The sequence below is a fragment of the Vescimonas fastidiosa genome, assembly GCF_018326305.1.
Lineage (GTDB): Bacteria > Bacillota > Clostridia > Oscillospirales > Oscillospiraceae > Vescimonas > Vescimonas fastidiosa.
On record NZ_AP023415.1, the window covers coordinates 1,205,600 to 1,263,270 of the forward strand.

The window sequence follows — 57,671 nt, forward strand, 5'->3', positions numbered from 1 at the left end:
CGCACCTTTGCCATCGGCATGGACTTAGACCCCATTGACCTGAAATACGCCCGGGAGGTGGCCGACTTCATCGGCGCGGAGCACACGGAGGTCATTATGTCCCGGCAGCTGGTGCTGGACACCCTGGAGGAGGTCATTTCCCTGCTGGGCACCTACGACATCACCACCATCCGGGCCAGCATGGGTATGTATCTGTGCTGCCGGGCCATCCACAGGCATACGAACCTGCGGGTGCTGATGACCGGGGAAATTTCCGACGAGCTGTTCGGATACAAGTACACCGACTTTGCCCCCTCCCCGGAGGCCTTCCAGCAGGAGGCCAAGAAGCGGGTGGATGAGCTGTATATGTACGATGTGCTCCGGGCGGACCGGTGCATCTCCTCCAACTCTCTGGAGGCCCGGGTACCCTTCGGCGACCTGGACTTTGTGAAATATGTGATGTCCATTGACCCGAAGCTGAAGATGAACTCCTACAACATGGGCAAATTCCTGCTGCGGCGGGCCTTTGAAAAGGATCACATCCTGCCCGACGACATCCTCTGGCGGCAGAAGGCGGCCTTCTCCGATGCGGTGGGGCACTCCATGGTGGACGACCTGAAGGCCTTCGCCGAGGACATGTACACGGATCGGGAGTTTGAGCGCAAGCGCAAAACCTATGACTTTGCCACTCCCTTTACCAAGGAATCCCTGCTGTATCGGGAGATATTTGAGAAGTACTACCCCGGTCAGGCCCGGATGGTCAAGGACTTTTGGATGCCCAACCGGGAATGGAAGGGCTGCGATGTGTCCGATCCGTCGGCTCGGGTGCTGTCCAACTACGGGGAGAGCGGAAAATAAAGCATAAGGCGTTTGGGGAGGTATAGTGGAATGAAGTACATTTTTGTCACCGGAGGCGTGGTTTCGGGCCTGGGCAAGGGCATATGCGCGGCGTCCCTGGGACGGCTGCTGAAGCAGTGCGGGCTGCGGGTGAAGAACCAGAAATTTGACCCGTATCTCAATGTGGATCCGGGGACCATGAGCCCCTATCAGCACGGGGAGGTCTTTGTCACCGACGACGGTGCGGAGACAGACCTGGATCTGGGGCACTACGAGCGGTTCGTGGACGAGGCCCTGGACGCCAACGCCTCCATTTCCTCGGGAAAAATCTACTGGAGCGTGCTGAACCGGGAGCGCCAGGGTGGCTACCTGGGCGGCACGGTGCAGATCATTCCCCATGTGACCGACGAGATCAAAAATCGGGTGTACGCCATGGATGACGGGAACACGGATGTGGTCATCACGGAGATCGGCGGCACCGTGGGCGACATTGAGAGCCAGCCGTTTCTGGAGGCCATTCGCCAGGTGGCCAAGGAAAAGGGCAAGGAAAATGTGCTGTATATCCATGTGCCGCTGGTGGTGTCCATCCCCGGCAGCGGAGAGCTGAAGAGCAAGCCCACCCAGCACTCGGTGAAGGAGCTGCTGAGTCTGGGCATTCAGCCGGACATTCTGGTGTGCCGCACAGACAGCCCCCTGACAGAGGACATTCGGCGAAAAATCGCCCTGTTTTGCAATGTGGAGGAGGACTGCGTCATCGCCAACACCACCGCCTCCACCCTATACCAAGTGCCGCTGCTGCTGGAAAAGGAGGGGCTGTGCGCGGTGGTATGCCGCAAGCTGGGACTGGGCAGCGGCGTGCCGGACATGACAGACTGGCAGGCTATGGTGGAAAAAATCTTAGGGGCACACCGAAGAGTGGAGATCGCTCTGGTGGGCAAATACACCGGGCTGCACGACGCCTACCTCAGTGTGGCGGAATCGCTGTTTCACGCAGGGACGGCCTGCGACGCCAAGGTGGACATCCGCTGGGTGGACTCGGAGACGCTGACGGAGGAGAATGCGGCCCAGATGCTGGCCGGCTGCGGGGGCGTGCTGGTGCCCGGGGGCTTTGGCGACCGGGGCATTGAGGGAATGATCGCCGCTGCCCGGTATGCCCGGGAGAATCGGGTGCCGTATTTGGGTATTTGCCTGGGGATGCAAATTGCCGTCATTGAATTTGCCCGGCATGTGGCCGGATGGGACGACGCGGACAGCACGGAATTCACCACCCGGACGGCCCACCCGGTCATTGACCTGATGCCCGAGCAGGTGGGCGTGACCGCCAAGGGCGGCACCATGCGCTTGGGACGCTATCCCTGTGTACTGGCAGAGGGGAGCCGGGCCCGGGCAGCCTACGGCACGGCGGAGGTCTTTGAGCGGCACCGCCATCGCTACGAGTTCAACAACCAGTTCCGCACGGAGCTGGAGGAGGCGGGGCTCAGGCTCTCGGGTCTGTCCCCGGACCGGCAGCTGGTGGAGATCGTGGAGGAGCCGGGACACCCGTGGTTTGTGGGGTGTCAATTCCACCCGGAGTTTCTCAGCAGGCCGGACAGGCCGCACCCGCTGTTTTGGGGGTTTGTGGCGGCGGCGCTGGAGAAGTAACGGCGTATTAGAATTATGGTACGGCGGGGTGAGGGCCCCGCCGCTTTGTGCGGAAAGAGGTGCGGTACAAAACCGGCGGGCGGGGTAGAACCCCGCCCCTACGGAGGGTTACAAGTAGTGCGGAAGAGGAATCCCCCAGGCACGGCTTCGCCGTGTCTGCCCCCTTTAGGCAAGGGGGCCTGGGGACGGGGGATGCGGATTGCCACAACCAGTGACATCGGTCACTGGTTTCGCAATGACACATTATTGGAAATACGGTACAAAACCGGCGGGCGGACAGAGTCGTCCGCCCCTACATTTTTGTTATAAATTGCAAAAAGCAAGGCTCTCCGGAGGTGGAGGGCCTTGCCTTTCTTTTTTATTCCGTTTATTCCGCCTCGTAGATGGCCTTGCATGCTTTATAGGTCATATAGCAGTCCAGCTTGGCCACGGTCTCGAAGGGAGCGTGCATGCTCAGCACCGGCACGCCTGCGTCCAGGGTGGCAATGTTGCGGTTGGCCATATACATGGCCACGGTGCCGCCGCCGCCGGCATCCACCTTGCCCAGCTCCGAAATGTGCCAGAGGACATCCGCCTCGTCCAGCACCCGGCGGACATAGGCCACCGTCTCCGCCGAAGCATCGGAGGCGCCGGACTTGCCCCGGGCGCCGGTATACTTGCACAAGCCCACGCCGTGGTTGACGAAGGCTGCATTGCGCTTTTCAAAGACCTCGGGGAAGTTGGGGTCGTAAGCCGCCGTCACATCGCAGGAGAGACAGAAGGAGTTTTCAAAGCAGGCCCGCAGGGGGACACCCTGCCCGTCGCACAGGTCGTGAAGGAAGGTGTCAAAGGCGGCGGACTGCATACCCGTGACGCCCATGGAGCCGATCTCCTCCTTGTCGGCCAGCATACACACGGCGGTCTTTTCCGGCTCTGCCAGCTCCAAAATCCCTTGCAGGGCCGCAAAGCCGCAGACACGGTCATCGTGGCCGTAGGCTCCGATGAGGCTGGCGTCCAGGCCGATGTCCGTGGGGGCGGCGGCAGGGACGGCCTCCAGCTCGGCGGAGGTGAAATCGTCCTCGGTGATGCCGTACTTCTCATAGAGCTTTTCCAAAATCTGCATCTTCACCCGGTCCTTCTCGTCCTCCTCGCCGGAGGGGCAGGAGCCCAGAAGAATATTCAGGCTCTCGCCGGGGACGGCCTCGTTGAGAGGCTTTTTCCCCTGCTCACCGCCCAGATGGGGCAGCAGGTCCGTGATGACAAACTTAGGCTCCTTGTCCTCGCCCAGCTTCACCTCCACCACGGTGCCGTCCTTCTTGGCCACCACGCCGTGAAGCTCCAGGGGGATGGTGACCCACTGGTACTTGCGGATGCCGCCGTAGTAATGGGTCTTGAAAAAGGCCAGCTCACTGTCCTCATACAGGGGGTTGGGCTTCAGGTCCAGGCGGGGGGAGTCGATATGGGCGGCCACGATCTGGGCGCCCTTTTCCAGGCTCTGCTTGCCTATGACAGCCAGCATGACGCTCTTGCCCCGGTTTACGCGATAGATACGGTCGCCAGGCTTTAGCTCCATGCCCCGCTCATAGGGCTTGAAGCCCGCCTTTTCCGCCAGCTCCACGGCCACCCGGGCGCACTCGCGCTCGGTTTTGCCCTGGTGCAAAAAGGTTTTATAGAGGCTGCAATAGCGCTCCATGGCCGGAATCTCCTGGGCGGGCACGCGGTCGTAGCCGTTCTTCCTCTGGCTCAGCAGCTTTTCCCGCTGGGTCTTTCTCTCGTCATTCATAGGTAAATACCTCCCGGATCAGATTTTTGAAAAATTTCTCGGCCACCGCCTCAAATTCTGCCGGGGATTCCTGGCAGTTTTCCAAAATATGGCTGCAGTGGGCGGTGTAATATTCGTCTGCGGGCTGGGCGGCCATGCGCAGGCGGGCATAGTCCTCGGTGATGCCGTCCCGGGCCATGATGCGAAGGACCCGGTCCTCCCGGGGGGCGGTGATGCCTACGGTAGCCCGGCACAGGGCGGCCAGGCCGCTTTCAAAGAGGTTAATGGCGTCCAGGCCCACAATGAGACTGCCCTGCATCTCCCGGCGGATCACCGGGAGGAGGTGGAAATAGACGATCTCATTGAGCCTGTCCAAGGCGGCAGAGTCGGAAAAGACCTGGCTGCCCAGCTTTTGCCGGTCCAGCTCGTCTCCGGCGAACACATCCCCGAAGGCGCCGGTGATAGCCCTGCGGAGGGCGGGGTTCTGGCGCAGCTCCCGGTGATAGACCGCGTCACAGTCAATGACCTTGCCCCCCAGGCGCTCTAAGGCGCGAAGGGCGCTGGTCTTGCCGCTGCCGGTGCCGCCGGTGATGCCGATGACGGCCTGGGGCAAACGGTCGGCATCCACGATGTGAAAGCCCGCCGCCTTTTTCAGCCGATTGCCCACAGCCAGGCCCAGGCCTGCATCCCCGGGGCACTGGGTATAGATGGCGGTGACCGGCGTGCTGTCAAACCGCCGGAGAGCGTCAAAGACCCGGTGGGCCTGCTGGGCGGAGTCTCCGGATGCACCCAAGGACTGCACCTGAAAGCCGGAAAACAGGTCCCGATACTCCTCGAAACAGATGACCCCCTCCCCTGCCTGCAGGACGGAGCGGATATAGGCGGCACTGCGGCCAGCCTCGCCGGTAACGGCGGTCACCGGGGCGTGGGGGGCATAGTGGCGATACTTCATGCCCGGAGCCCGGGGCGGCTCGCTGCCCGTGACCTTCTGCGTAACGGCCTTATCCACGGCCACCTCGCCCAGAATACGGCGCAGCTCCTCCAAGGGCAGACCGCCAGGACGCAGGAGCCGGGGCGGGGTAACGGTGAGGTCGATAATGGTGGACTCCACCCCCACCCGGCAGGGCCCGCCGTCCACGATGCCGTCAATTTTCCCGTCCATATCCTCCAGCATATCGGCGGCGCTGGTGGGGCTGGGGCGGCCTGAGGTGTTGCCGCTGGGGGCGGCCACAGGAACCCCCGCTTCCTGGATGATGGCCCGGGTGACGGGGTGATCGGGGCAGCGAACGCCCACGGTGTCCAGGCCCCCGGTGGTGCGCAGGGGGACGATGGGCTTTCTGGGCAGGATCATGGTCAGGGGGCCGGGCCAAAAGGCCTCCGCCAGGCGGTAAGCCGTGTCCGGCACCTGGGCGCAGTAGCGCTCCAGCCAGGTGACATCCGGCACATGGATAATAAGGGGATTATCCTGGGGGCGGCCCTTGGCCTGGAAAATATGCAGCACCGCGTCCTCGTTCAAAGCACTGGCGCCCAGGCCGTAGACCGTTTCCGTGGGGATGCCCAAAAGGCCTCCGGAGCGCAGGATCTGTGCCGCTTCCCTTATTTCATTTTCCCCGTTTTCGGGGTGAAATACCCTTGTTTTCAAATTGAATTCCTCTTTTTAGAAAAAGGTTTTTCCCGTTTTTTAGAAACCGAGGTCTTCGCCCACCAGGACGACTTTGATGCGACCTGCGGGCTTGCACATACGGGTGATGACGATCTGAGCGCAGATGCTGTCGGGTCCCTTGCAGTCGGCGCAGAGGCCGTTTGCAACGCAGGGCGTCTTCAGCGGGAAGCGCTGGGCGTTCATAGGCGCGGCCACCTGCCGGGCCCGGCGCATGGCACCGTCCAGGTCTCCGGCCACCTTATTCATGCCGGCCACCACTATCACCTGGTCCGGGCCGAAGCACAGGGCGGCCACCCGGTTGCCGGTACCGTCGATGTTCACCAGCTGGCCGTCGGCGGAGATGGCGTTGCTGCCCATGAGGAAGGTGTCGCAGGTGAGGGCCTGCTTCAGCATCTGCTGGCGCTCCTGGGCGTCCTTGGCGGTGTCGCGGTCGATGACGGCCTGGCCCCGCTGACGCAGAGCCTCCTTGACGCCCAACTCGTCCACGGTGGCAGTGCCGCCCCAGGAGGCCACATGGTCCTGGGGGATCAGCTCCAGGATCTTCTCCAGTGCCGCGGCCCGGTCCGAGCAATAATACGCCTCAAAATAGCGCTTGTTCAGGGCCTCGGCCACCTTGGCTCCCGCCTTATCATACTGCATCTTTCTCTGTGTCAACATGGTTGTTTCCTCCTTGCTTAGTCATTTGCTTGCTGTAATAATTTCTCGGTCTGCTGTTGGGCGGTAAGGGCGTCTAAAATGCCGTCCAGGTCCCCGTCCAGCACCGGGCCAAGGGGATAACTCTTATGCTCCCCGGTGAGGCGATGGTCTACCACGATCTTTTCCTGGAAGCGGTAGGTGCGGATGCGCTCGGAGCGCTCGGCCCCGCCCACCTGACTCTTGCGCCGGGCGGCCCGGGCGGCTTCGCTCTCCGCCTGCTGCCGGGCATAGAGCCGGGAGCGGAGGATTTTCAGGGCGCGATCCTTATTTTTATACTGGCTGCGCTCATCCTGGCACTCCACCACCAGACCCGTGGGCAGGTGGGTGACGCGGATGGCGGACTCGGTCTTATTCACATGCTGGCCTCCGGCGCCGCCGGAGCGGTAGGTGTCGATGCGCAGGTCCTCCGGGGCGATGTAAAGCTCCGTCTCCTCCGCCTCGGGCAGCACGGCCACGGTAGCGGTGGAGGTATGGATGCGTCCGCCGCTCTCCGTCTCCGGCACGCGCTTGACGCAGTGGGTGCCGCCCTCAAACTTGAGCCGGGCATAGACCCCGGGGCCCTCTACGGTGAGGGTGGCCTCCTTCACGCCGCCCAGCTCCGTGTCGCTGCGGTGGACCACATCCGTCTGCCAGCCGCAGCTATCGGCATAGAGCAGGTACATACGAAGAAGGTCGGCGGCAAACAGAGCCCCCTCTTCCCCGCCCACACCGGCCCGAATCTCCAGGACCGCGCTGCGGTCATCGTCCGGGTCCCGGGGCAGGAGCAGAAGGTGAAGCTCCTCTGTCAGAGCCTCCTGCCGCTCCTTGGCCCGGTGCAGCTCCTCCCGGGCCAGGTCGTGCATCTCCGGGTCGGAGAGCATGGCCTCCGCCTCCTGCCGGGCGCTGCGGGCCCTGAGAAGTGCCTCATACGCCCGAACCACAGGGGTCAGCTCCTTTTGCTCCCGGGTCAGATCCCGCAGGCGAGCGGGGTCTGCGTACACCTCCGGCTGGGACAGGAGCAGCTCCACCTCCTGCAGACGCAGGGCGGCGCGGCTGAGCTTATCTTCCATCATACTCTGTCACAGGCCCAGGGCATTTTTGGTGTCCTGAATGAATTTATCCCGCCAGAATTCATATCCCGCGTCGTCCGGCCGCAGGGAAACATCCGTCAGGCGCATACGCTTTAAGAATGTCGCCATGTGGGCCAGCACATCGTCGCAGCGGTCTGCGCCGCTGCGGGTGACCACGCAGGAAACCAGGGGCAGGGACTCGGCGTTCTGAGCCAAAAAGCTCTTGACGGGACTGGCGCACCGGCCCGCCCAGGCGGGAGTGCCGATGATGACCAGGCGGTAGTCCTGGAGAGGGCGCTCCGTCTGCAGGGGGGCAATGGGGCAGAGCTTCTTGCTCATGGCCTCCATCCCCGAGCGCAGATAGCCCCGGAGCTTGCTGCGGTCCTGGCCGTCCTCGATTTTCACCAGCTCCGCGTCCAAAGCCCGGGCGATCTCGCCCATGGCCTTCTCCGTTCTCCCGGTGCGGGAATAATATACACACAAAATGTCGCTCACTGCTGTGCGCTCCTTTCTGTCATCCTTCGATCTCTTATTTACTCCTCCAGCTGCAGGCTCAGCTCCTCCCAGCGGGCCATCTGCTCCTGCAGGGTGTTCTCCGTTTCCAGTTTTTTGGCATAGACCTCCGCCAGCTTATCCGGATCCCGGCCCACCTGCTGCATTTGCCCGTCCAGGTCGGCAATCTCCGACTCCAGCTTAGCTATGGTATTCTCGCAGATGGTCAGCTGCCGACGGGCGGCCTGCTGGGAGCGGTTTCCCTTGGCAGGGCGGGTATCGGCCTTTTTCTCCCGGGGGGCCGGGGGCTCCTGCTTTTCCTGGGCTTTTACAGATTGGTATTGGGTGAAGCCCATGGGATAGTCGGTGACGGTGCCCCCGGAGAGCTCCCAGATGCGGGTGGCGAAGCGATTTATAAAGTAGCGGTCGTGGCTGACAAAGAGCAAGGTGCCGTCAAAGGCCTCCACCGCCTCCTCCACCCACTCCCGGGCGGCAATGTCCAGGTGGTTGGTGGGCTCGTCCAAAATCAGGAAGCTGGTCTGCTCGTCCATGAGCATACACAGGCGCAGGCGGGAAAGCTCGCCGCCGGAGAGGGACGACACGCTCTTAAACACATCCTCCCCCTGAAACTGGTACTGGGCCAGGCGATTGCGGGCGCTCTGGGCGGTCATGCCCTTTTTCTCGTAGAGCATGGTGTCAAGGAGGCTCCGCTCCGGGTGGGCAAAGCGGATGATCTGAGGCAGATACGCCGTGACCACCGAAGGGCCCAGGCGGATGGAGCCGCTGTCCGGCCGCTCAGAGCCTACGATCATATTCAGCAGCGTGGTTTTCCCGGTGCCGTTTTCCCCCAGGAGGGCAATGCGCTCCCCGGGCTCCACCCGAAGATAAATATCCGAGAACAGGGTCCGCTCTCCAAAGGATTTCGTAAGGCCCCGAAGCTGCAGCACCTCGTCGCCCCGAAACTCCCGGCTGGCAAACTGGGCATTCATCTTCCTGGCCTTGGTGGGCTTTTCCGTGGTGCGCATACGCTGGATGCGCTTTTCCATGGAGAATGCCCGCTTATGAAGGGCATCGTTACCCATAAAGGCCCACAGGTGCATCTGATCGGCGGCCTTTTCCAGCTGCCGGATCTTGGCCTGCTCCTTGAGATACTGCTTCATGCGCTCCTGATAGCGCCGCTCCTTTTCCACGGCGTAGAAGCTGTAATTTCCGCTGTAAAACGCCGCCTTGCCGTCGGCAATTTCGATGATACGGGTAACGGTGCGGTCTAAAAAATAGCGGTCGTGGGAGATGGTGAGGACGGTGCCCCGGAACTTGGAAATATACTCCTCCAGCCAGACGGTGGCCTGGAGGTCCAAGTGGTTGGTGGGCTCATCCAGCAGGAGGATGTCCGTGTCCTCCAGTATCAGGCGGCCCAGGTTCACCCGGGTCTTTTCGCCGCCGGAGAGCTCGGAGAAAAGGCGGCCGCGCATGGACTGGTCAATGGTGAGGCCGTTTGCCACCTTGCTCACGGCGGTGTCGGTATCCCAGCCCCCTAAGCCCTCGAACCGGGCGGAGAGGTCGCCGTAGCGCTTTAAGGTGGCGGCGCTACTGTCCCCGGCGGCCATCTTCTCCGCCAGGGCATCCATCTCCTCCTTCAGCCTCTCCATCCGGGAAAAGGCCGTGCGCAGCACATCCTCCACGGTGTACTCCGGCGGGTAGACGGGAATCTGGGAGATGAGGCCCAGACGCTTGCCCGGGGCCACGAAAACCTCGCCGCTGTCGTAGTCCAGCTCGCCGGTGAGAATTTTAAAAAAGGTGGTCTTCCCTGCCCCGTTGCGGCCCAAAATGCCCACCCGCTCGCCGGTGTCGATCTGAAGGGTGAGACCGTCCAGTATTTTCTTTTCCAGGTCGAAGGACTTTACAAGTCCCGTGACGCCAATATCGATCATACTTTTTCCAGTTCCTCAACGATTTTTTCAAAATGCATAGAGTGGGAAGCCTTCACCAGGGCCACAGTGCCGGGGGTAAACTCCCGGCGGAGGGTGTCATAGGACTGCTCCAGGGTGTCGAAATGATAGACATTGCCCTGGGCGGCACGGGCCAAATGGGTCATCCAATGGCCCACGGCCACCACGCAGTCCAGCTTTAATTCATTAAGCAGCAGGCCGATGTCGGTGTGGGCCTTGGGGGAAAGGTCGCCCAAATCGCCCATATCCCCCAGCACGGCCATGCGGCGGGGGCAGTCCGTGGCGGCCAGCAGGCGCAGGGCCGCGGCCATGGCCTGGGGATTGGCGTTATAACAGTCGTCGATGATGAGACGGTCACCGGGCCGGTGGATCAGGCGCATCCGGGAGCCGGTGGGGGTATAGGCCGCCACGCCCCGGATAATTTCGTCCTTGGTAAGGCCCAGATATTCGCCGATGGCCACGCCCATGGAGGCGGAATAAATCATAAACCGGCCCGGAGAGGGGATGGTCAGGGGGTAGGTGTCCTTTTCCGTGGTCACGGTACAGGTGAGGCCCTGAATGCCGCGCTCGCAGATGTCTGTAACATGGACATTGCAGCCCTCACTCTCGCCGCAGCGGAGGGTCTTAAAGGGCAGCTTCAGGGTATTGAGCAGAGGGTCATCGCCGTTGAGAACAGCCAGGCCGCCGGGCTGCAAATTTTCGAAAATTTCGCTCTTGGCCCGGAGGACGCCCCCACGGGTGCCGTCCAGGTTGCCGATGTGGGCGTCGCCGATATTCGTAATGACGGCAACGGTGGGGCGCACCATGGCACCCATGCGGCGAATCTCCCCGAAGTGGTCCATACCCGTCTCGATGACCGCCGCCTGATGCGCCTGCTCCAGGCGCAGGAGGGTCTGAGGCGTGCCCACAAAATTATTGAAATTGGCCAAGGTCTTGAGGGTGCGGAAGTGCTGGGAAAGCACCGCCGCCAGCATCTCCTTGGTGGTGGTTTTGCCCGCGGAGCCGGTGACCTGCACCACGGGGATGTCGAATTTTCCCCGATACCAGCCTGCCAGGCGGCCCAGGGCGGCCTCGGTATCGTCCACGGCAATATAGAACTTGCCGGGCTGCAAATTTTCGGGAATTTTGGCGCACAGGCACCCGGCGGCCCCCTTCTGCAGGGCCATGTCTATATAGGCGTGGCCGTCGAAGCGCTCACCCACCAGGGGCACAAAGAGGTCGCCGGGGAGAATATCCCGGCTGTCGGTGCTGACCCGGGTGACGGCGGCGCCCTCTTGCAGGAGGCGTCCGTCTGTGGCGGCGGCGATCTCCCGGGCCGTGCAGGGAATCATCATAGCCGCTCCGCCTTTCTCACGCGCAGAGACTCCTCTGCGATCTTCTCACACAGGGCATCATAGTCCATGCCCACGGCGGCAGCCTCCTGGGGCACCAGGCTGGTGGGGGTCATGCCCGGGAGGGTATTTACCTCCAGGCACCAGGCCCGGCCCTCCTCATCCAGGATGAAGTCCGTGCGGGAATAGACGGACAGGCCCAGGGCCCGGTGGAGCTTCAGGGCCATCCGGCCCACCTGATGCCACTCCTCCTCGGTGATGGGGGCGGGACAAATCTCCACAGCGCCGCCCTTCTGATACTTGGATTCGTAGTCGAAATAGGCGTTTTTGGGAATAATTTCCACGGCGGGGAGATAGGTGTCGCCCAGGACGGCGATCTGAATTTCCCGGCCCTTGATCTTCTTTTCCACCACCACATGGTCGCCGTAGCGGAGCATATGGTGCAGGGCGGCCTCCAGCTCCTCCTTGGTATCCGGCAGCTCCACGCCGATGGAGCTGCCGCCGTTGACGATCTTCACGGCGCAGGGCACCTCCAGCTTCTCTACCAAAGCGGGAATGTCGGCTTCGGTATAGTGTACATCGTGCCAAGGGGCGGTGCGGATGCCCTCGGCATCCATAAAGCGCTTGGTGATGGCCTTGTCCATGGCCATACCGCTGGAGACATAGTTGCTGCCGGTGTAGGGCACGCCCAAAAGGTCCAGAGTGGCCTGGATGCGGCCATCCTCGCCGCAGGAGCCGTGAAGGGCCAGGAACACCAGGTCCGCCAGGGCGCACACCTGCAAAACGCCCTGACCCAGCATGGAGGGGCTTTGATCCCTCCGGGAGCGGCGCACCGCCTCCAGGTCCGGAGCAGCGGAGGAGACGCTGTGGTCGGCACACAGGCCGTCGGGCGCGTCGAAAATATTCTCTATTTCTCCGGAATAGTTTTCCAGGCCCAGGAACATATCCACCAGCACCGCCCGGTGGCCCCGGCGGCGCAGGGCCCGGCATATACCGGCACCGCTGGTCAGGGCCACATTGCGCTCGGTGCTGAGACCGCCGGACAAAACAACGATTTTCATAAAGCATCCCTCGATTCAGGCAGGATATTATTTTTAGATAGTATAGTATAGCATATCCGGCGGAGGATTACAACGGATATGTAGGAGATTTATGACAGTACGGATTGCCACGACCAGTTTGCGAACTGGTCTCGCAATGACAGGAAGTTTTGCAAGGGGTGCGGTGCAAGTCCGGCAGTCCTTGGTGTGCGTAGGGGCGGGACGATGTAGGCATCGTCCCCTACGGATGGTATGCGGGGTGCGAAAACCGGGCGCGGTCTTGCTCCGTGCCCGGTGAAGTCTCTCTTTTCTGTTTTTATCGCAGCCACTCGGGGCGGGCCCGCTTTTGGATGCCGGAGACCATGCCCATGGCGGCAAACAAGGTCACGATGGAGGTGCCGCCGTAGCTGATAAAGGGCAGGGTCAGACCGATGACGGGCATGACGAACAGGCACATGCCGATGTTGGACATCACCTGGAAAATCAGCATGGCCGCAACGCCTACGCAGATATACATATCGATTCTCTGCTGGGCGTGACGGGCAATGAGGACGCAGCGCAGGATGATGGCGGCCAGGAGGGCGATGGTAAACAGGCACCCCAGCATCCCCAGCTCCTCGCCGATGACGGAGAAGATGAAGTCCGTGTGCCGGGCCGGAAGGCTCCAGGCGCTCTTGGACTGGGTCTGGGTGCCGTGAAACAGGCCCTGGCCCGTGAGCTTGCCGCCCCCCAGAGCCAGGAGGCTGCGGGTCTGCTGCCAGCCAATGTCCATGGGGTCCAGGTCGTGGTCAAAGAGGGTCAGGAAGCGGTCCTTCATATAGGGGTTGATCTTATCCTCCTCCCAGAGCACATAAAAGGCGAAGCTGCCGCCCAGGATGCCGATGACGAACCAGCGCTTGGCCACCCCCGCCACAAAGCACATGCAGGCGAAGATGAACATAAGCACCAGGGCACTGCCCATGTCGCCGGAGACTGCGGCATAGGCCCCCACGATCAGGACCAGATGGCCGCCCAGCAGGGCGATGGAGGGGATGGATTTCAGGTCACGGTTCTCCTGCAGGTAGACAAGCTGCCGGGCCAGCAGAGCAATGAAAATCAGCTTCACGATCTCCACCGGCTGCAGATTTACAGGGAGGCCCGAAACGCCCAGCCAGGCCCGGTTGCCGGTGCCGCCGTCCATGCCCAGGGGGGTTTTCAGCAGGAAAATAAGCACCAGGCTCGCCCCCAGGAGCCACTTCCAGCGCTTGCTGACCTCCGCCAGGTCCAGCATACTCATGAGCACATAGGCCACGATGCCCAGGCACAGGGCCGCCAGCTGGACAATGACATTTTTATAAGAGCCTGTATAGTGGGTGGCACTGGCGATCATCAGGCAGCCAAAGAGGGTGGCGCCGGTACACAGGGCCAGCAGCACCAGGTCCACCTGGCGGATACAGCCGAGGAAGAAATCTGAAATTTTACGCAGCATTCTGCCGGCCTCCTTTCGAGAAAGATGAAAGCGGGGAGTTTTTGTAGGGGTACGGATTGCCACTGGCGGCGCATGCACCGGCTTCGCAATGACAGGGTTTTTTACAAGGGGTGCGGGAAAAGAATCCCCCAGTCACGGCTTTGCCGTGCCAGCCCCCTTTAGGCAAGGGGGCCTTGGGGACGGGGGATGCGGATTGCCACGACCGGTGTGCGCACCGGCTTCGCAATGACACATTACAAAGAGTGCAGTGAGGCGGGCCGATGTAGGCATCGGCCCCTACGCACCGTTTACCGATAGGATTTTGTAGGGGCGGAGGACTCTGGCCGCCGGGTGCGGTTTTGTACGCAGGAAACACCGCGACAGTATATAGTTTACCACAAGAAGTTTTTTCTGTAAACGCCTCCTTCACTCTTTTCTTTTGTTTTTTGCCGTGCTATAATAGATTGATTTTAGAGAAAAGCGGGTGAGAGCATGGTCTATCGGACGGAGAGCGCGGCGCAGACGGAGGCTTTGGGCCGGGAGCTGGGCGCGAAGCTGCGTCCGGGCAGCGTGGTGGCCTTTCGGGGCGGTCTGGGCATGGGCAAGACCGCTTTTACCCGGGGACTGGCTCAGGGCCTGGGCTGCACAGGCCGGGTCACAAGCCCTACCTTTACCATTGTCAACGAATACAGGGGGAATATTCCCCTGTTTCATTTCGATATGTACCGGCTGGACAGCTCCGACGCCCTCTTTGACATCGGCTGGGAGGATTATCTGGATCGGGGCGGCGTGTGCGCCGTGGAGTGGAGCGAGAATGTGGCGGACGCCATGCCCGATGGCACGGTGTATGTGACCATCCAGCGCGCTCCGGAGGGCGAAAACGCCCGGAAAATCACCATTACGGGAGGCGAAGCACTGTGAAAACTCTGGCTTTGGAGACCTCGGCCAAGAGCGTATCCGTGGCCGTGACGGAGGACGGAAAGGTGCTGGCCTCCTCTTACCAAAATATCGGCCTGACACACAGCGTGACCCTGATGCCGCTGCTGGACGGAATGCTGCAAAACGCAGGGCTGACCCTAAAGGATATGGATCTTCTGGCCGTGGCGGCGGGGCCGGGCAGCTTCACAGGGCTGCGCATCGGCGTTTCGGCCCTGAAGGGCCTTGCCTGGGCGGAGGACAAGCCCTGCTGCGGTGTGTCCACCCTGGAGGCTATGGCCCAGAACGGGCGGCTGTTTACAGGCACGGTGGTCTGCGCCATGGACGCCCGGCGCAGTCAGGTGTATAACGCCCTGTTCCGCTGCGAAAACGGGCAGCTGACCCGGCTATGTCCGGACCGGGCCATCGGCCTGGAGGAGCTGGCGGAGGAGCTGCGGAAGGACGAAGGCCCCAAGCTGGCCCTGGGGGATGGCGGGCGGCTGTGCTGCGATTACCTGAACAGCCACGGTATCGCCTGCCGACTGGCGCCGGAGAATGGGCTGTATCAGTCCGCCGTGGGGGTTGCCCTGGCGGCGGAGGACATGGCCCGGCGGGGAGAGACCGTCAGCGGGCGGGACCTGGTGCCCACCTATCTGCGGCTTTCGCAGGCGGAGCGGGAGAGGCTTGCCAAGGGGCTGAAAATTACGGTGGAGTAACGGATCGGACGGGTTTCGTTTACATCGGCGCGGGGAGGAATCCCCCAGCGGGCTTCGCTGCCCTTTAGGCAAGGGGCCAAGGAGAACGGATTGCCACGACCAGTTTACGAACTGGTCTCGCAATGACACATTTACAAGAAATGCGGTGTAAGTCCGGTTCGGGCCGATGTAGGCATCGGCCCCTACGGAGGGTTACAAGGGATGCGGTAAGGCGGGCGACCGCAAGGGTCGCCCCTACGGAAAGGGTATAAACTTACCGCGCAAGGCGGCAGGCTGAGGGGAGCGAACTGAGCGCTGCCGGTGGCAGAGGAAGCGAAGTGAGCGAGTGGCCGCGGTCAAAATTTTAAGCGACAGCCGTAAGGCAGCGCAAAAATTTTGGGCACCGCAACAGGACCAGCCCACCCTACGGACGGTTCTATCCTCGCTTCCCTCCCCTTTCATCATTTTGTTATAAATTTTTTTATATACGGAGGACACTTCTATGAGCACAAAATTTCCCACCTTGCACATTGTGGACCACCCCCTGGTGCAGCACAAGCTGTCGGTAATGCGCGACAAGAACACCAGCGTAAAGGACTTCCGTACCCTGGTGGGGGAGGTCGCCATGCTGCTGACCTATGAGGCAACCCGGAACCTGCCCATGACCACCAGGACCATCGAGACCCCCCTGTGTACCTACGAGGCCCCGGTGCTGGCGGGCAAGAAGATGGCTATTGTGCCCATTCTGCGGGCGGGCCTGGGCTTTGAAGACGGCATCCTGGCCCTGATCCCCTCTGCCCGGGTGGCCCATATCGGTATGTACCGGGATGAGGAGACCCTGGAGCCCCACTTCTACTTCCTGAAGTATCCCAAGGACATCGCAGACCGGGAGGTGCTCATTGTAGACCCCATGTTGGCTACCGGCGGCAGCGCCGACATGGCCATCACCAAGATGAAGGAGCTGGGCTGCAAAAACATCAAGCTGATGATCCTGGTGGCGGCTCCCGAGGGTGTGCAGTTCATCTACGACCGGCACCCGGATGTGGAGATCTACTGCGCCGCTCTGGATGACCACCTGAATGAGAACGGCTACATCGTTCCCGGCCTGGGCGATGCAGGGGACCGGATTTTCGGAACAAAGTAAATAATACGATGCGTAAGGGCGGGGGGTTCCCCGCCCTTTTTTGCAGGTGTCGAGGGTCCGACAACGGACACACTCCCGGTCTGTGCGCAGGGGAAATCCCCGGGCGGGCGGACAGGGACGTCCGCCCCTACGGAGGGTTGCAAGAAGTGCCTGTGTGCGGGCCGATGTGGGCATCGGCCCCTACGAAAGCGTTACAAGGGGTGCAGGAGAGAGCGGAATCCCCCAGTCACGGCTTTGCCGTGACAGCCCCCTTTAGGCAAGGGGGCCTTGGGGACGGGGGTTACGGATTGCCACAGCCAGTGTGCGCACTGGCTTCGCAATGACAGGGTGGTTTTACAAGGGGGGCGGTGGGGCGGGCCGATGTGGGGAGCGAACTGAGCGCTGCCAGTGGCAGAGGAAGCGAGGTGAGCGAGTGGCCGCGGTCAAAATTTCCAGCGCCCGCCGTAAGGCAGCGCAGAAATTTTGGGCACCGCAACAGGATCATCGGCCCCTACGGAGTTGGTTGTAGGGGCGGGTGACTCTGCTCGTCCGGGCGGTGTGCGGGGCATCCGGCGGGAATCATAGGGATGGCTGCGGATTTTTTTGGTATTTATAGATAAATTCGCAGAATTTCCTGTTGCGTTTTGGGGCGTTTTCGTGTAAAATAGGGATACAATCAAGATTGGTAGCTGTAAGGAAGTGCTTTGCGCACGGGCTGCAACTATCACTCGGCGCTGTGCTTGAGTGTTTCAGATCCTCTCAGGAGGGTTTGGAACATTTTTCGTTATAGGCGGCAGTGTCGAATATAGGGAGAAAGGTCTTGACTCAAATCCGTAACAGCGAGAAAACAGCAAGGAGGAAAAAAGAATGTATTTAGTCACCAACGGCAGACTCATCACCCGTGACCCCGACGGCAAGGGGTACTATGAGCACGGCGCTGTGGCCTACGAGGGCAGCCAAATCGTAGAGGTAGGCGAGGAAAGTGCCCTGCGGGCCAAGTACGCGGATGCGGAGATCATCGACGCCAAGGGCGGCGTCATCATGCCCGCCCTCATCAACGCCCACACCCACATCTACTCCGCTTTGGCCAGGGGCCTGTCCATTGTGGGCAACAACCCCACCAATTTCTACGAGGTGCTGGACGGAACCTGGTGGGCCATCGACCGCCACCTGATGATGGACGGTACCCGCGCCAGCGCCACCGCCCTCTACATGGACTCCATCAAGCAGGGCGTCACCACCATCTTTGACCACCACGCTTCTTACGGCGAGATCCCCGGCACCCTGCACACCATTGCCGAAGAGAGCAAGCGTCTGGGCCTGCGCTCCTGCCTGTGCTATGAGGTCTCCGACCGGGACGGCGAGGAGAAGTGCCTCCAGGCCATTCAGGAGAATGCCGACTTCATCAGCGAGTGCGAGAAGAACAAGGACCCCATGCTGGCCGCCATGTTCGGCGGGCACGCCCTGTTCACCATCTCCGACAAGACCTTTGACCGCATGGTGGAGGCCAACAATGGCCGCACCGGCTACCACATCCATGTGTCCGAGGGCATGAACGATGTGTATGACTCCCTGCAGAACTATGGCCGCCGCCCCGTGCAGCGCCTGCAAGACCATGGCATTCTGGGGGAAAAGACCATCCTGGGCCACTGCATCCATGTGAACACCGCCGAAATGGAGATCATCAAGGAGACCGGCACCATGGTGGTGAACAATCCCGAGAGCAATATGGGCAACGCCATCGGCATCTGCCCGGTACTCCAGCTGCACAAGCGGGGCATTCTCCTGGGCATGGGCACCGACGCCTATACCAACGACATGCTGGAGTCCCTGAAGGTGGCCCTGTGCTCCCAGCGCAGCCAGAACTGCCTGCCCAATGTGGGCTGGTGCGAGGTCACGGATATGCTGTTCAAGAACAACGCCAAGATCGGCGAGAAGTACTTCCCCGCCACCCTGGGCGTGCTGAAGGCCGGCGCCGCCGCCGACATCATCGTGATGGATTACAAGCCCTTCACCCCCTTCTCCGATGAGAACATCGACGGCCACATGATCTTCGGCATGACCGGCCGCCAGTGCCAGACCACCATCGCAAACGGCAAGGTCCTTATGCAGGATCGCGTGCTGGTGGGTATCGATGAGGAGGCCGAGAATGCTCACATCCTGGAGGCCGCCAAGAAGCTTTGGGGAGATCTGAATCACCGGGTGTATTGATGTTGCCGAAGCGCAAGAGCCCGCGATTGCCTAACCACGATTACGCCTGTGGTTGGTATTTTGTGACCATATGTACAAAAGATAAGCGGTACAGTCTTGGTACTGTCGTAGGGGGCGATGCCCACATCGCCCCGCATGTGGAACTTTCAAATATAGGCTCTGTCGCAGAGATGTACCTCAAACGCATCCCCGGCATAGACACATATGTTGTTATGCCGAATCATGTGCATTTCATCGTATCCATTGCCACGGAGGGCGGGCCGATGTGGGCATCGGCCCCTACGCAAACATTGGGATGCTTGGTGCGTTCTTTCAAAACCCTTTCAACGAAAGCTGCCGGGCAAAAACTCTGGCAGCGAGGCTACTACGACCATATCGTTCGGTGTGAGGCGGATTATCTCCGCATTTGGCAATATATGGATGAAAACCCCGTCCGGTGGACGGAGGACGAGTATTATTTTGAATAAGTATAGGAGGAAGCCCTATGTCTGAAAAAATGTATCCCATTCCTTTTAAGTCTCTTATGAACTGGGTGGTCACCGAGTACGCCATGAGCGGTGAGATCTTCGGCGTACACAAGGCCTACAAGGCCAGCGGCAAGAGCCTGCCCATTTTCGGTGAGCGCATCGAGACCCCCTTCGGGCCCGCCGCCGGTCCCAACAGCCAGCTGGCGCAGAACATCATCGCCGCCTACTTCGCCGGGGCCCGCTTCTTTGAGGTCAAGACCGTGCAGAAGATGGACGGCGCCGACCTGGCCGCCTGTGTGCCCAGACCCTGCATCCTGGCAAACGACGAGGGCTACAACCAGGAGTGGTCCACGGAGCTGACCGTGCCCCAGGCCATGGACGAATACATCAAGGCCTGGTGCACGCTGAAGGTCCTTTCCAAGGTCTACGGCCTGGGCGACCCCAACGGGTTCGTATTCAATATGTCCGTGGGCTATGACCTGGAGGGCATCAAGGGCGAGAAGGTGGACACCTACCTCAACGGCATGATGGACGCCACCAAGACCGCCATTTTCGGTGAGTGCAAGGCAGTGCTCAAGGAGCTGTTCCCCCAGGAGAGCGACTACATTGACGCCATCTCCCCCTGCGTTTCCCGCAGCGTCACCGTGTCCACCCTCCACGGCTGCCCCCCGGATGAGATCGAGCGCATTGCCTCCTACCTCATTTCCGAAAAGCACCTGCACACCTTCGTGAAGTGCAACCCCACCATCCTGGGCTATGAGACCGCCCGGACCATTCTGGACGGCATGGGCTATGACTATATCGTGTTTGACGACCACCACTTCCGGGAGGACCTCCAGTGGGCGGACGCCGTGCCTATGTTTGAGCGCCTGCAGGATCTGGCCGACAAGTGCGGCCTGGAATTCGGACTGAAGCTCTCCAACACCTTCCCCGTGGACACCACCCGGGGTGAGCTGCCCAACGACGAAATGTATATGTCCGGCCGGTCCCTCTTCCCCCTGACCATTGAGATGTGCCACCGGATCTCCCGCCAGTTCAAGGGTAAGATGCGCATTTCCTTCGCAGGCGGCGCGGAATACTTCAACTGCGACAAGCTCTTTGCCGCCGGTATCTGGCCCATCACCGTAGCCACCACCATCCTCAAGCCCGGCGGATACAACCGCCTGCTGCAGATGGTGGAAAAGGTGGAGTCCATGCCCTACAAGGCCTTTGACGGCACCTGCACCGAGGCCATCTGCGCCCTGTCCGCCGCTTCTCACACGGACTATCACCATGTCAAGCCCATCAAGCCCCTGCCCAAGCGCAAGAGCGAGAAGAATGTGCCCTGGATCGACTGCTTCACTGCCCCCTGTAAGGGCGGCTGCCCCATCGAGCAGGACATTCCCGAGTATGTGGAGCTGTGCCGCAAGGAGCTGTACGGCCCGGCCCTGAAGCTTATCACCGAGAAGAATCCCCTGCCCTTCCTCACGGGCACCATCTGCGCGCACCGCTGCCAGAACAAGTGTACCCGCAACTTCTACGAGGAGTCCGTGCAGATCCGCGACACCAAGCTGGTGGCGGCCTACCACGGCTATGAGGCCCTCATGGCCTCCATCCGGAAGCCCGCTAAGGTTTCCGGCAAGAAGGCCGCCATCATCGGCGGCGGCCCCACCGGCATCGCCGCGGCCTATTTCCTGGGCCGGGCCGGTATCGAGACCACCATCTTTGAGCGCGAGCGGTGCCTCGGCGGCGTGCCCCGGCATGTGATCCCCTCCTTCCGCATTGCCAACGAGACCATCGAGAAGGACATTGCCCTGATGCAGAAGTACGATGTGGAGGTCAAGTGCGGCGCCCCCGCTCCCTCTGTGGAGGAGCTGAAGAAACTGGGCTACACCCACATTCTCTTCGCCGTAGGCGCCTGGAAGCCCGGCAAGCTGGACATCCCCGGCGATGTGGCCGGTGCCATCCAGTGGATGAAGGGCGTGAAGGCCGGAAACATCGCCGTAGGCGGCAATGTGGTGGTGGTAGGCGGCGGCAACACCGCCATGGACGCAGCCCGTCTTGCCAAGCGCAGCGGCGCTAAGAATGTGACCCTGGTGTATCGCCGCACCAAGAAGTATATGCCCGCCGACGAGCATGAGCTGGCTCTGGCCCTTCAGGACGGCGTGGCCTTTGCCGAGCTGGCCGCCCCCGTGGCCCAGGCGGACGGCGTGCTCAAGTGTGAGCAGATGAAGCTGGGCGAGGCCGACGCCTCCGGCCGCCGCAGCCCCGTGGGCACCGGCGAGTTCTTCACCGTGCCCTGCGACCTGGTCATCTCCGCCGTGGGTGAGCAGGTGGACGACGCTCTCATGAGCGCCAACGGCATCGAGCTGGACAAGAAGGGCCGTCCCGCCTTCAAGACCAATGTGGAGGGCGTGTACGCCGCCGGCGACGCCACCCGGGGTCCCGCCACCGTGGTGGAGGGCATTGCCGACGCCGCCCGGTTCGCAGAGGAAGTTATCGGCGCGGCTCACACCTATGAGATCCCCGCTGCGGCCTATATCACCAAGGCCGACGCCATCGCTAAGAAGGGCACCCTGCTCATGAGCAAGGACGCCTGCTGCGAGGGCAAGCGCTGCCTGCAGTGCAGCACCGTCTGCGAAAACTGCGTGGACTCCTGCCCCAACCGGGCTAATGTGGCCATTGCCATGGCCGACGGCAGCCACCAGATCGTCCATGTGGACAAGATGTGCAACGAGTGCGGCAACTGCACCCAGTTCTGCCCCTATGCCTCCGAGCCCTGCCACGACAAGTTCACCCTGTTCCAGACCGCGGAGGACATGGTGGACTCCAAGAACGCCGGTGTGCTGTTCCTGGGCGGCGATATGGTTCGTGTGCGCACCTTCGGTGAGCCCAAGGACTACGATTTGAGCCGCGACAATGACCTGCCCGCCGACCTGGAGAAGCTGATCGTCACCATTCGTGACAAATACAGCTACCTGTTTGGCTGAGCCAAAGCGCTTTTCCCTCAAAACTTATAAAGAACCGCCCTGTCCCTTATTTCGGGGACAGGGCGGTTTTGCTATGGGTTATCGGCCCTTGCGGGCGGCATTATCAGCCGTTCTCGCGCTTTTTGCGGCGGACTGCCACCAGGGCGCCCAGGCCGCACAGGGCTGCCAGGGAAACCCACAGGGTCAGGCTGGCGGTGTCACCGGTGGGCACCACGGCGGGTGCAGCGGTAACGGTGAACACAGTCTCAGCTGTGCCGGAGGCGGAGGTCACACCCAGGGTGTGCTGCCCCACGGACAGGGTGCTCAGGTAATCGGCCTTCAGCGTCACCAGAATACTTCCCTCCCGGAGGGTGTACTGGGTAGCATCCAGCACTTTGCCGTCCACGCTGACGGAGAGGAAGTCCTCGAAGGAGGCATCGGATCGGAAGGTCAGATCGGTATTGCCGCCGGACTGGTGCTTGCCGTTGGCGCCCTCCACGATGGTGGGAGCCAGCTTCGCCACAGGCTCGGTGCGCAGCACCAAGCCACAGACGGTGCAGGTGAAGGTCTTTTCACCCTCCACAGCAGCGGTGGGTTCCTTGGTGATCTTGCCCTCGTCGGAGATGTGCTTCTCAACGGTGGAGGTCACATCGCAGTCATCGCGCTTGCAGGTCTGCCAGTGGCCGGTTTCATCGTGCAGATAGGGCTGGCCTGCAAAGTCGTGGCCCAGGGCGGTGCCTGCGGCGGTGAAGGTCTCGCTGCCGTTTTCGGCGCAGCGCTCACAGCTCTTATAGTACACAGCGTCCTCGGTGCAGGTGGCGGCGCTCTTCAGGTGGGCGGCGCCGGTGTCCTCCCGGGTGTAGCTGTGGCCCAGAGCGGTATCCGCAGCGATGAAGGTCTCGGTGCCGTTCTTGCCGCAGCGCTCGCAGCTCTTATAGTACACAGCGTCCTCGGTGCAGGTGGCGGGGGTCTTCAGGTGCTCGGCACCGGTGTCTTCCTTGGTATAGCTGTGGCCCAGGGGGTTGCCGTCGGTGAAGGTCTTGTCCGTGCTGTGGGTATCACAGCGGGAGCAGTCGTAATAGTACACGGCGGCCTCGGTGCAGGTGGCACCGCTCTTCAGGTGCGCATCATCCACCAGCTTCTCGGTGAAGTTGTGGCCCAGGGGATCACCATAGGAATAGGTATCCGCGGTACTGTGCTCATTGCAGCGGGAGCAGTCGTAGTAGTACACGGCAGACTCGGTGCAGGTGGCGGCACTCTTCAGGTGGGCGGCATCTGTCACTTTCTCGGTGAAGTTGTGGCCCAGGGGATCACCATAGGAATAGGTATCCGCGGTGCTGTGGGTATCGCAGCGGGAGCAGTCGTAGTAGTACACGGCAGACTCGGTGCAGGTAGCGGCACTCTTCAGGTGGGCGGCATCTGTCACTTTCTCGGTGAAGTCGTGGCCCAGGGGATCACCATAGGAATAGGTATCCGCGGTGCTGTGGGTATCGCAGCGGGAGCAGTCGTAGTAGTACACGGCGGCCTCGGTGCAGGTGGCACCACTCTTCAGGTGAGCGGCATCTGTCACTTTCTCGGTGAAGTCGTGGCCCAGGGCGGACTTCAGGAAGCGATCGTTGGTGTCGTAAGCCTTAGAGGTATCCATGTCGCCGTTCTTGTCGGCAAAATACTTGCCGCAGTCGGCGCAGTGCCAGTAGGCATCGTTGCCGGGCTGGGTGCAGGTGGGTGCCTTGGCTTCCGTCTTTTGGGCCAGAAGATGGTTATTGGGGTCCTTATCCGCCAGCTTGTAGCCGCAAACCTGGCACTTGGACTCGGCTACGCAGGTGGCTTCATTGGCGGAATGGGCCTGGTGGGCTGTCTCCTGGGTGCAGCTGTCGTGCTTGCAGATCTGCCAGTGCTCGGTGGTGCTGGTCTTATAGGGCTGGCCGGAGAAGTCGTGGCCCAGAGCGTTCAGCAGGAAGCTGGCATTACTGTTGTAAGCGACGGTGGAATCCAGCTTGCCGTCCTTGTCGGCATAGTAGTTGCCGCAGTCGGCGCAGTACCAATAGGCATCGTTGCCGCCCACTTCGCAGGTGGGAGCCACGGCCTTCGTCTGTTTAGCGTTCTTATGGGTCAGAGCCGCGATGTCAAAGGCGCTGGCGTCGTCATACAGAGTCTTGTCGCCGTCCTTGAAATACTTGTGGCAGTCGGCGCAGTAGTTATAAGCCTCGTTGCCCGCAGCGCCGCAGGTGGGAGCCTTGTAAGCGGTGGAAGTGACCTTGCCCTCGGTGTGGTTGTGGGCATTGAACTCGCCATACTGGGCATGGCAGGTGGTACACACAGCCTTGGTGACGCAGGTGGCGGGGGTGTCGGTCATGTGGTTTCCACGCTCCTCGGCGGAGCAGCCGGGCACGGTGCAGTTGCGCCAGTGCTGGGTGTCGTCATGCTGCCAACTGCCCCAAACATGATCGGTGGGGTGCTGGATGGTAAAGGTCCAGGTGGCTGCCGTGAGGCCATCGGTGGGAGCGAAGTTACCGTCGCCGGTGATGACCAGATACACCTGGTAGGTGCCGGGATCGGTGGGATTCTCTACCACCTTGTCGCCCTGCTTATACACCAGAGAGGTCTTGCAGCCGCCCAGGGTCAGAGGAGCCTTCAGGCTAATGGTGGCGGCCTTGGCATTGCCGTCCCAAATCAGGTTTTCGGGGGCAGCAAAGGTGAAGTCCTGCGCCTGGGCCGCTCTCTTGGAGATGATCCAGGTGAGGGTGTTGCTCTCGGGGGTGGCGCTCCACTGGTATCTATCCTCTTCCAGCTTCACAGTCACGGTGTAGGAGCCCGCGTTGGTGGCCTTGGTGATGCCCTCCACGGTGTAGCCCTCGTCGCCGATGGGCAGGGTGTGCTCTTTACCGGTATAGGTGTAGCTGAGGCTGGGTGCGGGGAAGCTGATCGCCTTGAGATACTTAGGTACGGTCACGGCGGCAGCATCGGAGGTGTAGGAAATATCCGTTGCCTTGACGCGGACATAGTAGGTGCCCTGGCCGCCTACGGTGGTAGTGCCCTCGGCGCAGGGGGTCCAGGTCTCGCTGTCGGGAGAGGTGGCCCACTCCATAGTGGCCTTGGTGCCGCTGATCTTGCCGTCCACGGCCTCCCAGGTGCTGGGAGCCACGCCCTGAAGGCCGCCGGGAGCGGCGGGGGTGGTCTTAGCGGTGGCGGCGGGGAGGATCAGGGTCACTTCCTCCGCCGTGGGGGTGCCGGAGACGGTGATCTGGGTGAGGCTGTCACGGGTGACGGTGATGCCGTCCTTGGACAGATTGGCCGCGTAGTCCTCGGGGAAGTAGCAGCCTTCTTCGGCGGTGATGGTCACATTCGCAATGGGATGCTTCTTCAAAACCGTCTGCTTCAGGTCGCCGGAGGCGGTCATGTTCTTGCCCGGGGTGACGGTGACGGTGCTGGACTCGGCGATGATGTAAAGCTGATTCTTGTCGGCATCCAGCTTCACCTCATAGCCCTCATCGCTGGTGAAATAGCCCTTGCTGGTCGCATCGCCGGTGATATAGACGGGTGCGATGGTGCCGCCGTCCTTCAGGGGCTTTATCTCGGTGGTGACACCGATGGTGGAGCCTGCGGTGAGGCCGGTGACAGCGGGGAGCATTGTTCCAGCAGTCACTTCAGGGAAATAGAGGTTGTTGACCACTCCCTCGGCGTTATTGCCGGTAATATTCATCTTGCCGGACAGCTCAAAGACCCAGCCGTTGCCGTGGCTGCTTTTGGGAATGATACGGGCATTCACACCGCCGCCGCCCCATTTTTCGAGCTTGGTGGCCGTATTGCCGGTGATGGTGGTGTCGCTGATCTTCACGGGGCCGGAGGTGCTGATGCCGCCGCCGCATTTAGCGGTGTTATTTTGAATGGTGGCATTCTGGATGACAGCGGGGATATAGGGGTCACTTGCGGTTCCATTGCCCTTGGCTTCGGAAATATAAATACCGCCGCCCAGGCTCTCCCCGCCGTTATTGCCGGTGACGGTGGCGCCGTCAATGGTGAGGGCGCTGTCCCACACGCATACCCCGCCGCCGCCTTTCGCCGCGGTGTTGTCGGTGATGTTGGCTTTGCCAATGGTGAGGGTAGCCTTCTTCGCGTAGATGCCGCCGCCCTCAGCCGCAGAGCTGCCGGTGATGGTGCCGCCGTTGATGATGACGGTAGCGCCATCGTTGTACACAGCGCCGCCGTGGCCGGCCCACCCGCGGGAACCATTATCTTTTTCGGTTTCAGAGGCCTTGCCGGTGACGGTGCCGCCGTTCATGACGAATCTGCCGCCAGAGACATACACGGCGCCGCCGCTGCCGTTGAGGGCCTTGCCGCTGAGGGAGCCGTCGTTCATGATGAATTTGCCGCTTCCGACATATACGGCACCGCCGTTGCCGCTGGCGGTCCAGGCGGAGATAGAGCCGCCGTTCATGATGAAGGTGCCGCCATTGACCCACACGCCGCCGCCGTTAGGCGTGCTGCTGGAGTAGCTGGGCCATTGCGCCCAAAGGTCGGTGAGCTGGCCGTTCCACAGGGTGAAGGTGGAGCCGGAGTTCACTTTCACGCCGCGGGAGTAGCCGGTAGAATTATAGATGCAGCTGATCCTGCCGGAATTATCCACAGAGCAGTCGGTAATGGCAACGGAATTCTTATTTTTGATATTAATGATAGCGTCGTCTGAGCGGGAGCTGTCCCCGATCCAACCGCCGTTGAGACAGATGTTATAGTCCCCGGTGGGGGTCCATTGATTATAAGTGTAAGACCGCAGCAGGTAGTAGTTGCCCGCAGGCAGGTCCTTCAGCTCGGTAACGCCGATCCAGTTGAGCTTTTCGTGGGTGTGGGTGCTGTCGGCGGTGTTTTCCCCGGTGCCGCAGACACAGTGGGTGTGGCCCTTACCGTTGTGCCACAGCTCCAGGCCGGTATTGCCCGAGGTCAGCAGGGGGCCGGACTTGTCGGTGGTAGGCCGCAGGACAAAGCTGCTGTCGTCTGCGTGGAAGCCCTTTCCGCTGGTGTTGCCCGAAACCACCAGGGAGGGAATATCCCAGGCGCTGAGGCCGATGGAGCTGGTGGTCTTGAAGCCGCTGTCCGTGGTGATGGCGCAGCCGGAGCCTATCATAACATTGCAGTCAACAACGGTCGTCGTGTCCTGATAGTAGGCATTATAGGAAATCCGGGACTTGTTGTTCTTCACCACGACCTTGCCGGTGAAAACGGGGGCGTTGGTGCTGTCCACAGCGATGCCGCCGCCGCGCCTTTCGGATTTGTTATCCTCAACGGTGGTGTTCTTGATGGTGGCCGTACCCTTGCCGTAGAGGTAGATGCCGCCGCCGTCGCCGTGAGAGAGGTTTTGGGTGACGGTGCAGTCTTCAATGAGGGTAGTGCCCGGGCAGCCGCTGTTGATGGCGCAGCCCCGGCTGTTTTCGTAATTTGCATTTTGGGTGTTATTGGCATTGCCCGTGAAGGTGCAGTTCTTCACCGTGAAGCTGCCCGTGGTTGCGCCCTTGTCCGTGAACCAGAGGGTGGGGGCACCCATGGCGTTATTCTTAAAGGTGCTGTCCGTCACCGTGACCTCGCTGCCGGTGGAGGCCACCAGGAAGCCGCTCTTGTTATTAGAGTATTCGCAGCCGCTGATGTTGACGGTGGCGCCGGTAGCCGAGATAAAGGTGCTGCCGGTTTTCTCCTTCACGGTCACATTGGTCAGGTTGAGAGTACTGCCGGAGGTAGTTTCGATGTTGTTGCTGCCGGAGCTGTAGGAATAGCCGGTGATGTAGCCGGGGGTCGCGGTGCCATGCTTGCAGTCGGTGATGTTCAGAGTGCCGCTGTTTTTGAAGTAGATGGGCTCGCTCTTGTGGCCGTTGAGGCAGACATTTACGGTGTTATTCGCGCCCACGGTCACACTACTGGACATCTTGGAATCCTGCAGCAGGTAATAATTGCCGGTGGCATTGCTGGGGATCTCGGCCAGCGAATAGACGGGGGTGTAGGTAATGCCATCGTGGGTGTGGGCCGGTATCCTGGCCAGCACATCTTCGCCGTCGCCGTCACGGACCAGGGTGATCTTTTCCGCCTCGAAGGCGAAGCGGCTGTCGCCGTCACGAATATCCTTGCCGGTGTTGGTGATTACCGCGGTACCCTCTGCCTTCTGAATGCGCGCCAGGGGCAGGGAGAGGGTGATGCTGCTGCCGTCCGCCGGAGCCACCGGAGCTATGAGCTTCTTCGCGCCGGGGAGATAGAGGTTGTGCCCGGTGGTTTTTTCGGAGGTGTTATTCCGGACGATGATGGTGCCGGTGCCCAGGTTCACGGTACCCTTGGTGTCCACATAGAGGCCGCCGCCCTCGTAGAAGGCGGTATTGTCCTCGATGGTGCCGCCATTGAGGCTCATGGTGCCGCCTACGAACACGCCGCCGCCGTAGAGGTTTTTCGCATCGCTCTGATACTGGCTCGTCATGGTGTTGGACTTGAGGGAGGATTTTTCACTCATGGTGAAGGTGCCGCCCTCACTGACATAGACGCCTGCACCCTGGGCAACACTGTCGCTATAGCCGTTGCGGACGAGGTTCCCCTCCACACCGGCGTTTCCACTCATGGTGAAGGTGCCGCTGGCGCCCACAAAGACGCCGCCGCCCTTGTGCTCGTAGTGCCTATAGTCCATCTGGGCTTTGTTGCCGCTGATCTTGGCATCGCCGGTCATTTCGAAGGTGCCTTTGACCACGGCCACGCCGCCGCCGTTGCGGGAGGCAGTGTTGCCGGAAATTTCGCCGCCGGTCATGGTGAATTTGCCGCCAGCGCCGATATACACAGCGCCGCCGTCACCCTGGACATTGCCCCCACCGGCCCGGTTGTTCTTGATAACGCCGCCGGTCATGGTGAATTTGCCGCCGTTCACATAAACGGCACCGCCGTTAAAGGTGCCGCTGGCCCGTTCATCGTGGGCAGAACGGTTGCCGGAGAGCTCGCCGTCATAGAGGTTAAATTTGCCGGTGGAGTTTACCAGCACGCCGCCGATATAGTTGCTATCGGCGCCGATCCAGCCGGTGCCCTGGTTATTCTTGATGGAGCCGCCATACATATTAAATATACCGTTGACCTCCACAGCACCCGCCTTGAGCCCGGTCTGATAGGAGTAGAGGGTATTGTCGCAGATGCTGCCGTTATAGAGGTTGAAGGTGGCTCTGGCGCCGATGATAACGCCGCTGGCCCCGTCGACATTGCCGTTGCTATCGACGATGCCAGTGACCTTGCCGTCGGTGCCGCAGTCGGTGAGGTTAAAGGTGATATAGGTGTCTTTCAATTCGATGGCCGCCGTTTTCCACGCCGCATGGATGGCGTGGCCGTTGAGACACAGGGTAACCCCGAAATTGGGCTTCCAGGTTTTGGTGAGGGTCACATCGTTCAGCAGGTAGTAGCTGCCGCTATCCTTGATCAGGTCCAGGCTGCTGACGCCCTTGCAGGTGATCTTCTGATGGCCGGTGCCGGTCTCTTGGCAGTCGGTACGGCCACAGATGCAGTGGGTGTGGTCATCCTTGCCCACCAGCTCAAGATCGCCGCCGGTGGTGGCCTTGAGCTTGGTTTCGGTGCGGTCGGCGGTGAAATAGCCGGTTTCGCTGTCGTTGGCATAGCCGGTGACCAGGGTGGAGGGGATGTTCGCGCCGGAAATGCCGACCTGGCTGCCCTCTTGCAGGCCGGAGCCGCTGACGGTCTTACCGGCGGCCAGGTACACATTGTTGGAGCTGCCCTTGCCGGTGTTGCCGGTGATGTTGGTGACACCGCTGACGGTGAAGGTGGTGCCGGCAAAGTACACGCCGCCGCCCAGCTGCTGGGAGGTGTTGCCGGTGATGGTGGTGCCGCTGAGGTTCAGGACAATATCGCCGGAGTTATTGGTGGACGCGCCATAGATGGCGCCGCCGTTACCGTTGGCGGTGGTGTTCTCGATGATGCTGTCCTGAATGTCCATGGTCACTCGACCGCTGGTGAAGATGGCGCCGCCCTGCGCGTAGTTAGCAGAGCCGGTGGTGGAGCAGCCGGAGATGGTGGCGCTCTTCATGGTGAAGGTGATGGCGCCGGTAGAGTAGTTGCTCCAGGGTTCATAGATCATGGCAATGGCGCCGCCCCGGTAGCTGGTGGTGCAGTCCTTGATGGCGCTGCCCTCTTCCATGACCACCTTACCCGTGGACACATAGACGGCGGCACCGTAGCTGGTGGTAGCGCAGTTCTGGATGATAGCGCCCTGACCCAAGGTCAGCTGCGTGTCATTGGAGCCGGACACAAAAACGAATGTGTTTTTGGCCGTTACAGCGTCCTTGTTGCCGTCCAGGATGATGTTTTTGAAGGTCAGCTTACCAGCTTTCAGCCGGAACGCATACTCACTTTTATAGTCGTCTGCGCTGGCCTGGAAGGAAGCGGAGCGAAGCAGCTTATAGGTGCTGCCCTCCTGGCTTCGTATGGTGATGTCCTTCTTTGAGCTGGAGATAGTCAGTTCCTGCGTCAGCTCAATGTCGTTCGTCACGACGATGTCGATGGTGTCGGCATCGCTGGCAATTGCTGCTTGCAATTCCTCAAAGGTGCCGACTTCCGTCGTGCCGTCCGCTGCCCACACCGTGGCCGGGACCAGGCTGAGAGCCAGGACCAGGGCCATGAGCAGGCTTCCTATGCGTTTTTTCATCTTTTTTCCTCCTTGGGATGGGTTTCACCCAATTTATTTTCTTGCAAATTTTGACATTTCATTTATAATGGAGTATAGACCGTACACCGGTGTACGATGCAAGTCTTTTTTTGAAAAAAGCTGTAAAATTATTGAAAGCGAACGGAGAAACCATGAGAAACAACAATCCGCATTTACTGTCGATAGGCGAGGTGGCAAAATCTCTGCACATCACCCGCCGCATCCTGCTCAACTACGAGGACAAGGGGCTGGTACACCCCGATGTGAAGGAGGGCAAGGGCGGCAACCGCTACTATACCACCGACACCGTGACCCGTATCCGGGCCATCCGCCGCCTGCAGTCCCTGGGCATCTCCCTGGACGAAATAAAGCTCTACTTTGAGGACAAGGCCGACCTGCGGGAATTTATCGGGCGGCTGGAGAATATGCGGGACGAGCTGGACCTGTGCATTGAAAAGCTCCGCCTGCGGGTCAGCGAAAATGAGGAGGATGTCATTGAGGTGCGGGAGATCCCGGCCCAGACGGTGTATATCCGCCGCTGCAGCACCCCTACGGTGGCCCATCGAATGGAGATTTTCCGGCAGGTGATCCCGGAGGCTATGCGCCTGTATGGAAGCGACAGCTCCAAGCGGATGTTCCTGCTGGCCTATCCCCTGGAGGACACCGACGACACCCGCTTCTGCGTGGCGGTGCCCCAGGGCAGCCGCGGAGACGGCGTGGAGCAGTGGGAAAAGGAACGGGCGGTGAGCGTGTTTTTCCATGGGGATTACACTGATATCCCCCGAATACGGGAAAAGCTGCTGGACTATGCCCGGCAGCACGGGCTGCGGCCTAAGGGGACCTGCCGCCATATCTATCTGGAGGGCCCGGCCCACCACTCGGATGCGAATAAATTTATCACGCAGGTGGCCATACCTATTGAGTAACGGTGAGAAGTGTGGTATAGTATTTTGAATTGGTTTTACGCAAGGAGGATATTGTATGATCCAGTGCTTTGATAAGGGCGTTTTCCTGGAAAACGGCCAACTGACGGAAACAGCCCCCGTGCCCGCCGCCCGGGCCCGGGAGAACACCATGGCCTGGCAAATTCTGCAGGCCCACAATGTAAGCGGCGATCCGGAGCGGCTGCAGGTGCGCTTTGACGCCATGGTGTCCCACGACATCACCTATGTGGGCATCATCCAGCAGGCGAGAGCCTCCGGCATGAAGGAATTTCCCCTCCCCTACGCCCTGACCAACTGCCACAACAGTCTGTGTGCCGTGGGCGGCACCATCAACGAGGACGACCATATGTTCGGCCTGTCCGCCGCCAAGAAGTACGGCGGCATCTATGTGCCCGCCAATCAGAGCGTCATCCACTCCTACGCCCGGGAGGAGCTGGCCGGGTGCGGCAAGATGATCCTGGGCTCCGACTCCCACACCCGCTACGGTGCCCTGGGCACCATGGCCGTGGGCGAGGGCGGCCCGGAGCTTGCCAAGCAGCTGCTGAAAAACACCTGGGATGTGCCCATGCCCAAGGTGGTGCTGGTGTATCTCACCGGAACGCCCAAAAAGGGCGTGGGCCCCCACGATGTGGCCATCGCCCTGGTGAAGGCCACCTTTGAGACGGGGTTTGTAAATAACTGCGTGCTGGAGTTCTGCGGCCCGGGCATCCGGGACCTGCCCATTGACTACCGCAACGGCATTGATGTGATGACCACCGAGACCACCTGCCTCTCCTCCATCTGGGAGACGGACCAGGTGACGGAGGGCTTCTTCCGTACCCATGGCCGCCCCGAGGACTATAAGCCCCTGCACCCGGGCGAGGTTGCCTGGTATGACAAGTACATTACCATTGAGCTGGACAAGGTGGGGCCTATGATCGCCCTGCCCTTCCACCCCTCCAATGCCTATACTATCAAAGAATTTTTGGCAAACGCCGAGGAGATCCTCAAGGGCGTGGAGGCCGACGCCCGGCGGCGCTTCCCCAAGGCGAACCCCCACCTGACGGACAAAATTCACGACGGCGGCGTGTGGGCCGACCAGGGCGTCATCGCCGGGTGTGCCGGGGGCCTGTTTGACAATATCGCAGAGGCGGCGGACATCCTCCGGGGCAAATTTACCGGGTCCGGAGCCTTCAGCTTCGATGTGTACCCCACCTCGGTGCCGGTTTCCCTGGAGCTGATGAAGCTGGGTGCCACGGCGGATCTGCTGGAGTCCGGGGCCATTATCAAGCCCAGCTTCTGCGGCCCCTGCTTCGGCGCGGGAGATGTACCCGCCAACAACGGCCTTAGTCTGCGCCACACCACCCGGAACTTCCCCAACCGGGAGGGCAGCAAGCCCGGCGAGGGACAGTTTGCGGGTGTGTGCCTGATGGATGCCCGGTCTATTGCCGCCACCGCCGCAAACGGCGGACGCATCACCCCGGCCACGGACCTGGACTACACCCCCGTACACCACGAATATCATTTTGATGATACCGTGTATAAAAACCGCGTATACTACGGCTTCGGCAAGGCGGACCCCTCTGTGGAGCTGCAGATGGGCCCCAATATCACCGACTGGCCCAAGATGTACGCACTGAGCGAGAACCTGCTGGTGGAGCTGGCGGCGGTGATCCACGACCCGGTGACCACCACCGACGAGCTGATCCCCTCCGGAGAGACCTCGTCTTACCGCAGCAATCCCCTGCGCCTGGCTGAGTTCACCCTCAGCCGCCGGGTGCCGGAGTATGTGGATAGGTCCAAGGCTGTGGCCCGGCAGGAAACGGCCCGGCGAGAGGGGACCTTGAGCGAGCATCTGCGCCAGGTGCTTTCTCAGGTAGGCGATGCCGACCGGCTGGCGGAGAGCACCCAGTTCGGCTCCTGCGTCTTTGCCAATAAGCCCGGCGACGGCTCTGCCCGGGAGCAGGCCGCCTCCTGCCAGAAGGTGCTGGGGGGCTTTGCCAATATCTGCTATCAGTTCGCCACCAAGCGCTACCGCAGCAACTGCATCAACTGGGGCATCCTGCCCTTCACGCTGGACGAGGGCACGCCCTTCGACTACGAGAGCGGCGACTGCGTGTTCGTGCCCCACATCCGTCAGGCGGTGGAGCAGGGCCGGGAGGACATTCCCGCCAAGGTCATCTGCCGGGACGGCAGCGTCCACGACCTGCTGCTGCACATCAAGGGTCTGACGGCGGATGAAAAAGAGATCATTTTGGACGGCTGCCTCATGAACTACTACGCCGCCCGGAATAAGGAGTGAGACCATGGAGAAAATCAAAATGACCACCCCCCTGGTGGAGATGGACGGCGACGAGATGACCCGCATCCTCTGGGCCATGATAAAGGAGCAGCTGATTTTGCCCTTTGTGGACCTGAAAACGGAATACTATGACCTGGGGCTGCTGCACCGGAACGAGACGGAGGACCGGGTGACGGTGGAGGCCGCCAATGCCACCCGGCGCCTGGGTGTGGCCGTAAAATGCGCTACCATCACCCCCAACAAGCAGCGCATGGAGGAGTATCCGCAGCTGACCCAGATGTGGAAGAGCCCCAACGGCACCATCCGCTCCATTCTGGACGGCACGGTGTTTCGCGCCCCCATTCTCATCGACTCCATTCACCCTGTGGTGAAGAACTGGAAAAAGCCCATCACCATCGCCCGGCACGCCTACGGAGATGTGTATAAGAGCGTGGATCTATACACCACCGAGCCCGGCGAATGCCTCCTCACCTTCCGGGGCCGGAGCGGCGCAGAGCAGACCGTTTCTGTCCAAAAGGTAGACGGCCCCGCCGTCTGGCAGGGCCAGCACAACAAGGAGTCGAGCATCCGTTCCTTTGCCCGCTCCTGCTTCCAGTATGCCATCGACACCCGGCAGGACCTGTGGTTTTCCACCAAGGACACCATCGCCAAGGTCTATGACGGCGAGTTCAAGCGGGTGTTTGAGGAGGAATTCGAAAACTACAAGGCGGCGTTTGAAAAGCTGGGCATCACCTATTTTTACACCCTTATCGACGACGCCGTAGCCCGGGTCATCCGCTCGGAGGGCGGGTTCATTTGGGCCTGCAAAAACTACGACGGCGATGTGATGAGCGACATGGTCTCCACCGCCTTTGGAAGCCTCGCTATGATGACCTCCGTGCTGGTGGCCCCGGACGGCACCACCGAATATGAGGCCGCCCACGGCACCGTGACCAAGCATTATTACAAGCACCTGAAGGGGGAAAAGACCTCCACCAACCCCATGGCCACCATCTTTGCCTGGACCGGCGCCCTGCGCAAGCGCGGCCAGCTGGACGGGCTTACTGACCTGGAGAATTTCGCCGGGCAGCTGGAGGGAGCCTGCTTTGACACCCTGAACCAGGGTACCATGACCAAGGATCTGGTGGGCCTGGTGGATGAGGGCGTGTCTGCCCGCGCCGTCACCAGCGAGGCGTTTATTGCCGCCATCCGGGAGAATCTGGAAAAGCGCCTGTAAAACAGAAAGGGCTTGCCATCTTTTACTTGAGAGATGGCAAGCCTTTTGACCCGGCCGGAAAAGCGCGCCTTTCCCGGCAGATTTATTCACTTCACATTGGGTACCACGCCCAGAATGACCAGGGGCTCGGTGCCGGTGTTCACTACACTGTGGCTGTGGCCCGGAGGGCAGTAGTGGGTCATGCCGGGGCGGATGTCCACGGTCCGGCCGTCATCGGTGCAGACACCGGTGCCGGAGAGGAAGTGCATCACCTCATAGCTGCCCTCATGGACATGCAGGCCGATGGTGCTGCCGGCGGGCAGAGTCAGAATCAGAATTTTCCCCTGCTCGTCCTCGAATTTGCGCACCAGCGCCTGTCCCTCACCGCCCTTAAAATGGGGCACGGCTACCTCCTGCATGGAAGAAAAATCCAAAAACATAGCCATTTCTCCTTTGCGTTATTTTGCTGCCGGCAATCCGGCGCATCCTTATAGCCGAGTATAGCAGAAGCCTGCGCTTTTTTCAAGAAAGGAGCCACGATGAAAGACAAAAATACCGAGATCCGCGAGGCCATCGACGCCGGAAACCGCGCCTTGAAGGCCCTGGAGGAAGCCGCCCGGCATTTGCAGGCCGCCCGGGGCCTGGGCCTGTGGGATATGCTGGGCGGCGGCTTTCTCAGCAGCCTCCTCAAGCACTCCAAAATGGACGATGCCCAGCGGGCCATGGACCGGGCGGAGCAGGAGCTGCGGGCCTTTGGCCGGGAGCTGGCGGATGTGCAGATGTATGCGGATATTCAGCTGCGCTTTGACAGCTTCACCCGTTTTTTTGACACCTTCTGCGACAATTTCTTTGTAGATTGGATGGTCCAGTCTCAGATCCTCCAGGCCCAGGACCGGGTGGAGGAGGCCAGGCAACGGGTCTGGGAAGCCGTGCAGCAGCTGCAATTTTTGCAGGGCGCGTGAGCTTGCCCCTATCCTGCACTTTACTACCCGCAGGGAGGCTCCCGCCCCAGGAGCCGTCCGTCCCTGCAAATCCCCAACCACCGCCAAGCCCCCATTCCCCGGAAGCAGGGAATGGGGGCTTGAGACTGTCGAAAAACCCTCCGGGTTTTTCCGACAAAAGGCTTGCGGTCTGCTGCGCGCATAATTTGTCCGTCCGTGACGGACAAATTCCACACTGGCAGCCCGAGCTGTATTTTCTCTCACGCACATGTCGCGAGAGAAAATGATTTAATTTCTTTGCCGCCTGCGGGCGGCAAACTCTGCGAGGCTTTTTTGACACGCTGAAGCCCCCATTCCCCGGAAGCAGGGAATGGGGGCTTATTTCGGTGGTAAGGGTCACCCTTCTTTACCGTTATCGCAAATTCTGCCGTTTTATCGGGCAGTATATTGCTTTTCTCAAATCAAATCCGCCACGGCCTCATAAAAGCCCTGCAGCCGTGCCGGGTCGGCGCCGCCGGTCTGCCCCAGGGAAACCGCCTTGTTGGTGCCGTGGTAGTCGCTGCCTGCCGTCACCAGCAGGCGGCAGCGCTCTGCCAGGGCCAGCATAGTCTCCCGCTGCCGAGGCGTAAAGGCGGAATAATAGCACTCCAGGCCCCGAAGCCCCGCCGCCTTCAGCCGCACCACCCGGCCTGCGATTTCCTCCTCTGATAGTTTTTTCGACCCATCCGCCAAAATGCCGTGGGCCAGCACAGGAATCCCGTTCGCTTGGATAATAGCGTCTATAGCCTCCTCCGGCGACAAGGTCGGCTCTGTGTCCGGGCAGCCGGAAAAGGCCTCGAATCCCTCCATTTTTGTTTTGACATAGCCTTTTTTCAGCATCATGTCCACAAAATGGGGCTTACCGGGGTTTTTCAGGGCCAGCAGCTGCGAGCGCTCCTCCTCCGTAAAGGTGAAGCCGAAGCGACGGGCTAAATAGCCAAAGCGGTTTTGCATCTTCAAAATACGGGTGTGGTGGGCAAAGTCCGCCGCTGCCCGGATGGAGGGCTTTTCCGCATCAAAGCCGTAGCCCAGCACATGGTACTTTCCCTCTCCGTCCTGACAGGAGAACTCGATGCCCTCTACAAAGGTCGCATCCCCGGGTTCCAGCAGGGCCCGCACGGCGGCGCAGCCCTGGGCGGTATCGTGGTCTGTCAGGGCGAAAATGTCCAGCCCGGCCGCCCGAACTCTCTGCAAAAGAGCCCGGGGCGTATCTGTACCGTCGGAATACACGCTATGCATATGCAGGTCCGGGCTGTGAAAGGCTGCCTGCTTCATCGGGCCGCCTCCCGCTCCTTTTTCCCGCGCCGCTCCCGGACCAGAAACGGCAGGTGAAACACCGTCACTATAGCCGCACCCAGGGCAATCAGCCGCAGGAAATAGGCATACCAGCCGCTCTCCAGATTCAAATACGGCAGTCCCTCCAGGGGTGGCCGCACCAGGTACATAAAGTTCGTCCCGTAGACCGACAGCGCCCCGTTCACATAGATCATTCCGAAAGCCAGCCCCGTCAGAATCGTCAAATTCCGCACCAGCGCCCGCCGCCCCAGCTTGGCCCGGCCCGAAAGCAGCAAATACAGGCTGAACCACAGAAGTCCCCCATGGTATACAAAGCACTGGTAGGCGCCGATACGGGTAAAATCGGTACCGTTGGTGGGGATCATAATGGCGCAAAAGCTGCCCAGAGTCCCCATGACGGCCACGAAATCTATCACCGCCTGCTTGCCCCGGCCCTCCCGGCCAAAGGTGATATACAAAACGGCAAAGATCATCATGCTGCACAGATGAAAGGGCAGGGACTGGGGCGCCAGGGTCATGCCCCCGTAGGGGCTGGCCTGCATATCGCTCATGATCTTGCTGACCTCACTGCAGACGCAGATGACCGTCATAACGCCTCCGGCCCGGCGGAGCGTCCAGCTATTCCGGCGGCTCAGCACCGTCATGGCGGCGATAAACGCCGCGCACAGACCTATCCAAATCAGGTGTTCTCCTGTAAACATAGTCCTTTCCTCCCCTGCGGTGCCCCGGCCCTCGCGCCGACTTTCCGTGGTGCGGGACACCCTTCCTTATCGTAATTCCTGCCACCTTATCGGCAGTCTCATTCTCATGCACCGGCTATACCCTCGGCAAAGGCCGACGCCCGCTGGGCGATCCCCGGCAGACGCACCAGGCTCCCCCGCTCATTGGCCGTTTCCAGCAGGCAAAAGTAGGGCGGCAGGAAAAAGGATTTGTTCATATTCAGGGCCGAAATCAGCTGCCGGGCCAGCAGGTCGCCGCCGGAGTAGCCGGAGACCACCAGGCCAAACAGGCGCTTTTCGTAAAACCGCTGCTGGCGGAACAGGGCCGTCAGACGGTTGACGCAGGCGGTGAGGTTGGCAGAGAGGGCATCGTTATAGTTGGCGCAGAGCATCACCAGCGCATCACACCGGCGCACCGCCGGGTACACCTCCTCCACCATGGGTCCGCTGCCGTAAAAGCAGCTTCCCTGCTCGCCGAAGTGGAGACAGGCGGTGTAGCTGCACCCGTTGCAGTCGGGCACGGTGCCGTTGCGCAGGCCGATCTCCTCCACCGCTATCTCCGATGGCAGATTCGTGCGCACCAGCTCCCAAAAGGCCAGGGTATTGGAGGTGCTGCGCTGAGAGGCGTGGAGGGCCAGGACGCGGCGGATGGGTCCGGGCTTTTCCCAGGTCAGCAGCCGGTCTATCAGCTCCGCCACCGCGGCCCGAAAGGCCGTTTTCTCGTCTACGCCGCCGATCTGCGCCTGGACCCGGAAATTGCGCATAGACCCGGTGGCCTCCACCAGAGGGCGGCCCAAAAAGGCGCACCCGGCCTGGTTGGCGGCAAATACCATGTCCCGGGCCACATCCTTGGTGTAAAGCTCTCCTACCCCGGTGACCACCACCCCCCCTATGCAGCCGGAAAGCAGGTCCGCATTCCGCCGCAAGCGGGAGAGCATACGGTAGTAGGCCTCGTTGCACCCGCCCCGGTCCAGTGCCACGGCAAACAGGAGCCGGCGGCCTCTCAGGGTGTCCAAATCCTTTTCCGGGTCGGCAAAAACGCTCCCCGCAGGAAGCAGGGGTGCAAGCATCTCCTGCAGAGCGGGGCTGCATTCATTTTTCGGCAAAAGAACGGTCAGCGGCATTTTTACCCCTTCTTTCATACTTCGTATCAAAAAAGCCTCGCAGAGTTCGCGTCCGCAGACGCGAAAAATTGGGATCATTTTTCACCGCGACATGCGCGTGGGGAAAAATTCCTCTCAGGCTGCCAGTGTGGAATTTTGAGCTAATGGCTCAAAATTATGCGCGCAGCAGACTGTAAGCCTTTTGGCAGAAAATTCCACGGGAATTTTCTCCAGTTTATAGAATTGCCTTGAGTTTTTCTTCCGTCTCTTTCAGGCGCGAAATGAGCGCCCCGGGCAAAGGCAGGCGCTCGAATTCCACCCCTCGGTCCGTCAGGCGGTTGCGCCCGCCCATGAACACGCCGCCCAAAAAAGCCGACGAGTAGTGCCACTGTCCCCGCAGGCAGGAAAGCAGGCTCAGGGCTCCGGAGGAAAAGGCCGGAGCCACATAGGGCTTAAATCCCATCCGGCGCATCTCCAGGTTGGCGTGGGCCACCTTCTCCGTCAGCTCCCGGGAGAGGGCGTCATCGTAGTCGGAAATCGAATTGGCCAGCACCAAGTCCTCCCCATGGGGGCCGAAGCTGCGGCCATCGGTGAGAAAATCGGTAAACCGCGGGTCTTTTTTGGCGTAGTAGACCGCCCGAGCGTTCATGACCCCCAGGCCGAAGCCCCGGACCTGGTGGGGAAACAGCCCCAGGCCGTCCAGATTTCCCTCTTCATCCCGGTTGCTCTCCAGCAAGGCCGCCCGGCACAAGGGGTCCACCGGATCGCTGACCACGCAGAAAAGCCCCTTGTACCGGGCCTGCCGTGCCTTTTTCGCATACAGGGCCACCAGCTCCCGGTTGAGCTGATACTGGGCCATACGCACATCTCCGTCCTTCACCGCCGTATCCGGCACGAATCGGGACGCGCAGAACAGGAATACATCCCCCCGGAACAGCTCCTCCGGGCCGATGATCTCCACCGGAGGCAGAGTATCGTAAGGGCCGGGGAGGTTAATCTGATTCAGCTCAAATTCCCACCGCTGGGGAACATTTTCCCGCAGGTCGCAGATGCCGATGGAGGAGATCACATCGCCCCCCAGCAGCCGCAGCCCCATAAGCAGCGTCGCCCCTACATCCCCCAGGCCCAGGAGGTTCACCCGCACCTTTTTCTTTCGCGGCAGCGGGGAGAGCAGCTCCTGCCACCGGGGATGCAGTCGGTTCACCGCCCGGACTCTGCCCTCTCGGACAGCGTCTCTCAGCTCCGGCGGAAGGTCCGGTCCGGCGGCGGCGCACAGGGTCTGCACCCCCTCCTCCGCCGTCAGCAAGGCCGCGTCCGTCACAGGGAAGGTCTCCCGGCCTGTGAGCATTTCTCTTGCAAACAGGAACAGGATCTCTCCCGACCGGGGCAGAGCCGTTATTTCCTCATAGGACAGGGCCTCCCAGGCGCAGAGGCTATGGGCCCCCAGGCGATAATACTTCATACCGTTGTCTCCTTCCGTCCAAAGCGCATCCGCTTTAATAGCTCAATGTCGTCATCCAGATAGGTGGAGGCGCCCCGGCTCAGGTCATAGGCCATGCTGCCGCCCTTATCCGGGCACAGGGGCAGGATCACCGCCTCGCTGAGACGGCTGAGGGTCAGGTTTCGTGCAAAGGCCCGGCGGTACTCCGTCTCCAGAGCCAGGAGGATATTCCGGGCGTTCTCCACGCAGCACAGGCTCAGGGCCCAGGCGGTTTCCGGGTCCAGGGGAGAAAACTCCGGGGACGCATAGGGCAGCACCCGGTTTACCGATGGCTGCAGTCCCCCCTCGGGCCGCTGGCTGCGGCGGATGGTGTCGCCGCCGATAAAGGGATACAGGGTGGACTCCACAAAGCGCATTCGCAGATTGGGCAGATAGTAGACCCCCTCCGCGTCATAGCCCAGGCTCTCCATCAGATCCCGGCCCGTGCCGGTGAGGTAGCCCACCAGGACCTTTTTTACCTCCGTCCCGGTCCTGCGCAGCAGCGGGTCAAGCCGCCGGATGCGCTTGCCGTCGTGAAGCACATCGTCCACCAAAATAGCGGGCCGGTCAAAGGCGCGGATGGTACGCACCTGATCCTCCAGGGGGGAATAATCGGGGTAGGCTTCAATGGAATAGGAGGACAGATCCGGCTCGTACACCTTATCCGTGCGCAGGGTCTTGGTGACGGTGTTGGGCACGATAACCCCGCGCAGGAGCTTGCCGTAGGGCACGCAGATGTCAGGCCCCAGCTTGCGGGGAACGGTCTGCACCTCCGGCACACCGTTGCACTCCGTAATGCGCTGCAGCAGCCTGTGGTAAATAACCCCGGCGGACAGACTCAAAACCAGGCTTCCCGGCTGCAAATGGGTGAGCATTTCCTGCAGCCGCCTATGGGCCGCCGCCACCGCCGCCACCACGGACGGAGCCGTGGACAGGGGAGGCTTGATGGTGGTATCTACATTGTTGCTGAGGATGATGGGCTGACGCATATCCACCGCCAGCGCGCTGCGGGATACCCCCTCCGGGACAGGCAAAAAGCCCTGCAAATGCAGCTCCTGGCGTATCCAGGCGTCGGCAAAGCCCTCCAGGGGCTCATAGATTGCGTAGGTATACTCCCGCCCCAGGGCCAAGGTCAGCACCTCTGTTAGCAGAAGCTGGCCCAGCTCCTCCTGCTGGGGGGAGGAGGGCACGAACAGGCCGCTGAGCAGTAGCGTCCGCCCTCCGGCGTTCTGCCGCACAAAGGCCGCCAGCTCCGCGCTGCCCAGCCGGGAGAACAGGTGCTGAGAGTCCATACAGCAGTAGGTCGCCGCCCCCAGCACGGTCTTTTCCTTTCCGTGGCACAGCAGCAGCACATCGTCTCCGGTGTGCCCCAAGGCCCGCAGCAGGCCCTGGGCCCCGGCGGGGGCGCTCCGGTGCAGCAGCGCCTCCAGCTGCCCGTCCTCCGGGCCGCAGGGAATAAACTCCAGATCCTCTGTGCGCAGAACGGGCTTATCCTGGGGCTCCCGCAGATACAGGCTGTGGCGATAGATGAATTCCTGGGCCACCGGGTCGATCAGATGGGAGATGTCCCGGTTGGCGTCCACCGCCTCCCGGATGCGGGTGGAGCTGATCTCCTCCAGCTCCTCCGGCAGCGTCAGCTCCAGCACATGGCCGCTTATGCACCCATAATCCGCCGCCACAGCCCCCGCCCGACGGAAGATCACATGGTCAAAGCCGTGGATGGAGTCCGCCTGCGCGGGCTTTTGATAAGAGGAGGCATGGGCCACCACATCGCTGCCCACTACAATAGATACCTCCCGCCCCGGGAAGGCCTCCCGCAGACGGCGCAGGTTCTCGGGGTTGGCGATATTCACCGGAAAGTCCTCCGGGAAAATATGCACATAGAATTCATCCGCCACCGACATGGCGGCAATCTCCCGCCGGATGCGGTAGGGCTGGGTGCGCTTAGACCAGGAGAATTCGTCAATGGCCAGCAGCACCTCAAACCCCTCGTCCCGGATGGCCCGGACAATGCCCTTGTGAGACAGGGTAAAGGGATCGAAGGTCCCCGGGAAGAAGGCCAAGGGCCGGGAAGGCTCAAAGGGTACCTCCCCGCACAGCAGCTCCTGCTCCACCAGGAAGCGGTAGAGCTTGCCCAGCATGGCCGCCCGGTAGTAGAAGGTCAGTCCGTTTTCGTCCGCCGCCTGACACAGGGCCAGAATACGCCGCACGGTGAGCTGCAGGGCCCGGCATTTTTCCTTCCGTCCCAGTCCCGTGGAGCCGAACACCCGCCGTCCCAGCAGATACATGGCCTCCTGGCGGGTGCCGGTGTCGATGCCCGCAGTGCCCTTCATCAGCATTCCCAGCAGCCGCCGGGCCCGGCCCCGGTACACGCTCTCGCTCTCCGGGAAACGATCCCGGTAGGCGGTATAGTCCTCTAAAAGCACGGCGGCGGTGTCCAAGGCCGAGGCCACGATGTGCCCCTCTGAGGATGAGAGCGTCCCCTCCAGGCTCCGAAGCAGCTCGTCCAGCTGCTCCGGCGGCAGCCACAGGGCAAAGCGTCCCAGGTAGTCGGGGATATATTTCGTAAACTCCTGCTGTCCCAGCTCCAGCCCCCGGCAAAGCTCCACGGCGATCTCGTTGCGCTGGTCCACGCTCAGAAGCGGCGCCAGCTCCAGCAGGGCCAGGCCGGCGCTGTGGCGCACCGTCACCCGGTCGCTCACCTTAATAAGATTCGAATAATGCGCCGCAATGTGCAGCATCTGCGCCCCGCCTGCGTGGGCGTGCTCCGTTAAAAGCAGGATGTTCACCCGCTTCACGATCCACGGCGTGGCGGTTTTCAGGTTGTCCAGGAAAATTTCCGATATCGTCTCGTCGGGCAGGCGCAGGGCCCGTCCCTCCAGCAGTCGGCTCCGCAGCAGCGTCAGGGAGGGGCTGTCCTCGCTGTTCATCTTCTTCAGTGCCGCCCGGGCCCGCTCCCCCAGGGCTAAAATCGGCAGGAGCCTGCGCAGCAGCAGGGCCGCCGCGGTGCGCACCGTCAGCTCCCGGGAACGGGCCGCTCCCTCGGCAAAGTGCAGCAGCGTCTCCGTCTGGGCCGGGGTGCAGCGGTCCAGGGGCAGAGCCGCAAAGGTGTCCAGCAGCAAAAATACCACCGACGACTCCATGCGCCCGCCGGGCTTGCAGTAAGCCAGCAGGCAGTCTAAAAACCGCTCCTCCCGGCCGTGGCAGTGCTGCAGGAGGGAATTGACCATGAATTTCAGCGTGTAGCCGATCCAGCTCCGGTGCTGGGGCATCAGCTTGTGGTCCGGGAAAATGCTCTGCTCCAGGCAGGCCTTCCACTGGCTCAGATCCGTCAGCGTGCCGGTGCTCTTGCAGTCCGCCGGACGCTCCTTCACATATCCCGCGTGGAAATCCGCGATAATGGCCCCCATCAGGGCCGCCGCCTGACGCCGAATGTCACCCTCCCGGTGCATCAGCAGCTCATAGAGAAACGACAGCGTCTCCACCTTCTGCGGCAGGCGCAGATAGAGGGAATAGGACTCGATGACCCCCAGATACGCCCGCAGCCGCCGCCAGTCCGTCTCGCCCCGGGCCTGCTCCAAAAGCCGGGCAAAGCTCCGGGACTCCGTGAGCCGATCCATCAGGCGAATGTTGTGCTCCACGCACACCAGGCGCAGCACGCCCAGGGCCTCCTCGTCGGTCATCAGGGCCGCCGCCTTTTCCCGCCGGGGCGGTTGGGCACGGCCTTGCAGGGAAGTATCCACTCCCCGCTCCTCCATGAATCGCTCAAAGTCCTGCAGCCGGGTGTAGACCCGGCGATAGCGCTGCTTTTTTGCCTCGTCCACCCCGTCCAGCTTATTCAGAATCACCGCAAAGGCATCCGAAAGGGTGGAGATATGCGTAATCTCCTCTCCCCCGGGGCCCAGGGTCTGCTTCACCCGGAAATCCGCGTAAATCAGCAGCAGCGACTCCACGGACAGATAGTCCGGCTCCAGATCCCATACGGAGTGGTTCGCCGCCACATGGCCGATCTCCGTGAGCCGCCGGCGGCGGAACCACAGATCGGTATAATAGTAATGGAGATACGGCACCCGCTCCCCGGGTCGGCAGCCGAACTTGCCGATGTCGTGCCCGGCGGCGCTGCCGGATACCAGAGCCAGGTCCACGGGCACCCCGGCCTCCTTCAGCTCCCGACCCATGGTTATGGCAATGTGATGTACCCCCGCGATATGCTCCAAAGCCCGGAAGGGTGTCACCTCCAGCCCCAGGCGCATCATTTCATAGATATATTCCCGCTTCCACAGCCGCAGCATCTGCTCGTAGAGCGCGGCGCCGGGACTTTGCTCCAGCTCCTCTCCGCTGATGAACGCGAAATCGTACATGGGGTCAAAGGGCAGTATCTCCCGCTGCACAGTAAAAAGCACCTGCAAAACCGACAGGAAAAACACCGCGCCCGCACCGCCGTCAGAGGACGGCACCTGCTCGGGGAAAAGCTGCCTGCGGGCAAAGTCAAAGGCGCAGCGCAGCCAGCCCTCCTGGGGCTGGCTGGGGCACAGCTGCGCCAGCTCCTCCCGGCACAGCTCCAAAACAGCTCCGCACCGAATACGCTCCCCGCTCACAAGGCCGGCAAAGCGCTGCATATAGTTCTCCCGCTCCAGGCTCAGCAAAAAATCCTTTCGCTCCTCGAAATAGGCAGCCGCCGGGCGCTTTTGCAGCCGCCGAAGCAAAAGCGTGTTCATCTGCCGGATCCGCTTTCTGTTCATGACAATGCCCCCTGTATCGGTGGATTTTTCTTGTCTACTATGCTACCACAGCCCGCCGCGGATGTAAACTATAAATCCCCCGGCGCACCACCAATAACCTGTCTGCCTCCCTTGCCTAAAGGGGGCCGAGGGGACGGGATTACGGATTGCCACACCAGTGACATCTGTCACTGGTTCGCAATGACACATTGCAAGGAATGCGGTGGGGCGGGCCGATGTGAGCATCGGCCCGTCCCACCGCGCCCCATGCCACGCACCATCCCCCAATCCTCCTCCCATCTTTCCTCTTTCCGCTTTTCTCTCTTCAAAGCCTACCGTTTCCCTTATTCCGCCCCTTTTTGGGCCCCGGGGCAGCATATTTTTTCGCTCCCCTTCGGGTGCCTAAAAATTTTTATTATAATGCTAAAACTTTGTAAGATTTTTTTACACTCAAAAAAAGTAAGGTTCCCTAACGGTTTTTCAGACTTTCCTTTAGCGGTGCAAATTAACAAAGTTTACTACTTCATTAACGGTTTTTTAATCTATTTCTTTTTTTATTGTCAACAAATTAACGGGAAATGGTGCTATAGTTTGAGCATCGGTTTTTGACGATCCGGATGTCGAAAAAAGAAAAAAGAAAACAGAGAAATCGCTTTTACAAAGGAGTGTGTTTTTGTGGCTACATTCATTATTGGCTTGGTCATCTTGATCGGCGGTGCCGCACTATACGGTCGCTTCTGTGAAAAGGTGTTCGGTCCTGATGATCGCAAGACCCCCGCCTACACCAAGGAAGACGGCGTGGACTTTGTTCCTATGAAAGGCTGGAAGAACAGCCTGATTAACCTGCTGAACATTGCCGGTACCGGCCCCATCATCGGGCCCATCCAGGGCATTTTGTTCGGGCCCATCGCATTTTTGACTATCCCCATCGGCAATATCATCGGCGGCGCCATGCACGACTACTTCTCCGGCATGATCTGCCTGCGTGACGGCGGCACCCAGATGCCTGAGATGATCCGCCGCTATTCCCCCAAGGGTATCTATAAGTTCTATAATATTTTTGTGTGCGTCATGCTTCTGCTGGTGGGCGCGGTGTTCATCTACACCCCCGGCGACATTGCCGCCACCCAGGTCTTTGGCTTCACCGGCAAGGCCAGTGATCCCACCACCTGGATCATCTACGGTGTGATCTTCCTGTATTACCTCATTGCAACCGTCTTTCCCATCGATGCCATCATCGGCAAGGTCTACCCCATCTTCGGCGGCATCCTGCTGTTCTCCGCCATCGGCGTGTTCATCGGCATCTTTGTCAATGGCTATCCCCTGCTGAACATCTGGGACGACTGGTCTTCCCCCATCCTGACCATCGCCAGCTCCGGCAAGCCCTTTACCTATGCTGATTACTTCGCAAACGGCCACTTCCTGCCCATCTTCTTCGTAACGGTGGCCTGCGGCATCCTCTCCGGCTTCCATTCCACCCAAACGGCCATCATCTCCCGCACTATGAAGAGCGAGAAGCAGGGCCGCAACACCTTCTATAACATGATGGTGCTGGAAGGCTTCATCGCCATGGTTTGGGCTGCCGGTGCTATGGGCGTTTACAACCTGGCTCTCCAGAGCCCCGAGGCCACTCTGGCCACCGGCACTGTGGGCGTGGTCTGCAAGCAACTGCTGGGCCACATCGGCGGTATCATCGCCCTGATCGGCGTTATCGTTCTGCCCATCACCTCCGGCGATACGGCACTGCGCGCTCTGCGTCTGAGCCTGTCCGAGACCATGCACATCGACCAGTCCACCAACGGCAAGCGCATCAAGCTGGCTCTGCCCATCTTCGCTCTGGTCATCGCCATCCTGGTCTTTGCCAAGGTCAATAACAACGGCTTCATGATCCTGTGGCGCTACTTCGCCTGGGCCAACCAGACCCTGGCTCTGTTCGCCCTGATGTGCATTGCCGTGTGGATGTTTGAAAACGGCAAGGCTAAGTGGGCCTGGATGCCCATGATCCCCGGCTGTTTCTACGCATTCATCTGCGTGACCTACATCGCCAACGCGAAGATCGGCTTCAACATTCCCTGGACCATTGCCTACATCATCGGTGTTGTCTGCGCCGTGGCGTATGTCATTGCCTGCTGCATGTACGGCAAGAAGCGGGCGGCTAAGAAGCTGTCTTTGGATAACTAATCAGTTTCTCTCCTCAAATATTTTTCCTAACAGGGTAAAGCCCCTCGGCATCCGCCGAGGGGCTTTACTCAGTGTGTCAAAAAAGCCTCGCAGAGTTTGCCGCCCGCAGGCGGCAAAGAGATGAAATTATTTTCTCTCGCGACATGTGCGTGCGTGAGAGAAAATACCTCTCAGGCTGCCAGTGTGGAATTTGTGCGTCTACGGCGCACAAATTATGCGCGCAGCAGACTGTGAGCCTTTTGTCGGAAAAACCCGGAGGGTTTTTCGACAGTCTCGGTAAAGCCCCTCGGCATCCGCCGGGGGGCTTTACCTCGTAGTGATAGGTTTTATATCCGATCCTAAAATGGCACAGGGCCTGTACTATCTCAGCTCTATTGCCGCCTCATTCTTCACTGCTTATGCGTTTTTTCCTTTTGACGGAGGTAAAAGACGGCGCAGGACACCAGCATAATGGCCAGATGGATGCCCGCCGACAGGAGAAACTGCGGTGAGCGCACATCCGCAAGGCTCCCGCCCATGATGGGAAACAGCACACACATAGACGCAAGCCCCAGCAGCGAAGCCGGGAGATAGGCCCGATACTTCACCCCCACCGCGCCCATATAGGCACTGACCATATCCAGGGAAAACACATTCAGCAGCCGGATAAGAAGCACAAAGAAAAAGTCACTGTCACAGCGCAGGTCGTGGAGAGCCGCCGCCTTGGGCCAGCGGCTCAGGATGTACTCCACCGCCCGGCCGCCCAGCTTCTGCCCCAGCAGGTACGGCAGCGTGACCATCACCGCCGTACCCGCCAAATTCACCGCAATGGCTGCCGGAAGCGGAAAAAGCACCCCGGCAGCCATGTACAAAAATCCGCTGTATAGAAACACACTCAGGCTCTTCACCGCGAAAAGCGCCACCAGCACCAGGGCCGCCAAAAGGGGCTTGTCCGGGGTATAGGTGAGGATTCCCTCCAGGGTGAAGCTGTCCTTATGCACCAGGCACAGGGCAATGATGGCCAGCCAAACCAGGCCCACTAACACCTTGGCCAGCCGCAGGTGCTGCCGGTCGGCTGCGGTCTTACTCACTCTGGGCATGGGCTGCCTCCCGTACCGGGTGACGGCAAGGGGCGGGGAGGGCGATAAAGGCCGGGTGCCGACCCTTATCCAGGGCATAGGCCACGGCGTAGGCCACCGCGCCTACGGTCTCGATCATCATGTCGCCCATGGTGTCAATGAGGCCGATGTCCAGGTATCCCTCCAGCGCCTGGCCGTTTACGGTGACGCTGTTAATGCTTTCAATGCTGCCGATGACCCCGGCGGCGCCGCCCAGGTCATAGGAGTGCAGGGATGTAACGATGGTGTCCCGCTGCATATCCATGCCGAAAAGCCTGTCCATGCCAAACTCGTAAAACTCCCACAGGGCCGCCACGGAGATGGACACCAAAATGGCAAAGAGGATGCGCAGAGTCCGGTCATCCTTATACTTTTTGTCCAGCAGTACCGGGATGTAGCAGCCCACCAAGGCGAAGGCCACGCCGCCGCACAGGTGCAGCATCTTGTCCCAATGGGCCACCAGGTAATACAGCTTATAAATGCGCCCGGACATAGACGCCAGCAGGTAAAACAGGGTGAACACGAACAGCGGCCCGCTCATACGGTAGCCCAGCCGCTCCAGCACCCAGGGCACAGTCGCCCCTGCGCCTACCAGCAGGCACACCAGCGCATCGCCCACAGACTCCAGACGCATACACCGCAGCAGAGAGAACAGCACGAACCCCTCGCACGCGGCCCACAGCCACAGCCGCCAGGGCCCTGTCTCCGCCGAAATCGACGACTTTCTGTTTTTCATTTCTATCACCTTTCCCGTCGAATATACCTATTTAATCTTACTATAGTATTTTTCCCCTAAAAATACCATGGCGGAAACACGCAAACTCTGCAAATTTGCGCGAATGGGCCCCATTTGCGCAAAAAATTTTCCGCCGCCCATGTCCCCACCCTTGCTTTTCCCTCTCCTTAACGCTATAATAGCAGGACAGCCAGCGTACAGGGCGGAGCAGAGTATATCTGCGCCGATCCTGCTGCCACAGAACAGATCCGTCCCCCACCGGGACAGAGGAGAGAGGATAATCATGAACGGACAACTGAGCCACAGACACGCCCACAAATTCAGACTCGGCGGCTCCATAGATATGCTCACGGGCCCGCTGCTGAAAAAGATTCTGCTTTTCGGCCTGCCGCTGATGGCCTCCAGCATCCTGCAGCTGCTGTTCAATGCGGCGGATGTGGTGGTTCTGGGCCGCTATGCCAGCTACGCAAGCCTGGCCGCCGTGGGCAGCACCACCGCCATTGTGAACCTGATGATCAACCTGCTCATCGGTATCTCCATTGGCGTAAATGTGCTGGTGGCCCGCTACCTGGGCGAGGGAGATAAGCAAAAGGAGCTTTCCGAGGCCGTTCACACAGCGGTGGCGGTTGCTCTGATCGGCGGTGTGATCCTGGGCGGCATCGGCTGCGCCACGGCCTCCTGGATACTGGAGCTTATCTCCACGCCGGAGGACATTTTCGACCTGGCCCGGATCTATCTCAACATCTATTTCCTCGGCACCCCCGCCATTGCAGTCTATAACTACGGTGCCGCCATCCTCCGGGCCCGGGGCGACACCCAGCGCCCGCTGCTCTTTCTCACCATCAGCGGTGTAACGAATGTGGCGCTGAACCTCCTGTTTGTTATCTCCTTTCAGATGGATGTGGCAGGCGTGGCTCTGGCCACCGTCATCAGTGAGGTCCTCAGCGCCGTGCTGGTGCTGGTAAGCCTTATGCGCTCCCAGGACGAGCTGGCCTTCTCCTGGCGCAAGCTGCGCATCCACCGCCGCAGCCTGTCCCTCATGTCCAAGGTGGGCATCCCGGCGGGAATCCAGGGCTGCCTCTTCAGCCTCGCTAATCTGGCCATTCAGGGAGCCATCAATGCCTACGGCAGCGTGGTCGTGGCCGGCAGCAGTGCCGCCGGCAGCATCGACGGCTTCATTTATGTGTCCATGAACACCTTCCACCAGACGGCCCAGACCTTCCTCAGCCAGAATATCGGCGCCGGAAAATATGACCGGGTGAAGGACATCCTGAAAAAGTGCCTGCTGTGTACCGTGGTCACGGGGGCGATTCTGTGTACCGTCGCCTGTGTGTTCAGCCAGCCCCTTCTGCGCATTTATAACCAAGACCCCGCCGTGGTGGCCGCCGGTACGGTGCGGCTTTACATCGCGGTCGCCCCCTACATAATCTTCGGCCTGGCGGATGTGCTCACCGGCGCCATACGCGGCTGCGGCAGCCCGGTGCGCCCGGTGGTCATCAATCTGCTGTGTACCTGCGTCTTCCGTCTACTCTGGATCGCGGCGATAAATACGGATACCATGCCCGTCACCTGGGTCTATGCCTCCTACCCCGCCTCCTGGCTGGTGCTGCTTATCGCCCTGACGGTCTGCTGGCTGCGCCTGTACCGCAGAAAAATCCGTCCCCATCTCATGCCGGACTAAAGGCCCCTCTACCCACCGCGCAAAAACTGTGCTATACTGTCTGCAAAAGCATAAGGAGGACTGTCCCATGCAAATCCATTGGTTCCAAAATGAGGACCATTTGGTCTACATCAACGGCGCCACCCAGCTGGCCGACCTGGAGCGCACCCTGCACTTCCCCGGCCTGGAGGAGGCCGCCAACGCCCTGCGCCGCCACCCCACCCCCGAGGGGCTGACCATCAAGGGGCCCAAGCGCACCAGCGGCCGCCTGTTCGTGCCGGACCTGACCTTCGGCCAGCACATCCAGATGGGAGAGAATATCTTCTTCTATATGGGTGAAATGCAGGAGTGCTATGTGATCTACTGGCCCGATGCACCCGTAGCCAAGTAAAGGAAGCGATACCATGACCCTTTTTCCCAAGCGCCGGGGCCAGATGTCCGACTCCATGGTCACGGCCCTGTTCATCATCCTCTCCGGCGGCCTCCAGGACGCCTATACCTATGTCTGCCGGGGCAAGGTCTTTGCCAACGCCCAAACGGGTAACATCGTTCTTCTGAGCACCACGCTTTTTGAGGGTGACTGGTCTCACACCCTGCACTATCTGGCGCCTGTGCTGTCGTTCCTGCTGGGTATCTTCATTGCCGAGTGCGTTCACCGCCGCTTCAAGCACATGGAGCGGGTCCATTGGCGGCAGATGATCCTTTTGGCGGAGATCATTCTGCTCATTGCCGTGGGCTTTCTGCCCCAAAGCCTCAACACCACGGCTAATGCGGTGGTGTCCTTTGTCTGCGCCATGCAGGTGCAGACCTTCCGCAAGATCCGGGGCCATGCCTACGCCAGCACCATGTGCATCGGCAATATGCGCAGCGGAACCGAGGCCCTCTGCGCCTATTTTCACACCCGGGATAAGGAAATTCTTCGCAGCGCCCTGACCTATTTCGGCGTGGTACTGCTGTTCGCCCTGGGCGCTGGCCTGGGGAGTGTGGTCACCCTCCGCTGGGGCGAAAAAACCATTTGGCTCTCCAGCGCCCTGCTTACGGTGAGCTTTTTGGTCATGTTTCTCCGGGAGGAGGAGGCACGCCTGCACCGGGAATAAGGCGGAAAAATTTAAGGCAATACCGCATAATTGGACAAGAGCGATTTGTGAGTAAATTTTGCGACCTGATAAGGCGCGGTTTTGAAGCAATACTTGATGTATTGCAAGAAATCGCAACGAAATCAGGGCGCAAAATTTCCGCAAAGCGCCGCAGCTTTAATTGTGCGGTGTTGCCTTAAGACGGACGGATGCACTTCCGCCCGTCTTTTTTTGTTTGAATCGCGGTCAGGAGGCGGCTTTTTCCTCCTGCGCCGGCCACTGCCGCCCGGCATGGTCAATGGTGTAGTTCTCCGTGTAAATGAGCTGTCCGATAGGCACCACCGTGTACCCGTTTTGCTGCATAAACTCTAAAATAGACGGCAAAGCCTCCGGCGTGTGCAGCGCCGCATTGTGAAACAGTACAATGCTCCCCGGCTGCAAATTCTCCGTCACCCGCTTAAAAATCGTCTTGGCGTCGTAGTCCTTCCAGTCCAGACTGTCCACATCCCACTGAATCGGCTCCATCCCCATAGACCGGATGGCGGAGATCACATGGTCGTCATACTCCCCGTAGGGGCAGCGGATCAGCGTGGGGGCGATGCCTGTAATGGCCTTCACCTTGTCGTTGCACGCCGTCACATCCGCCACGATCTCATCAGCGGTGAGCCGGTTAAAGTGGTCGTGGTGATTGGAGTGATTCATCACCTCCATTCCCGCATCCCCCAGGGCCTTCACGGATTCCGGGTATTTATCCACCCAGTCCCCCACCAAAAAGAAGGTGGCCTTCACATCGTACCTGGTCAGAATGTCCAGGAGCATCTGGGTGTCCTCGTTTCCCCAGGCGGCGTCAAAGGAAATAGCGCAGAATTTCTCCCCCTCCTCCGACGGCCTTTCCACGCTGTATATCGGCAGCTGCCGGGCTGTCCCCGCTGCGGAAACGGCCGCCGGAATGTGTACCGCCCCGAAAATAGCCGCTGCCGCCAGCACCGCCCCCACCGCCAGTGCCACCCTCCTGGATAGCAAAAACACCCGCACGGTCTTCTTCGCCATAAAACCCCCACCTTTCTTCTCCTACCCTATGCGCCGTCCCTTGTCCGTATGTGTCCCCCGGGCTCCAAAAAAACGCGCCGCCCCCTACCGCAGCCGGTGAAAATCCATTCTCATTTCATGGAAAAACTTTACTCTTTTTTGGCTTTGCATCAACAAAAAATCTCTCTGCCTTTCTATGGTCTCCCCGGGCCTCCACCATAATCTGCAACAGAATATCACGAAAAACGTCGTTAATTTTGCCAATTATATGGCAATACTCACAAATTCCATTGCAAAACTTTGACAATTATACCCGATAGGAACCCCTTTTCATTTTCTTCCCCTTCCTGTATAATAAGGGCATGACCCCGCAGAAGACGACCACATATCAGGAAAAAGGAGAAAGGACATGAAGAAGATTCTATCCCTGTTTCTGACGCTTGCGATCGTTATAGGCCTCTTTGTGCCTGCGGCAAGTGCAGAACCCACCACGGGAGCGACGACCACGGAGTTTGCGTTCCTCGTCACCTCTGACCTGCACGGCCAGATCTATTCCACAGATTACTCCGCCGGCTATGAAGCCAGCGGGACAGGCACCACCGGCCTGACCCGCATCGCCACCTACATCAAGCAAATGCGCGCGAAATACGGCGAAAACCTCTATCTCGCGGACCTTGGCGACACCATTCAGGGTGCGCCGCTGACCTACTACTACGCCTTCAACAAGCCCGAGGCGGACGACCCCGCCATGAAGGCCTTCCGTACCCTGGGCTACGACCTCTGGGTTCCGGGCAACCATGAGTTCAACTACGGTCTGGGCATTCTCAACCGCCAGATGGACTACCTGACCTCCGCCGCCAGCGGCAAGGAGACCCCCGCTGCCATTATGGCCGCCAATTACCTGGATGCCCAGGCTCGGGCGGCTGATCCCAACAGCTGGAAAACCTGGAAAAACTACAAGCCCTATGAGATCCGGGAATTTGACGGCGTGAAGGTGGCCATCATCGGCCTGGCCAACCCCAACATCCCCAAGTGGGACATCCCTGCCAACTGGGAGGGCATCCACTTTGCGGGCATTTACGAGACCTATAAGCACTATGAGGCGGAGATGAAGGCCCAGGCCGACATGATCGCCGTTATGACCCACTGCGGCATGGCCTACACCTCCGAGGCCGGCGACCTGGCCATGGACTCGGTGAAGTACCTGGTGGAAAAGACCAATTCTATCGACTTTGTGTTCTCCGGCCACGAGCACGGCACCAAGGTCCTTAGCGCTACCAATACCGACGGCAAGAGCATCCCCATCGTGCAGCCTAACACCAAGGCCAAGGCCATCGGCCAGGTCATCGTGACCTATGACAAGGCCACAAAGACGGCGACCTTGGTGGATGCCGAGAATATCGCCATGACCCAGAGGGTCAGCGGTAAGACGGTGCCCTGCTACGACATCGACCCGGAGCTCGGCCAGATTCTCAAGCCCTATGAGGAGGCCACCTGGAAGGACTATATGCTCCAGGTCATCGGCCAGTCCAACGGCGATTATTCCGCCGCCGGGCTGGGCACCGCTCCCTCCGCCTTTATGGACCTGGTCAACCGCGTGCAGATTCTGGGCGCCTATGACCGCACCGGCAAGAACACCCCCAATAACCCCGACGACGACACCCCCGCCCAGCTCTCCATTTCCGCGCCCCTGACCTCGGGCAGCAAGGAAAACCTCATCCCCAAGGGGGATATTTGCCTGGGCGATATGTTCAGCCTCTACCGCTTTGAAAACTGGTTCTATCAGATCAGAATGAACGGCAAGGAGGTTCGCACCTGGCTGGAATACTCCGCCAGCAAGATCTATGAGAACAACGGCAAGCTCGATATTAAGGGCGGCCTGACCTATTACGATGTCATCTACGGCGATGGCTTCTCCTACACCATCGACGCCGCCCAGCCTGCCGGCTCCCGGGTGGTCAAGATGACCTACAACGCCAAGCCCGTCACCGACGATCAGGAGTTCACCGTTGTCCTCAATAACTACCGCTTTAACGGCGGCGGCGACTATGTCAATTACCTCAACAGCCACGGCTGCAACTTCAAAGCCAATGACCCCGACCGCATCATCTATTCCTCCCAGTTTGACATGATCAACGGCGAGGACGAGGGCCAGGCCCGCAGTCTCCTGGTTAACTACATCAAGGAGCAGACCGCCGGGCAGAGCAAGGGCATTACCCCCAACATCACCTCCAATTGGAAGATCATCAACAGCAGCAGCGCAAAGTCCGATGACATCGTCGTTCTCTACACCAACGATGTCCACACCTATATCGACAATAAGACGGGTAAGGGCCTGCGCTACTCCGATGTAGCCGGCTACCGCGACGATCTGCTGGACACCCACAAAAATGTCCTCCTGGTGGACGCCGGCGACCATGTTCAGGGCACAGCCTACGGCGGCATGGACAGCGGCGCAACCATTCTCAAACTCATGCAGACCGCCGGCTATGACCTGGCCACTCTGGGCAACCACGAGTTTGACTACGGCATGGAGCGGGCCCTGGCTATCGCCAAGAACGGCATCGTCCCCTACATCTCCTGCAACTTCTACCATGAAAAGGACGGCGTCAAGGGCGCCAATGTCCTGGATTCCTACAAGATTTTCGACCTGGACGGCAAGAAGGTGGCCTTCGTGGGTATCACCACGCCGGAGTCCTTCACCAAGTCCACCCCCAAGTATTTCCAGGATAGCAACGGCAACTACATCTACGGCATCGCCGGCGGCGTAGACGGCCAGGCCCTGTACGACTCCGTTCAGGCCGCCATCGACGCAGTGAAGGCCGCCGGAGCCGACTATGTCATCGGCCTGGCTCACCTGGGCGTAGACGAGTCCAGCCGCCCCTGGACCTCCAAGGATGTCATCGCCCATGTCACCGGTCTGGATGCCCTCCTGGACGGCCACTCCCACTCCGTAGTGGAGCAGGAGCTGGTCAAGGATAAGGCGGGCCACGATGTGGTCCTGTCTCAGACCGGCAGCTACCTGAAGAACCTGGGCCAGCTGACCATCACCGCCAACGGCCAGATCACCACCAAGCTCCTCTCCTCTGTCTCCACCGTGCAGAACTGGGCGGTCAAGGAGCTGGAGGATGCCTGGATCGCGCAGATCGACGGCGAGCTGGGCCAGAAGATCGGCTCCATCGACAGCGTCCTGGGCAACCACAACAAGGATGGCAAGCGCCTGGTGCGCAGCCGTGAGACCAATACCGGCGACTTCGCCGCCGATGCCCTGTATCACCTCTTCCTGGATCAGGGCGTGGATGTGGCCATTATGAACGGCGGCGGCGTCCGCAATAATGAGATCACCGGCGAGCTCACCTACAAGAAGATGAAGGAGATCCACACCTTCGGCAATGTGGCCTGCCTGCAGCGGGTCACCGGCCAGATGCTCCTGGATGCCCTGGAGTGGGGTGCCCGGAACGCTGATGCGGACATCGCCAAGGAAAACGGCGGCTTCCTCCAGGTCTCCGGCCTGAAATACGAGATCCACACCTATATCGCCTCCACCGTCCAGAAGGATGAAAAGGGCGTTTGGACCGGCGGCCCCACCGGGGAATACCGGGTCAAGAATGTCCAGATCTTTAACCGTGCCACCAACACCTGGGAGGCTCTGGACCTGACCAAGGAGTATAAGCTGGCCGGGTATAACTACACCCTCCGTGACCTGGGCGACGGCTTCGCAATGTTCAAGGGTGCCGTTAATGAGCTGGATTATGTCATGCAGGATTATATGGTCCTGGCCAACTATGTCCAGAGCTTTGAAAACGGCCATGTGACCGGGTATAAGAATATCGACGGCGGCGACGGCCGCATCACCTTCGTGTTCCAGAAGGCTCCGGCCGCCGACTCCGGCCCCCAGACCGGCGACGAAACCGCTATCGGCTCCTATGTCGTCACCAGCACCGTTACCCTCCTGGCTCTGGGTGCCTGCCTGGCTCTGCGCCGCAGAAAGACCCAGAAGTAACCCATAGCTCCCATAGCTAAACGCATTCCCCAGCCGGGCGGTGGCATTCCCACCGCCCGGCTTGCAGCTGTCGAAAATCCATAGGTTTTTTTCGGCAAAGGGCTCAAAGTCTGCTGCGCGCATATTTTGTCCGCCTGTGACGGGCAAATTTCCCACTGCCACTCTGCTCATTTCCGGTGTTCGCCAGCAAATCGCTGCCTGCCGGGGATAAATAACAGAAACAGATTCGAAAGGAGATTTCTATGAAAGTCTTGATGATCAACGGCAGCCCCCGGCCC

At 60.4% G+C, this 57,671-nt stretch carries 37 protein-coding genes (2 of these 37 running past the window's edge); 18 read left to right on the plus strand and 19 right to left on the minus strand.

Annotation, left to right across the window (positions count from 1 at the left end; translation table 11 throughout):
- Positions 1-837: the 3' portion of an asparagine synthase B gene (gene asnB, locus KI236_RS05810; protein WP_212820115.1), read on the plus strand. It extends 747 nt beyond the left edge of the window; the window shows 837 of its 1,584 coding nt (coding positions 748-1,584); its start codon lies off the left edge, out of view; its stop codon occupies positions 835-837.
- A 30-nt stretch (positions 838-867) separates the two neighbouring features.
- On the plus strand, positions 868-2,457 hold the full coding sequence (locus tag KI236_RS05815) for a CTP synthase (protein WP_212820118.1): 1,590 nt from the start codon (positions 868-870) through the stop codon (positions 2,455-2,457).
- Positions 2,458-2,824: 367 nt separating this feature from the next.
- On the opposite strand, the gene KI236_RS05820 is transcribed toward KI236_RS05815, so the two are convergent.
- The 9 genes from KI236_RS05820 to KI236_RS05860 form a co-directional block, all read right to left on the minus strand.
- Positions 2,825-4,219 carry an aminopeptidase gene (locus KI236_RS05820; RefSeq protein ID WP_212820119.1) on the minus strand — a complete coding sequence of 465 codons (1,395 nt, stop codon included), beginning with the start codon at positions 4,217-4,219 and terminating at the stop codon, positions 2,825-2,827.
- Complete coding sequence (locus tag KI236_RS05825) at positions 4,212-5,840, minus strand: L-threonylcarbamoyladenylate synthase (RefSeq protein ID WP_212820122.1); 1,629 nt, start codon at positions 5,838-5,840, stop codon at positions 4,212-4,214. The genes KI236_RS05820 and KI236_RS05825 overlap by 8 nt, the downstream gene beginning before the upstream one ends.
- 39 nt (positions 5,841-5,879) lie before the next feature.
- On the minus strand, positions 5,880-6,518 hold the full coding sequence (locus KI236_RS05830; protein ID WP_212820123.1) for a lactate utilization protein: 639 nt from the start codon (positions 6,516-6,518) through the stop codon (positions 5,880-5,882).
- A 17-nt stretch (positions 6,519-6,535) separates the two neighbouring features.
- Entirely contained in the window at positions 6,536-7,609 is a 1,074-nt protein-coding gene (prfA, locus tag KI236_RS05835; RefSeq protein ID WP_329958969.1) for a peptide chain release factor 1, read from the minus strand.
- A 6-nt stretch (positions 7,610-7,615) separates the two neighbouring features.
- Entirely contained in the window at positions 7,616-8,101 is a 486-nt protein-coding gene (locus KI236_RS05840; RefSeq protein ID WP_212820125.1) for a flavodoxin family protein, read from the minus strand.
- A gap of 38 nt (positions 8,102-8,139) precedes the next feature.
- Positions 8,140-10,029, minus strand: coding sequence for a ribosomal protection-like ABC-F family protein (abc-f, locus tag KI236_RS05845; RefSeq protein ID WP_212820127.1), 1,890 nt, complete (start codon positions 10,027-10,029; stop codon positions 8,140-8,142).
- Complete coding sequence (locus KI236_RS05850; RefSeq protein WP_228738093.1) at positions 10,026-11,381, minus strand: UDP-N-acetylmuramoyl-tripeptide--D-alanyl-D-alanine ligase; 1,356 nt, start codon at positions 11,379-11,381, stop codon at positions 10,026-10,028. The genes abc-f and KI236_RS05850 overlap by 4 nt, the downstream gene beginning before the upstream one ends.
- Positions 11,378-12,439: a D-alanine--D-alanine ligase family protein gene (locus tag KI236_RS05855; RefSeq protein WP_212820129.1), complete on the minus strand. Its 1,062-nt coding sequence runs from the start codon at positions 12,437-12,439 to the stop codon at positions 11,378-11,380. Before KI236_RS05855 ends, KI236_RS05850 begins: the two co-directional genes overlap by 4 nt.
- Positions 12,440-12,734: 295 nt before the next feature.
- Positions 12,735-13,886, minus strand: a complete 1,152-nt coding sequence (locus KI236_RS05860) for an FtsW/RodA/SpoVE family cell cycle protein (protein ID WP_212820131.1) — start codon at positions 13,884-13,886, stop codon at positions 12,735-12,737.
- 471 nt (positions 13,887-14,357) lie between these two features.
- Between KI236_RS05860 and tsaE the strand changes: the two genes are divergently transcribed.
- The 6 genes from tsaE to ygfK all read left to right on the plus strand — a co-directional run bounded on the left by tsaE (position 14,358) and on the right by ygfK (position 22,245).
- Positions 14,358-14,786: a tRNA (adenosine(37)-N6)-threonylcarbamoyltransferase complex ATPase subunit type 1 TsaE gene (gene tsaE, locus KI236_RS05865; RefSeq protein WP_212820140.1), complete on the plus strand. Its 429-nt coding sequence runs from the start codon at positions 14,358-14,360 to the stop codon at positions 14,784-14,786.
- Positions 14,783-15,496, plus strand: coding sequence for a tRNA (adenosine(37)-N6)-threonylcarbamoyltransferase complex dimerization subunit type 1 TsaB (gene tsaB / locus KI236_RS05870; protein ID WP_212820142.1), 714 nt, complete (start codon positions 14,783-14,785; stop codon positions 15,494-15,496). Before tsaE ends, tsaB begins: the two co-directional genes overlap by 4 nt.
- A 481-nt stretch (positions 15,497-15,977) precedes the next feature.
- Positions 15,978-16,619 (plus strand): uracil phosphoribosyltransferase, encoded by a 642-nt coding sequence (gene upp, locus KI236_RS05875; protein WP_212820143.1) that lies wholly within the window; start codon positions 15,978-15,980, stop codon positions 16,617-16,619.
- An 846-nt stretch (positions 16,620-17,465) separates the two neighbouring features.
- A complete protein-coding gene (gene ssnA, locus KI236_RS05880) occupies positions 17,466-18,809 on the plus strand; it encodes a putative aminohydrolase SsnA (RefSeq protein WP_212820145.1) in 1,344 nt (447 codons plus the stop codon).
- Between the two features lie 26 nt (positions 18,810-18,835).
- Positions 18,836-19,276 carry a transposase gene (locus tag KI236_RS05885; RefSeq protein WP_212820146.1) on the plus strand — a complete coding sequence of 147 codons (441 nt, stop codon included), beginning with the start codon at positions 18,836-18,838 and terminating at the stop codon, positions 19,274-19,276.
- A gap of 17 nt (positions 19,277-19,293) precedes the next feature.
- A complete protein-coding gene (ygfK, locus tag KI236_RS05890) occupies positions 19,294-22,245 on the plus strand; it encodes a putative selenate reductase subunit YgfK (protein ID WP_212820148.1) in 2,952 nt (983 codons plus the stop codon).
- A 103-nt stretch (positions 22,246-22,348) separates the two neighbouring features.
- Here the strand turns inward: ygfK and KI236_RS05895 are convergent, their stop codons facing one another.
- Positions 22,349-30,892 (minus strand): right-handed parallel beta-helix repeat-containing protein, encoded by an 8,544-nt coding sequence (locus KI236_RS05895; RefSeq protein ID WP_212820149.1) that lies wholly within the window; start codon positions 30,890-30,892, stop codon positions 22,349-22,351.
- A 152-nt stretch (positions 30,893-31,044) separates the two neighbouring features.
- Here KI236_RS05895 and KI236_RS05900 point away from each other — a divergent pair, with 152 nt between their 5' ends.
- The 3 genes from KI236_RS05900 to KI236_RS05910 are packed head-to-tail and all read left to right on the plus strand — an operon-like array spanning position 31,045 to position 35,333.
- Positions 31,045-31,818, plus strand: coding sequence for a MerR family transcriptional regulator (locus tag KI236_RS05900; protein WP_212820152.1), 774 nt, complete (start codon positions 31,045-31,047; stop codon positions 31,816-31,818).
- Positions 31,819-31,873: 55 nt separating this feature from the next.
- A complete protein-coding gene (locus KI236_RS05905; protein WP_212820154.1) occupies positions 31,874-34,117 on the plus strand; it encodes a hydratase in 2,244 nt (747 codons plus the stop codon).
- Between the two features lie 4 nt (positions 34,118-34,121).
- The gene (locus KI236_RS05910; protein WP_212820156.1) at positions 34,122-35,333 is read left to right on the plus strand and encodes an NADP-dependent isocitrate dehydrogenase; all 1,212 of its coding nucleotides are present in this window, start codon (positions 34,122-34,124) and stop codon (positions 35,331-35,333) included.
- A gap of 86 nt (positions 35,334-35,419) precedes the next feature.
- Here KI236_RS05910 and KI236_RS05915 read toward each other — a convergent pair whose 3' ends face one another.
- Positions 35,420-35,752 carry a cupin domain-containing protein gene (locus KI236_RS05915; protein ID WP_212820158.1) on the minus strand — a complete coding sequence of 111 codons (333 nt, stop codon included), beginning with the start codon at positions 35,750-35,752 and terminating at the stop codon, positions 35,420-35,422.
- 99 nt (positions 35,753-35,851) lie between these two features.
- Here KI236_RS05915 and KI236_RS05920 point away from each other — a divergent pair, with 99 nt between their 5' ends.
- The gene (locus KI236_RS05920; RefSeq protein WP_212820159.1) at positions 35,852-36,274 is read left to right on the plus strand and encodes a hypothetical protein; all 423 of its coding nucleotides are present in this window, start codon (positions 35,852-35,854) and stop codon (positions 36,272-36,274) included.
- A gap of 435 nt (positions 36,275-36,709) precedes the next feature.
- On the opposite strand, the gene KI236_RS05925 is transcribed toward KI236_RS05920, so the two are convergent.
- The 5 genes from KI236_RS05925 to KI236_RS05945 form a co-directional block, all read right to left on the minus strand.
- Positions 36,710-37,567, minus strand: coding sequence for a PHP domain-containing protein (locus tag KI236_RS05925; RefSeq protein ID WP_212820161.1), 858 nt, complete (start codon positions 37,565-37,567; stop codon positions 36,710-36,712).
- Positions 37,564-38,289, minus strand: a complete 726-nt coding sequence (locus KI236_RS05930) for a TMEM164-related integral membrane acyltransferase (protein WP_212820164.1) — start codon at positions 38,287-38,289, stop codon at positions 37,564-37,566. Before KI236_RS05930 ends, KI236_RS05925 begins: the two co-directional genes overlap by 4 nt.
- 104 nt (positions 38,290-38,393) lie before the next feature.
- Positions 38,394-39,431 (minus strand): NAD(P)H-dependent oxidoreductase, encoded by a 1,038-nt coding sequence (locus tag KI236_RS05935; protein WP_212820166.1) that lies wholly within the window; start codon positions 39,429-39,431, stop codon positions 38,394-38,396.
- A 214-nt stretch (positions 39,432-39,645) separates the two neighbouring features.
- Positions 39,646-40,872, minus strand: coding sequence for a lactate dehydrogenase (locus tag KI236_RS05940; RefSeq protein ID WP_212820168.1), 1,227 nt, complete (start codon positions 40,870-40,872; stop codon positions 39,646-39,648).
- A complete protein-coding gene (locus KI236_RS05945) occupies positions 40,869-45,632 on the minus strand; it encodes a cytidyltransferase-related domain protein (RefSeq protein ID WP_212820170.1) in 4,764 nt (1,587 codons plus the stop codon). Before KI236_RS05945 ends, KI236_RS05940 begins: the two co-directional genes overlap by 4 nt.
- Before the next feature lie 654 nt (positions 45,633-46,286).
- Between KI236_RS05945 and KI236_RS05950 the strand changes: the two genes are divergently transcribed.
- Complete coding sequence (locus KI236_RS05950; protein ID WP_212820172.1) at positions 46,287-47,792, plus strand: carbon starvation CstA family protein; 1,506 nt, start codon at positions 46,287-46,289, stop codon at positions 47,790-47,792.
- Positions 47,793-48,181: 389 nt separating this feature from the next.
- Here the strand turns inward: KI236_RS05950 and KI236_RS05955 are convergent, their stop codons facing one another.
- The gene (locus tag KI236_RS05955; protein ID WP_212820174.1) at positions 48,182-48,871 is read right to left on the minus strand and encodes a TVP38/TMEM64 family protein; all 690 of its coding nucleotides are present in this window, start codon (positions 48,869-48,871) and stop codon (positions 48,182-48,184) included.
- Positions 48,855-49,625: a hypothetical protein gene (locus tag KI236_RS05960; RefSeq protein ID WP_212820176.1), complete on the minus strand. Its 771-nt coding sequence runs from the start codon at positions 49,623-49,625 to the stop codon at positions 48,855-48,857. Before KI236_RS05960 ends, KI236_RS05955 begins: the two co-directional genes overlap by 17 nt.
- A gap of 283 nt (positions 49,626-49,908) precedes the next feature.
- Between KI236_RS05960 and KI236_RS05965 the strand changes: the two genes are divergently transcribed.
- From KI236_RS05965 to KI236_RS05975, 3 genes are all read left to right on the plus strand, one after another.
- Positions 49,909-51,306, plus strand: a complete 1,398-nt coding sequence (locus KI236_RS05965) for an MATE family efflux transporter (protein ID WP_212820178.1) — start codon at positions 49,909-49,911, stop codon at positions 51,304-51,306.
- 67 nt (positions 51,307-51,373) lie between these two features.
- Entirely contained in the window at positions 51,374-51,676 is a 303-nt protein-coding gene (locus KI236_RS05970; RefSeq protein WP_212820179.1) for a hypothetical protein, read from the plus strand.
- Between the two features lie 13 nt (positions 51,677-51,689).
- Positions 51,690-52,382, plus strand: a complete 693-nt coding sequence (locus tag KI236_RS05975; RefSeq protein ID WP_212820182.1) for a YoaK family protein — start codon at positions 51,690-51,692, stop codon at positions 52,380-52,382.
- Positions 52,383-52,607: 225 nt separating this feature from the next.
- Here KI236_RS05975 and KI236_RS05980 read toward each other — a convergent pair whose 3' ends face one another.
- Positions 52,608-53,411, minus strand: coding sequence for a polysaccharide deacetylase family protein (locus tag KI236_RS05980; RefSeq protein WP_212820184.1), 804 nt, complete (start codon positions 53,409-53,411; stop codon positions 52,608-52,610).
- Positions 53,412-53,799: 388 nt separating this feature from the next.
- On the opposite strand from KI236_RS05980, the gene KI236_RS05985 reads away from it, so the two are divergent.
- Positions 53,800-57,393 (plus strand): 5'-nucleotidase C-terminal domain-containing protein, encoded by a 3,594-nt coding sequence (locus KI236_RS05985; protein ID WP_212820186.1) that lies wholly within the window; start codon positions 53,800-53,802, stop codon positions 57,391-57,393.
- Positions 57,394-57,635: 242 nt separating this feature from the next.
- Positions 57,636-57,671, plus strand: the beginning of a protein-coding gene (locus KI236_RS05990) for a flavodoxin family protein (RefSeq protein WP_212820188.1). Its footprint extends 582 nt past the window's final position; only the first 36 of its 618 coding nucleotides appear in the window; it begins with the start codon at positions 57,636-57,638; its stop codon lies beyond the right edge, outside the window.

Excerpts from the sequence above, each read along its gene's own strand:
- KI236_RS05815 (WP_212820118.1), top strand. The coding sequence starts at position 868 with ATGAAGTACATTTTTGTCACCGGAGGCGTGGTTTCGGGCCTGGGCAAG.
- KI236_RS05820 (WP_212820119.1), bottom strand. The coding sequence starts at position 4,219 with ATGAATGACGAGAGAAAGACCCAGCGGGAAAAGCTGCTGAGCCAGAGG.
- KI236_RS05830 (WP_212820123.1), bottom strand. The coding sequence starts at position 6,518 with ATGTTGACACAGAGAAAGATGCAGTATGATAAGGCGGGAGCCAAGGTG.
- prfA (WP_329958969.1), bottom strand. The coding sequence starts at position 7,609 with ATGATGGAAGATAAGCTCAGCCGCGCCGCCCTGCGTCTGCAGGAGGTG.
- abc-f (WP_212820127.1), bottom strand. The coding sequence starts at position 10,029 with ATGATCGATATTGGCGTCACGGGACTTGTAAAGTCCTTCGACCTGGAA.
- KI236_RS05850 (WP_228738093.1), bottom strand. The coding sequence starts at position 11,381 with ATGATGATTCCCTGCACGGCCCGGGAGATCGCCGCCGCCACAGACGGA.
- KI236_RS05855 (WP_212820129.1), bottom strand. The coding sequence starts at position 12,439 with ATGAAAATCGTTGTTTTGTCCGGCGGTCTCAGCACCGAGCGCAATGTG.
- KI236_RS05860 (WP_212820131.1), bottom strand. The coding sequence starts at position 13,886 with ATGCTGCGTAAAATTTCAGATTTCTTCCTCGGCTGTATCCGCCAGGTG.
- tsaE (WP_212820140.1), top strand. The coding sequence starts at position 14,358 with ATGGTCTATCGGACGGAGAGCGCGGCGCAGACGGAGGCTTTGGGCCGG.
- upp (WP_212820143.1), top strand. The coding sequence starts at position 15,978 with ATGAGCACAAAATTTCCCACCTTGCACATTGTGGACCACCCCCTGGTG.
- ssnA (WP_212820145.1), top strand. The coding sequence starts at position 17,466 with ATGTATTTAGTCACCAACGGCAGACTCATCACCCGTGACCCCGACGGC.
- ygfK (WP_212820148.1), top strand. The coding sequence starts at position 19,294 with ATGTCTGAAAAAATGTATCCCATTCCTTTTAAGTCTCTTATGAACTGG.
- KI236_RS05895 (WP_212820149.1), bottom strand. The coding sequence starts at position 30,892 with ATGAAAAAACGCATAGGAAGCCTGCTCATGGCCCTGGTCCTGGCTCTC.
- KI236_RS05900 (WP_212820152.1), top strand. The coding sequence starts at position 31,045 with ATGAGAAACAACAATCCGCATTTACTGTCGATAGGCGAGGTGGCAAAA.
- KI236_RS05905 (WP_212820154.1), top strand. The coding sequence starts at position 31,874 with ATGATCCAGTGCTTTGATAAGGGCGTTTTCCTGGAAAACGGCCAACTG.
- KI236_RS05910 (WP_212820156.1), top strand. The coding sequence starts at position 34,122 with ATGGAGAAAATCAAAATGACCACCCCCCTGGTGGAGATGGACGGCGAC.
- KI236_RS05915 (WP_212820158.1), bottom strand. The coding sequence starts at position 35,752 with ATGTTTTTGGATTTTTCTTCCATGCAGGAGGTAGCCGTGCCCCATTTT.
- KI236_RS05920 (WP_212820159.1), top strand. The coding sequence starts at position 35,852 with ATGAAAGACAAAAATACCGAGATCCGCGAGGCCATCGACGCCGGAAAC.
- KI236_RS05925 (WP_212820161.1), bottom strand. The coding sequence starts at position 37,567 with ATGAAGCAGGCAGCCTTTCACAGCCCGGACCTGCATATGCATAGCGTG.
- KI236_RS05930 (WP_212820164.1), bottom strand. The coding sequence starts at position 38,289 with ATGTTTACAGGAGAACACCTGATTTGGATAGGTCTGTGCGCGGCGTTT.
- KI236_RS05935 (WP_212820166.1), bottom strand. The coding sequence starts at position 39,431 with ATGCCGCTGACCGTTCTTTTGCCGAAAAATGAATGCAGCCCCGCTCTG.
- KI236_RS05940 (WP_212820168.1), bottom strand. The coding sequence starts at position 40,872 with ATGAAGTATTATCGCCTGGGGGCCCATAGCCTCTGCGCCTGGGAGGCC.
- KI236_RS05945 (WP_212820170.1), bottom strand. The coding sequence starts at position 45,632 with ATGAACAGAAAGCGGATCCGGCAGATGAACACGCTTTTGCTTCGGCGG.
- KI236_RS05955 (WP_212820174.1), bottom strand. The coding sequence starts at position 48,871 with ATGCCCAGAGTGAGTAAGACCGCAGCCGACCGGCAGCACCTGCGGCTG.
- KI236_RS05960 (WP_212820176.1), bottom strand. The coding sequence starts at position 49,625 with ATGAAAAACAGAAAGTCGTCGATTTCGGCGGAGACAGGGCCCTGGCGG.
- KI236_RS05965 (WP_212820178.1), top strand. The coding sequence starts at position 49,909 with ATGAACGGACAACTGAGCCACAGACACGCCCACAAATTCAGACTCGGC.
- KI236_RS05970 (WP_212820179.1), top strand. The coding sequence starts at position 51,374 with ATGCAAATCCATTGGTTCCAAAATGAGGACCATTTGGTCTACATCAAC.
- KI236_RS05975 (WP_212820182.1), top strand. The coding sequence starts at position 51,690 with ATGACCCTTTTTCCCAAGCGCCGGGGCCAGATGTCCGACTCCATGGTC.
- KI236_RS05980 (WP_212820184.1), bottom strand. The coding sequence starts at position 53,411 with ATGGCGAAGAAGACCGTGCGGGTGTTTTTGCTATCCAGGAGGGTGGCA.
- KI236_RS05985 (WP_212820186.1), top strand. The coding sequence starts at position 53,800 with ATGAAGAAGATTCTATCCCTGTTTCTGACGCTTGCGATCGTTATAGGC.